Origin of the sequence: Paenibacillus amylolyticus, assembly GCF_003719335.1 — a bacterium.
Taxonomy (GTDB): Bacteria; Bacillota; Bacilli; order Paenibacillales; family Paenibacillaceae; genus Paenibacillus; species Paenibacillus amylolyticus_D.
Window position 1 is genome coordinate 230,686 of the sequence record NZ_RIAS01000002.1, and the last position, 57,671, is coordinate 288,356.

Genomic DNA, 57,671 nt, shown 5'->3' on the forward strand with positions numbered 1-57,671 from the left:
GAAGAAGGTACCTTCAAATTGCTGGATGAATCACTGGCGCCAGAGCAATATGGCATCGGGATCAAAAAAGGCAATGAAGAACTTCTCAATCAGTTGCAAAAAGCGCTGGATGAGCTGAATGCGGACGGCCAAGCCGCTGAAATCTCTAAGAAATGGCTTGGTGAAGACAAGGTTCTGAAGTAAGAAATGAATTGGTGAATTTGAAAGCAGCCAGGTGAAATACGCCTGACAAATAAAGATGTGGGATTTTTCCCAGTTGGGAAGACAATACTCACGAAAACGACGACCCCGTATTCCATGCTGGAGCGATATGCTTCCAAGGAGTGCGGGGTTAACAGATTAGAGGAGAACTAATTCATGAATTGGGACTATATTTCAACGATTATAAAACCGATGCTGGAAGGTGCACAAACGACGATTTTCTTATTTCTGCTTGCGATTGTGCTATCGGTACCCCTAGGATTCGCGGTAACGTTAGCGATGCGGAGCCAGTTCAAACCGCTGGCGTGGATTGCGCACACATACGTCTATGTGATGCGTGGGACACCGTTACTTTTGCAAGTATTATTTTTCTGTTTCGGCCTTCCATTACTTCCGGTCATCGGGGAGTATCTGGTCTTTGATCGTTTCATTGCAGCGGCTATCGCATTTATTCTGAACTATGCAGCTTACTTTGCAGAAATCTTCCGGGGCGGATTGTTGTCGATTGATAAAGGGCAGCATGAAGCGGCTAAAGTGCTTGGACTCACGAAGTGGCAGACAATGACAAAAGTTATCATTCCACAGATGGTGAGGGTGGTGCTTCCGGCCACAGCGAACGAGGCAATTACGCTGGTTAAAGATACGGCATTGCTCTACGCTGTAGCTGTACCCGAGTTGCTCTATTATGCGCAAGCCGCAGTGAATCGGGATTTGCAACTCATTCCATTTTTCGTAGCGGCAATTATGTATTTGCTTATGACTCTGGTGCTTACCTTATTATTCAAGGTTCTGGAGAAGCGTTTTTCGCATGAATAAATCAAATCTGTTCAATCAAAGGACTGTCTGCATATGACCTATAGTATAGAAGTAAATCAGTTGAAAAAATCATTTGGCACACTGGATGTGCTGAAACAAGTCTCTTTTAACGTGGCTCCAGGTGAAGTGATTGCGGTAATTGGACCTTCAGGTTCGGGGAAAAGCACGATGTTGCGCAGCTTGATCCACCTGGAAGATGTTACGGGCGGAACGATTCGCATTCAGAATCAGTCGCTGGTGGATGATGGGCGGTACGCAGGTGCTACCGAGATTCGGAAGATTACCGATCGTATGGGCATGGTGTTTCAGCATTTTAATTTGTTCCCGCATCTGACTGTACAGGCGAACCTTGAACTTGCACCGAAGACGTTGAAAAAAGAGAGCATCAAGGCAATTCGCAGCCGCAGCATGGAGTTACTTGCCAAAGTCGGACTGTCGGACAAGGCCGATGCTTATCCGGCCAATTTGTCCGGTGGACAGAAGCAGCGCGTAGCGATTGCGCGCGCCCTGATGATGCAGCCAGATATCCTGCTCTTTGATGAGCCAACCTCGGCTCTCGACCCGGAGCTGACGGGAGAAGTGCTTCGTGTCATCAAGCAACTGGCGCAGGAAAACATGACGATGATGATTGTCACGCACGAGATGAGCTTTGCTCGTGATGTTGCGGATCGTGTCTTCTTCATGGACAATGGCGAAATTGCCGAGCAAGGCCCGCCAGATCAACTCTTCGGTGCACCAAAGCTCGCACGCACCCAGACGTTTTTGAAACGAGTGGATATGGAAGAGTAACGGTGGAGCGTGATTTAAAACAGGTGCGAGTGCCAAGCTCCCATGAAATCCCTGGGAGATTCGCACCTGACAATAGGTTGATTTGATACCTTTTGGCAAATGACCTTGAATATTTTAGGGGTTTTATATTAAGATGATACTAATTATTAGAAGAATTAAACGAGAACACGTAATAAAGTATACAATCTATGCTTTTATTACGTGTTTTTTCGCTGTCGCACTCCGTATGGAGTGCGAGGATTGAAATAACAGCCACGTCCCGAACAATATCCCGAATAGCAGGTCGCACTCGTATGGAGTGCGTGGATTGAAATCGTACTAGTTCAGTGTCTCCTGCGTTTTGTAACTGGTCACACTCTGTATGGAGTGTGTGGATTGAAATCATTTGTAAACACGATAAGTCATAATAGGGGAGTAGTCGCACTCCTTCTGGAGTACCTGGATTGAACTCTGATTTTCTCGACTTGCACCTAACACGCTAACGATCACAGAGAAGCTTATTTTGTCGTTTCGGCGACCTTTGGAATTCTAACGATCACCACAAGCGCTATTTGGGCTGAAACCCTCAAAATGTAGCGTAAATCGCTGTATTTCAAGTAAATAAGCTTTCTGGTGATCGTTAGATTTTATAAATGCCTAAAATAGGCTGAATAGCGTCGCTGGTGATCGTTAGAATCTGGCAAACCGGAGACCGCCCAAACTAGTGTGCATTTAGAACGAAACTTTCTCCATAGGTAATATGTGTAGAGAAACCTCGATTTCATATGATTTTCCCGACAGACACGCACCACCATTTTTGATAAAACTGTGAGCCAGTTGGTTCATGCAGTCTATCGTGTTATAGTTTTGACTGTGGGTGTATTCTACATATTAGGAGTACGATCAATATGCTACTTATTACTAGAAAATTGATAAATCGACTAAGCGAACCTTACAAAGAAGCAGATATGCTGGCCTGTTATGTTACGTCACAAGCGATTTCCTCAACGACATCTCGAGCTATATTGCTGATCAATCATGATGTGCTTAAAATTTTGTTCCTCAATTTATTTTCTTCCAAAGTTGTTCAAATGGTTCGAATACCACTTTCAGATCTGGAGCAACAGCGACTCAAATCCGGGGTTTCGTTGGCGTCGATATGGTCATTTCAGTCTCATGGTATACATTATCGGTTTAGCATCATCAAAAAAATGCTTACGCTTGGCTCCATGCAAGCAGAGTTTCTACAGTTTATTGATGAACATGTTGTGAGAGCCTGACGATAAGTATAGAGTCTTTTTACGTATAACATGTAGCCAGCAGAGGTTACCCTATTAAAAAAAAGAAAATTCAAAAAGGCATATCCATTGTCCCGACTCGCTGCATAACAGCCAGTCTGACATAAAGGATATGCCTTTTACATTTCTATAACCGTTTGTGTTGATATTTATATTAAATCGAACATGATAGCTAAGTTTTATACCAAAGCTGAATATCTTATCTAAGCCTGAAATACAGCTTCACTGCTGAGATTTTCGTTTTCAACCGTGCGATGTTTCAGGAAATACGTTAACGTACCGACCAGACCGAGAACTGCAAAGATGCATAGAATGCCGATCTGATCCCAGGCGACGCCGAATTGTCCGCTGGAGATGACCGCTTTGTATCCCGTTACGGAGTACGTCATTGGTAGCCATGGGTTGAACACTTTCAGCCAGTTTGGAATGAGTTCCAGTGGGAACGTTCCTGCGCTGGTGGTGAGTTGGAAGATGAGCAACAGGATGGCAATGAAGCGTCCCGGATTCTCCAGCCAAGTTACCAATGCCTGAATGATGTACATGAAACTCAGACTCGTCACAAAACTGAACAAAAGGAATAACGGCACACTCTGTACCTTCAGGCCAAGCCCGTATAACACCAGCCCGGAAGCGAGCAAAGATTGAACGCCGCTCATAATGGTGAAGGCAAGGGTTTTGCTGACAAATCGATTCCAGCCACTTGCGTCACTTACACTACTGCCACGTGTTGGTACAACCAGCGTTGCAATCAACGCACCGACAAATAATCCGAGTGATAGAAAATAGGGCGAAAAACCTGTGCCGTAGTTGGGCACTTCGTTTAATTTGTGTTCATCGACATGAACAGGCTCGGCATACATCGTAACCAGTTCATCGGTCTTTTTGACACTGCTCGTTTGCTGCGCAGCATCGTTTAATTTGGTGGCGAGTTCGCCGGAACCGTCGGTTAACTTGAGCGTGCCTTCTTGTAGCTTACCAGCACCATCAGCCAGCTTATGAGAACCATCCGTAAGGGTAGAAACCCCGCCCTCCAGCTCATTCACTCCGGCCAAAAGCTTGCCAGCACCAGCGTCTAGTTGCTCTGATCCTGTTGCCAGTTTGGCACCGCCAGCGGCCGCTTCGTTTAATTTGGCATTGAATTGGTTGAGCCCGGCACTCAGCTTTTCTTGTCCGCCGGATAACTGTGCTGCGCCTTGTACCAGCTGCTCTTCACCTTGAACCAACTGGCTGCTGCCTTGATGCAATTGTTGCTGTGCAGCTTGCATTTGCTGACTTCCGGCAACGAGTTGCTGTCCGCCTTGATATACCTGCTCACTGCCAGCGGCAACGGCCTGGCTAGCTGCGAGTAGCTCTTGAACAGCGGGGCTCGCTGCCAGTTCGGGATTGGACTTTGCTAGTTGAGCCAGACCTTGGGCGACTGCTTTGGCGCCTTCGCTGACTTTGCCGCTACCTTCCACGGAAGTTTGCAGTCCGGCGGTCAGCTTGGCACTGCCTTGTTCGGTAGCTGCGAGTCCTGCGTCCAGTTTGGACGCGCCTTCCTGCGCAACTTGAATACTGGCATGCAGCTGTTTACTGCCAGCTGCGGCCTGTGCTGCGCCGTCACCCAGCTTGGTGCCGGCGGCAGCTAATTGTGCGAGACCATTCGATAATGTGCTCGCGCCAGTGTGAAGATCACCTGTGCCTTTGGCGAGGGTTGCTGTGCCTTCTTTTAACGAAACGGCGCCGGTTTGCAGCTTGCCTGCACCGTCAGCCAGTTTCGCCAGGTTTTCTTTTAACGTAGCCGCCCCTTCGTCCAATTTGCTTGCTCCATCATGGATTTTACCTGCGCCATCTCCGGCATCTGCCAAACCGTCCGAGATTTTCTCGACCTTATCCAGCAGGGTTTCGGTATATGATTCTGTGACTTTGGCAGAGACTTTGGAGCGAATCTGTTTGACCGCCGTGCCACCGATCTGACCCGCAAGGAAGTTGTAACCTTCGTTGGGCTCGTAGATCAGTTCTGCCGGAGCCGGATGCTCATCCATCAGGGTAGTTGCTTTGGCGGAAAAGTCCTCTGGAATGACAATGGTCATGTAATATTTGTTGTCCTTCATGCCTTGTTCTGCCTGGTCGCGGGTGACGAACTGCCAGTTAAAATCATCGCTTTTCTTCAACTCATCAACCAGATTCTGGCCGACTTCAAGCGATTTGTCATTGTAAACTGCACCCCGATCCGTGTTGACCACGGCTACAGGTAATTCATTCATTTTGCCATATGGGTCCCAGAAGGCGTTCAGGAACAGTCCGCTATATAACACGGGAATGAACAGCACAACGAGAATGGGAATAAATACTTTTGGTTTCTTGAAGGCGGATTTCAGATCCTGCCCAAATACACGAAATGATTTCATGATGTTCTCTCCCTATCTTACGCTTATCCCTTGTTTCTCTATTAGTATGGTATGTGTGCGTCCGCGGGCGTTTCTCTAGGTGGGGGATAATCCATTTTTGAGAAAGAGGCCCACAAACGCTTTGATCTGATCCTTGTGCAGCGTAGGATGCGCTTTATTCCAATCGGATGTTAGGCTGACGTATAACTTCAGTAGCACAAACGAGACCAGCTTGGGATCGTCGGTACGAATTTGCTGTAATTCCATGGCCCGACTAACCTGACGCTCGAGGTATTCGAGAATGGCTTTCTCTACTTTTTGCAGACCCTCTCTCGCTTGGGGTGTTCCGAAATCGTTGACCTCTTGGAAAAGCTTGATCAGCAGCTCATGCTCCTCCCGATATTCCAGCAACGAGTCCATACTCTGATGCACGTTATCCAGAAAAGAGTTTTCATCCTTCACCGTCTGCTCCGTAATCCGTTTCATGTCTGCAATAATCGAGCGCAGGATCTCATCAAACAATTCTTCTTTGTTCTCGAAAAAGGTATAGATCGTTCCTTTGCCCACATTGGCCAGTCTCGCCACTTGTTCCATCGTTGTGGCTTTGTAGCCAAACAGGGCAAAGGATTTCTCGGCAGAGTCCATCACCTGTTGCCTTCGATCTATCGTTTTCACGGCTATGCACCTCCTTGGGGTCTGACGTGTGTAAGGGTGTAGCGGGTAAAACACGAGAAGCAGTGTGAAGCAGTAGAGATTTTTGAAAATGATGAAGCAAGTTGAAGCGATGGTGAAAGGATTTGAAAAAAGATGAACCAAACTTTGCGATTGACCAGTTTACTGTTTTGGTCAGTTGGTCGTTATTTAATGTAGCACTTGTGTATGAAGTTAGATGTGATCTATGTCATAGTTTGGAAAGTGAACGTTGTGATGGTGTGGGTAGGGAGAAGCTGGAAGAGTAGAGAAAGGTGCGAATGTGAAGCTCACATGAAAACCCCGGGGGATTCGCACCTTGAAAGTAGTAAAAACAAGGACTTTTGATGCCTTTTGGCAACAATAAGCTGGAAAAAGATTGAATTCGTTGGTGAGAACACATAGAATAGTAGTGTAAAAACGTAGTTTTGTGACGTGTAGTAACGTACTATACTTGTTTTTCGCTGTCGCACTCCGTATGGAGTGCGTGGATTGAAATGTGGACTTATGTGATTAACTTTGATCTACTTATCGCTGCTAATGCAATCAACAGAAAGCTCAACTCAATTTCCTCTAGTATAATTAAACTGGGTAGTCATGCTGCCAATAGATTCGGAGTTTCGAAGATTAGAAGTTTTGAAGATGTTATCCATATATCAACCGATGAGGAGTGTCAGGACATGTCCATACATCACATAGGTCAAAAGGTTACTTTTGCCGATATCAAAACGAGGTTGCCTCACGAAAGCTGGATGTATACACAGAATGAAGCACATGATGGTGAACTTGATGCCGAGGAAGTATGGCTGCATTCAGGTGATCTTCATATCAATGAGCTGTTGCTGGATGAGGGGCCTTTTTTAATTATGGTGGAGGGAAATCTGATCGTTGATCGTTATATTGGAAACACAGGATCCGACGCGGCCGCTTCTAACCTGGTTGTGCTTGGTGATCTTACAACGCCTTATATGCTCGTGGGAGGGCAGGAAATATATATTACAGGTAATCTTTATGTGGAGGATATGTTCTGGGGAGATTACAACCATGGAGAATTGACGGTGAGAGGCAACGTAGAAGGTGGGCTGCTAGTAAGTACAGAGCAATATCGAATTCAGGTTCAAGGACAGCGGAAAGTGAAGCGTCAGCTTGAAGATTGGGAGGATCTCGGACCATGGCAAGGCTTTGACATGCTGGAGTTATTTGTTCCTGAGTGTGTCATTGACGAAGATACAGAAGAGCCGTTTCCATGGCGAGAAGAGATGATCAAGAGGCTGGAGCAGGGACAGCCTATCATTAAACGAAAGTATATTTATGCCGCAGAACTAGCGCCAGATGTACCGGATTGGTTCGAAGATCATCGGTTCACCGCTGAGAACATTGAGCGTCTTACTCACCCTTCATTATTACCTGTAAGAGAGGAGGGGGAGTTGCTGAACAGCTATGAGTTTTGGGTGGATGGACAGTTTTGCCGAGGTTCTGTCTACGGGGATGAGTATACGGAGGGCTATTTCCGGAGTCTGTATTTTCAAGATGACCAAGACTGTGCATTGTTGCTCAAAATAGAGCCAGCAGACCAAGCTTCAGGCTCTTCTAATGAACTTGCCGAGCAAGCGGGCACTCCTGTCTGGATGATCTCAGGCGCATATCGTTATGTGAACAGTGAGAACTCCGAATGGAGCGTATTTACGGAAGACTCACCTCCGGATATTCAGCAGTTAAGCAACCGTGGATGGGATACCTTGTTGCGGTCCGTATCGAATTACCAGTATGTCCGTACCTTAATTTCGCCGCAACGTATTCGTGATTTATTAGCGTTGCCTATCGTGGAGCCGTATGACGATTATTATGATGATGACCGGCATGGGTTGTGGATTGAAGACTTCTACTTTGCATTTCGACAAGCAGGTCAAATGTATAATGATGTTCCCAAGCCAGCTATGCTGCGTATTGGTAGAGAGTATACGGATACCCAAGGGGAGACGAAGGTCGAGAAATACTTCTATACGCTACACCAGCATGCGGACGGCACGGAAATTGTGTTAATTGAATACTCGGCTCAGGAGCAAGAGGATGAGGAAGAGCCGTTGTTGCTTGAACTTCATTATGTAGGTGGTCCCCAATTACTACATGCCGTTCAATTGCTGGAACGTGGGCGCAAAGAGCTGATGCAAGCGAATCAGGATTTGCTGGATGGGGAACCGCCCTATGCTGTTGAATCCTTTGCGAAGCGATATTGGAAATCCAAAGGATACCTGAAATAAAAGAGCTACACTATAAAATAGGACGCCCAGACAGGATATTGCACCTGACCGAGCGTCTTTGTCTGCTCGTTTTTATAGAAGATTAGAGCAAAGTGCAATCAACGAAGCGGTATAATTGAATGTATGTGAGACAATTTTCTTCGTTTTCTTCCGGTAAATTGTCGGGGCGGAACCAACTTTCAGATAAGCATTATATTCTCTGCCAGCTTCACTGATCTGGGTAGCTCACTTTGGTCGCACTCCGTATGGAGTGTGCGGATTGAAATTTTCCGAAACTCCCACCATTTCCAGGCATTTGCCGGTTACACTCTGTATAGAGCTCGCCGATTGAAATATGTGAACTTAAGTAAGTTGTTAAAAAATAAAAAAAGGTGCTCGTCTGAGCACCTACACACTGGTATAATTTAAAATGTACAGCCAATTTGTGGTGGGTATAGACAGTCCTCCGGTAAGGAGGTGTTGTCTATGAATTTCTCTTTTTCAGATGTAATCATGTTCGCAACGTTAATTATTGCGCTCCTGACATACATTGATCGAAAAAAGAAATAACCCGCCATAGGTTGGAGGCCTAGCGGGTTATTTCTTCACCTTACGAAACACACTTGGAGGATTATCCATCGCAAATGCTGTACAGGAGTAGCCATTGGCCTGGCTACTCTTATTTTTCCTTACTTTCATTTTATTAAACATTCATGCGACATACAACCCATGTATACATATTTTTATTCTTTAACTTTAACAACGAAGCGCAATAGTCCAATATTGATGGATATGAAAACGGGGAGCCTCACTACTCTGCGAATCACTTTTTTCATGTTCTTACCAACGGACTCAGAAAGGTGGTGACGAACAAACCATGAATAACGAGCAAACCAAATCACTTATCGATACGATCTCTTTGGAAGAGTACGTGCAAAAGGGGAAATTGCCGCAATGTTTACCAGCAGATGCTCAGATCACACTGGAGCAGGCTAAGGCGCAGGCGGATGAGGTGTGGAGTGTGGAGAAGGAAAAACTCGAAGTGTTCAGCTTTGATTACAAAGGGTGCACGGTAAATATGACATTCCAGATGGACGGGACGTACTTGTTCGATAGTATAGATGTTTGGGGCGAAGTAGGAAACAGCGGTGGAGTAGCAACAGAAAAAGAGTTAGAGTCAAATTCAGATTTAGATTCAGGTCCAGGTACTTCAAAGTTAGCTACATTGGAGACAGTAGAAAGCATTCAACAATTTGCGGAAAAAGTGGGAATGAAGCTGGAATGGTTTGAAATGGGAGATGAGCGAGTGTGCCTGATGCCCAGCGCGGTGACGTTACACTATTTGAAGCAGCAAAAAAATAGCTGGAAGCTGGTTAAAATAGCTGGAGCTTATCGAAGTGTGGGGGAAGTTAGGAGCAGCTTGAGCAGTATAGCTGATGCGATGAACTAGTCTCGGATGAGCGCTAACGATCACAGGAGAGCTTATTTGGTTAGTTTATGACCTTTTCCAATTCTAACGATCACCCCAGACGTTATTTGGAAGAAATACAGCAGAAAACGTCGAAAAACAGGGTGTTTGAAACGAATAAGGTTTCTGGTGATCGTTAGAATTCTATGAAGCAAAAAATCAGGCAAATAGCGTCTCCTGTGATCGTTAGAATTAGAATGCAATGTCAGACAATTCAAGCTAAAAAACCAAGGCTTGAGTGCACAAACACTCAAGCCTTGGTTGAAGTTACTGCTGCGGCGCATACCGCCCCATGATCAGTACGTGATATGCCTGCAATTTTCCACAATTTCTGCGGGTTCTTATGCAATACACTTCACAACCATCGCATAATCCATACTTCTCTCATCGTGCTATGCCAGCCATGTCAAACTTGCTCAGCCTACGCTTCTTTCACCTTAAAGAACGAGATGAGTTCTTGTAGCTGCTCAGATACTTCAGATAATTCGTCTGATGCGCTGACGATCGCAGCCATGGAAGTTTCCTGTTCGGCGATGGAGTTCTCAATGAGTTTACTGCTACTAGCCGCCTTGCTGACACTTGCAGACAACTCGTCTGCCGTCGCGGACATTTCTTGTGTACTTGCCGAGATTTCCTCGGTAGAGCTCGAGATATCCTGAATCTGGTTCGCAACTTTGTTGGTAGCCGTCAAGATATCTTCGAAGAAAACTCCCGTTTCCCGCGTAACGTTGAGGCCTTTTTGCACTTCTTCCGAACCTCGTTCCATCGCGTCTGCCGATTGTCCGATATCCCGCTGAATCTCATCGATCAACGCACGAATCTGGGTTGCAGATTCTTGGGATTGTTCAGCGAGTTTACGCACTTCTCCAGCCACGACCGCGAAGCCCCGGCCTTCCTCTCCAACGCGTGCTGCTTCGATGGAAGCATTCAGGGCGAGCAGGTTGGTTTGACCAGCGATATCCGTAATGATACCGACAATGCTGCTAATTTCATTGGAACGGTTCTCCAGAGATTGAATCGACGCATAGGTATTCTGGACCGCGCTTGAGATCAGCCCCATCTGATCGATAACCTGCTGCATAATTTCATGTCCGTTACTCGAGCGTTGCTCCATGCTGAGCGCTTCATCGGCTACTTCGGCCGAGCTTCCGGCAATGTTCTGCACTACGGTAGACATCTCGGTCATGGCGCGTGCACTTTCCACAGTTGCTTTGTCCTGAGAGACGAGGCCTGTAGAGATTTCACGGATGTTGGTGCTGATTGATTGAATATTATCGTTGTTTTTCGCCGAAATATCCAGCAGTTCTCTGGACGAGTTCGAGAGATGGCGAGATGTATTTTTGACTTTGAACAGAGTGGTATTGAAACGCTCAATCATCGTATTGAACTTTTCGTTAATGACTCCGAGATCATCGCGTCCTGTCTGAATCGTGACGTCCAGGTTACCTGTGCTTACTTCCTCAATGCCTTTCATGAGGTCACGAATCGGGCGCATGGTTTTCTTCAGCATAATAAATTGCAGTACCATGAACAGAATCAGGAAACCGACCAGGTACATCAGGCCGTACATCAGTAATTTATTCAGCCCTTTGGGAACGGCACTTGCATCAACATCAAAGTACAGCGCTGCGTAGATGGAACCATCTGCCTTTTTGATTGGATACATCAGTGTTGTCCATGTACCGAAATCATCGGTGTAAAAATCACTAAACGCAGGTCCGCCGGTTGCATTCATATCATTGATACCATGTTCAATCTGTTTGGATAACGGATATTTCGTACCTGGCAGATACTTATCTTTCTCAAATGCTTCAACCAGACTGGTTGGAATCGCATAAATCGGAGAACCATTCTCGGCGTCTAGCTGTGAACCGAAAATGTAAGCTTGCGCGATATTGGGATTAAAAGTATGGATGGAATCCAGATAATCCCGCAGTTTACTCTGATATGTATCGGAATAACTCTTCTCGGATGTGGCTTGTTCAACCTGACTTGTGTCCAGATCCTCAGACCATTTCAAAGTTGTAATCTCAGCTTGATCTTGCAGTTGCTTGATTAATATACTTTTTTGCAACTGATAAGCTGCAGTGATCAGAATAATTCCAATCAGAGCGATACTCCCGAATGAAATAATCAGATTTTTGGCGAAAAATGGCATGGTACTCCAGCGAAGCTTTTTAAACAAGGTCATTCACTCCTCCTGTAAAATTAAAAAGGACTTCACCTGGACGTCGTATACGCTACATATTGAGTTGTATTTGTGATGGACTGACATTTTCAATTACGATGAAATTTTCAATGTCTCTACAGATAAGAAGACTATAGTTGCTAATAATATTGGGTTTGCTCTTCACGTATATGAACTCCAGGTAAGTTCTACTCATCAGTTATATCGTTATTTCGACATATTAATGTTAGATTTCCCAAGTAAAATAGGACTTATGGACTGGAACTTTTGGATTATCTTCGTGTTTTACGTAACAATTGTCATATTGTTACGAGCATTCTTTCATGATTTGAATTAGAAACTCTTCATTTCCTAAACGAAGAGTTATCTGCACTTTTAGGACATATGGCAGATCATCCTGACTGTGGATCTCCCAGCCCCATACATCTTTTGACACAATTACGGAGAATGCGTAAAAGACTAGTTAATATTTTAAAATAAATGTGATAAAAGTCACAGTTAGATTATAAAAAATGTGTATACCACCGCCGATAAGTCTGTATGTGAAATCTCTAAGCAGAACCCAATCTGCCAGAGATCGAGACAATTTAATTGTGAAAAGGGTGGCGCACACACATGCGTAGCATGAGCATTGGTACTAAAATCAGTTTGATTGTGATCGGTATTTTCATTTTGTTCTCCTCGGCCGTAGCAGTCAGCGTCGTTATGGAGATGAGAGGTGGCATTAAGACATTCGCTACGGAAAAGGTAAAACGGGACCTTGAGATGGCAAATCATATCTTGTCATACAAATATCCAGGAGACTGGGCCATTAAAGATGGGCAGTTATACAAAGGCGATGCATCGCTGGAAGAAAATTTTGATCTGGTGGATGAAATCGGCAACGCGTCAGGAGATACCGTGACCATTTTTCGCGGAGATGAACGAATTGCTACGAATGTCATGATTGACGGGAAACGCGCCATAGGCACGAAGGTGTCCGAACAGGTGGCACAGACCGTTTTGCAGAAGGGCGAAAAGTATTTCGGGGAAGCTATTGTTGTCGGACAGAAGACTCAAACCGCTTATGAACCCATTAAAAACGCATCAGGAGAGATCATCGGTATTTTCTATGTGGGTGCTTCCCAATCATTAATTGATGTGATTATCTCTTCATTTCTTCAAACCTTTCTGATCGTCGTAGGTATTGCGATGCTGATTGCCATTGTGTTGATCGTTTGGTACGTCCGCAGGGTGAGATCCAGAATTAATCGGGTATCTCTTGCCATTAAACGTGCAGGAACGGGAGACTTCACACAGCCCGTGGTCGATCATGTCAGAGACGAGATTGGTATGTTAAGTGCAGGTTACAATGAGATGAGAAGCAGTTTGCAGGGCATTATTCAAGGCGGGCTAGCCGCAGCGGATAAAGCAGGTCATTCCACGGGACTGCTACTACAGATCGCGGACCAGACCGCAAGTGTGTCAGAACGGATTGCTGTCTCTGTCGAACAGGTGGCACGCGGTGCTAAAAGTCAGACTATAAGTACGGAAGAAAATTTGCAAGCGATGGAAGAGGTAGCCATCGGCGTGCAGCGTATAGCAGATAGAGCCTCCAGCATTGCAGATGCCGCAGTGTACTCACGGGAGCAAGCGGATACTGGGGGACAGGCGGTACAGCTAAAGGTGGAACAGATGGCAGCCATTGAAGCTTCTGTTAGTGCAACGGATGAAGTGATTCGTATGCTGGAGGAGAAGTCTGCTCAGATCGGTCAGATGGTATCTGCTATTCATGAAATTGCAGGCCAGACGAATCTGCTCGCGCTTAATGCTTCCATCGAGACTGCAAGAGCGGGAGAGCAAGGTAGAGGTTTTGCCGTTGTATCTACCGAAGTGCGGAAGCTGGCTGAACAGGCTGGGCAATCGTCGAGCCAGATTGAAGCGCTTGTCGGAGCGATGGAACAGGACATGTTGCATTCTTTGGCAGCGATGGCCAAAGTGAAGCAAGAAGTAAGTGAAGGTTTGCGACTTACACGAGAAACCGAACAGAGCTTTACCCAGATTCGGGATACGAACCTGCGTATTGCAACAGAGATCGAAGATATGGCGGCGACCAGTGAAGAGATGTCGGCAGGCGTAGAGCAGATTGTGGCATCGGTGAACGAGATTGCACGTCATGCACAGACAGCAAGCGTGAATTCTCAGCATGCCGCGGGGTCTGCACAAGAGCAACTCAAGTCTGTGGAGCAGATCAAGGAGTCCGCAGCGATGTTGTCTGACGTTTCGGCAGAACTGCAAGCATCCCTGAACCCTTTCAAGATATAACATGTAGAGGATCGCACGCAGGCAGTGGTTTTTGCAATTCGAAACGGTTATGTAAAATAAGCATACAGATGTAGGACTACAAATAAAATAGAAATAGGCCCTGTACCGTTCAAGCGGTTCAGGGCCTTCTGCTTTTGTCGGATAGGTTGCTGTCTTTTCGTGGTTAACGTTCGGTCTTGTAATCCGTGTGATCCGTGTGTTCGGATGGATCTACCGTACGCGCAGGACGTGAGTGAGCTTTGGTACTTTCATTGCTCGTTTGCTGAGGTGAGTAGAAGTTAATGATGTCGTCAACCGTGGAAAATACAACATGTTCACTGGATTTATAATGATCTGTTGGAATAAAAACCTCTTTTCTGTGATGGATATAAGTGTAAGGAAGGTGTTTATACGGATAATCCGATGACAGAATAACCTTTCAATCGCTGTTATCTCCAGATTTTTTTGATTCCCTTTTCCAAAAGGGAAAATCCGGTGATAAGTGTATGCTTCCGATGTAGCTTTCTTTCAGAAAGCTTTTAGGCGAGCGCTTCGCTTTTCCAGTTTTTTTCTGTCCTCTCCGTTTGTATAAACAAAAAGTCCAAACTTATATAGGGATTGGTGTTAACAAACAACGAAAGTAAGTGCCAGTGGGCATAAATAAAGGGCTGCCGGAGGCAGCCCTCGTATCAATTACAGTTTAGTAACGTTCTCCGCTTGTGGTCCACGGTTACCTTGAGTTACTTCGAACTCTACACGCTGACCTTCGTCCAACGTTTTGTAACCATCACCTTGAATGGCGCTGAAGTGAACGAATACGTCTGTTCCTTCTTCAGTTTCGATGAAGCCAAATCCTTTGTCTGCGTTGAACCATTTTACTGTACCTGTTTGCATGTGATTCCTCCAAAAATAATAAGTTTTGTACGACCATTGGTATGAGCTGCATTCAATAATTAATGCTCATACGGTGGTTAGACCGTAGACGTTCTGTCCACTAATGTATCGACCTATATCATCATAACACGCGTACCAATATAAGTCAATTTTTGAATGTATTTTCTAAAAAAAAGAACACTCCTAGAAGCGAAATCCCTTGTCAGACGGGAGAAAACACTTCATCAACATCTCATATTCCTCTTCTAAAAGAAAGCGATTACATATGTTTATTTTTATTGTATATTATGTTGGAAACCTTGCGCTTTATGATAACGGTTAAAGACCGTGCATATTCGTTTGTTAGAGAAAAAGGGAGGAATCATATCATGTACCGGGTTCTGCTCGTGGATGATGAAGAAGATGTTCGTGAAGGATTGGTTGTCGAGGTGGATTGGGAGGCACTGGATCTGCGTATTGTGGGTCTGGCCGAGAATGGCCGTGAGGCTCTGGAGATGGCGGAGCGGGTAGAGCCTGACATCGTGATTACCGACATCAGCATGCCATTTATGGATGGATTGGAGCTGGCACGAAGATTAAGAGAGCGGAATCGACTAGTGAAGGTCGTTATTCTAACGGGATATGATGAATTTGATTACGCTCGGCAGGCGGTATCGCTTAGCGTAGATGAATATTTGCTGAAACCCTTCTCGGCCGGGCATCTTACCGAACTGCTCACCAGATTGCGTGCCCAGATGGAGGAGGAGATTGCGGAACGTGAGGACGTACAGCTGTTGCGAGAACACTATCGTACCAGCTTGCCTTTATTACAGGCGGATTTGATTGCGACGTTGCTGCATCGCCAGAAATCTTCATCATATATATTAAGCCGGGCAAGCCAGTGCGGACTGGAACTGGGAGGTAAACGTTATGGTGTATCCATCCTTACACTGCATCCGACCGAAGATCCCGAATTGAAGCTGTTTGCAGCGCTGAATATTGCGGCAGAGGTATGGGCGGATCACAAGGCAGGCTATGCCTTTATGCATCAGGAGACGGTTGTATTGCTCTACGTGGAACCGTTGGACGGAAGAGAAGTGAAAGCGGAAGACCTGCAGCAGCAAGCACTGGAAAATGTGGTGCGAAGCATCCGTCACTATTTACGTGTGCCTGTAACGATTGGATCGAGCCGACTTGTGGACACCCTTCCCGATGTGAAGCATGCCTATGAGGATGCGTTGCTGGCGCTGGATTACCGGCTTGTGCCAGGAACGGATTCCTTGATCTACATTGCGGACGTGGAGCGGCAGGCTGCAGGAAAGCTGCGTTTTGATGAATTGAAACAACAGACATTAACCCGCTGTTTGAAAGCGGGAACGCAGGCAGAGCTGGAGCAAGGGCTGCAGACCATTTTCCGGGAAATTACGGTGGAACATGGCCGCAGTGATATTCAGTTGTATTTGATCGAGGTATTAACTACGGTTTGGAAGGCCGCACAGGCTTCGGGTGAAGAGATGGAGGATATATTCGGTGCCGGATTCCAGCTGTATACGGATATGTTTCGACTTCCAGGTCTGTCCGAGGCACAGCATAAGGTGAGTGAAGTCTGTCTGCTCGTACAACAGCGAATCTCCAGCGGGCGCCAGCATGTGTATAAAGATATTGTGGAGCAGGCACTCACGTTTACGAAGAAACATTATGCCGATCCGGATCTGTCTATTCAGAAGGTATGCGCGCATCTACATATCAGCTCCGGTTATTTTTGCAGTATTTTCAAAAAAGAAGTACAGCTCACCTTCCTGCAATATCTGATGCAGATTCGAATGGATGAAGCAAGAGAATTGCTTCGCTCCACGGAGCTGAAGTCGTTTCAGATTGCCGAGAAGGTGGGCTTTGCCGAGCCGAATTATTTCAGTTTTTGTTTTAAAAAGCATACTGGCGTCTCCCCCAAAGAGTATCGGAAACAGGCTGCTTCGGCTCCTGAAGGTTCCCTTCAATGAGCTGGAGCACGTTAACTACACGAATCAAGTCTATTGTGATGAATCTTCGCTTGGTTGTACGTTCGTCCAAGTTCAGCAGTATTCGTTCTATTATTACGTGGTCTTTCTCCATCTTCATTGTACTGGTACTCACCATTATGGCCATATTACTGCATGACAAATTCACCCAGGCTGCTGAGCGAAGTGCAGAACTGTCGACCAGACAGATTGTGGATCAGGTCAGTTATAACCTGGAGGATTACGTGCGCAGCATGTCCCATCTGTACCGTGCCATTGAGGAACATATGCTGCGGGACGGTACATGGGAAGGGGAGCAGGTGGACAAACAGCTGGATACCTTACTCAGCAGCCGGGAAGATATCATCTCCATTACACTGCTCGACGCCGATGGACAGTTGCTCAAGAACAGACCGGCTGCCGAGCTGAAGAGCAGTGCTCATGTCACTCAACAAGGATGGTTTCAATCGGCCCTGCGTGTACCTAATCATCTGAGCTTTTCCTTGCCTCATATTCAAAATATGTATGCTGGACCCTATCAATGGGTCGTTTCCATGAGCAAGGGCATCACCATCAAACAGCAAGGTCAGGAGAAGCAAGTGATCCTGCTGGTCGATATCAATTTTAAACAAATGGACGAACTGAGCAGCCGGGTTAGCCTGGGGCAGCGGGGTTACGTCTATATTATTGATGAGAGTGCGGGCAACATTGTGTATCATCCACAGCAGCAACTGATGTATATGGGACTGAAAAAAGAAAATATTGAGCAGGCCCTAGTGGCTGCGGGGAGTTACGAAGATGAAGCGGATGGGCAGAAAAGGCTGAATACCGTAAAGTCGGTGGCGAATATCGGCTGGAAAATTGTCGGTGTGGCGTATCTGGACGAAATCATGACGACACGGCAGGAAGTGAACGGTTACCTGATTCGTGTGCTGGTCATTGTACTGGTGCTTGTCATTGTGGTATCCCTGTTTCTCTCTTCGAGTCTGACACGTCCAATCCGGCTGATGGAGAGAAAGATGAAGGCGGTGGAGCGAGGGGATTTCAACGTGGAGCTGCCCATAACGGGACCGCTTGAGGTCGAGCGTCTGGCGCGTAGGTTCAATCTGATGGTGAACAAAATCCGTAACCTCATGGATGAGATCATTCATGAACAGGAGCAAAAACGCCGTCTGGAGCTGGAGGCGCTGCAAGCCCAGATTAATCCGCATTTTCTGTATAACACACTGAATTCGGTTGTGCGCATGGTTGGCATGAGCCGTAATGACGAAGTCATCACGATGATTACGTCGCTTTCCCGGTTATTTCGCATCAGTCTCAGTCAGGGTAAAACGATCATTACCGTCCGCGAAGAATTGGAACATGCCCGTCATTACCTGACTATTCAGCAGATGCGTTTCAAACACAAGTTCACTTTCATTATTCATGCGGATGAGCAGGTACTGGACTGCCTGACACTGAAGCTGATTTTACAGCCGCTCATCGAAAATGCCATCGTGCACGGTATCGAGTATCACATGGACGAGGGCCGTATCGAGGTGGATGTGCAGCGTGAAGAGCAGATTCTGGTATTCCGCATTACAGATAACGGTGTAGGTATGTCGGAGGAACAGATGGCGGGATTGCTCAGCGGCCGTCCGGTGGTGAAGAGCGGGGCGGGCTCCGGTGTCGCTGTGCGCAATGTGCATGATCGCATCCGGCACTATTATGGCGAGGGATATGGTCTTGAATTCGCAAGTGAGCTGGAGGAAGGCACAACGGTATGGATTCGGATTCCTGTTCAGGAAGAACAGAAGGAGGACGGGATGAATGATGGACGGTAGCGAAACCAGCAGCAAAATGAATAACCAGAACAAGAGCACACGCCGTGTATTGGCAAAAAAAAGCCAGGCCACTCTTCCCGGTTCCCCGGGATTATGGTCATTCAAAGCCTTGTGCCAGGCAGCCGCAGTCTGCTGCCTGCTAATCTGTGCCGCCTGCGGCATGGCAGGGGCGGATCAACCGGCATCGTCGCAGCGCATTGCGCTCATTACGCCTGCGGGCACCGGAGAGCTCGCCGAAGCGATCCGCCTGGGGGCTGAGGCAGCCGCCAAAGAGAGCGGCGCACAGCTCATCACCGTTGAAGCGTATCCCGTGGATTCCGCTTCACACACGTCACCTAATGCGGACTATGCGATAAGTCCGCCATCTGTGGGCACACCCGCCGCAGCGAATCGGGATTTTACCCGCAGTGAGCGTGAACAGGCACAGGTCCAGGCAGCCGCACTCGCGTTGAAACAAGGGGCAGCCGCACTGCTGGTTGATCCATTAAGTGAAGATGTGCTTGGCGATATCATTCGGGAGGCAGAGACGGTGAGAACGGATGGAGGTATCGTACCTGTTGTTGTGCTCAACGATGAGTTTCCCGTCAAAGGCATCACCAGCGTCATCTCCATGGATAATCTCGAGGCTGGACGTCAGGCCGGACAGGCCATGGCCGAATTACTGGAAGGCCAGGGTCATATTGCTTTAGTAGGCCCGGACCCGCTGAGTGCAGGTCTTGTTCTGCGAGAAGAGGGGATTGAGGAAGAGTTACAGAACTACCCGGACATCGACATTATTCCGAAATCGGTATGCAACAGCCGGGATGCATGCTGGCAAACAGTCAAACAGCTGCTGGATCAGCATGAGTTGGCCGGAATCATTGCCCTGCAAGAGCCGGCTTCGCTCGGGGCAGCAGATGAACTGCATCGTCGCAAGGATGGAAGTCAGATTAGCATTGTTGGATTCGGTAGCGAACAACAGCAGTTAGAGCAGTTGCAGGAAGGTGTGTTCCAACGACTGATCGTGCAGAACGGTTACAGTGCTGGCTACCTGGGGCTTAATCAGGCACTTGCCAAACTGAAGCGGGAGCATGTTCAGGCCCGAGTTATTTTGGAAACCAAGGTCGTTAGCACAGAAAATATGTTCTGGATGGATAACCAGAAGCTGTTATTTCCGTTTGTGCAATGAGGATTAGATCATAGCACTCATTATAAAAGGGATTTATATAAGTTGAACTGTTTATTTTACACATTAACGGAGAGGACAGAAAAAAACTGGAAAAGCGAAGCGCTCGCCTTTATAACCGGATTTATCCCTATGGAAGAGGGAATCGAAAAATCTGGGGATAACAGTGATTGGAAGTTTATTCTGTCATCGGAGTGGACCGTGTAAAAACTTTTAGTTCAACTTATATAGAATAGATGAATTGATGAGGATTTCGATAAAACAGATGAAGATATTGTATTCGAAAATAATGTAAACCCTTTCATAATAAAGGCATCGGTAAAGCCGAATGAACTTGGGGGAGGTCATGAAGAATGAAAAAGAAAACATGGATGACATTGTTGCTTACGGTGTGTATGGCTGTGGCGGCAGGATGCAGCAACGGGGGAGACAGCGCCGGTGGGAACGGAACTGCCGGTACGGACAGTGGCGCGAAGGCGGAAGCCGGAACGCAAACGGAGAACCCGAAAATCGGTGTGGCCATCTATAAGTTTGACGATACGTTTATGACGGGAGTACGAAACGCGATGACTGCGGCAGCGGAGGGCGTAGCTGCCCTTGATATTGTAGACAGTCAGAATGCACAGCCGACACAGAATGAGAAGGTCGACCTGTTTGTATCCAAGAAATACAATGCCATGGCGGTGAATCCGGTAGACCGAACCGCAGCAGGTGTCATTATCGACAAGGCCAAAGCGGCTAATATTCCGGTGGTATTCCTGAATCGGGAGCCTGTAGCGGAGGACATGAATAAGTGGGATAAAGTGTACTATGTCGGTGCAAAAGCGGAAGAGTCTGGTACAATCTCCGGTCAGTTGATCGTGGATTACTGGAAAGCACATCCGGAAGCTGACAAAAACGGCGATGGCAAGCTGCAATATGTCATGCTGAAAGGTGAACCGGGTCATCAGGATGCCGAGCTGCGCACCAAATATTCCGTTCAAGCCATTCAGGATGCCGGTATTGAAGTTGAAGCACTGGCCGAAGATACGGCAATGTGGGATCGGGTCAAAGGCCAGGAGAAAATGCAGGCATTCCTTGCTTCGCATGGCGACAAAATTGAAGCGGTACTGGCGAACAATGATGACATGGCACTTGGTGCGATTGAAGCATTGAAAGCAGCGGGTTACTTCAAGGATGGCAAAACAATGCCTGTCGTAGGCGTGGATGCTACAGCCCCTGCGATTCAGGCGTTGCAGGATGGTACCATGCTGGGCACCGTGCTGAATGATGCCAAAAATCAGGGAGCGGCAACGGTTGCACTGGCGGCTGTTCTTGCCAAAGGCGAGACACCAACCAAAGAAAATACCAAATTTGATATTACAGACGGGAAATATGTCTGGATCGCTTACAAAAAAATTACGAAAGACAACATTGCCGACGCCCAATAATAGCAGCAGAGAGGGACGTATGTCATCTTGGCAACGTCCTTTTTTTGCCGGTCAGATGAAAGGGGAAGATAGAAGATGCAATCACCTTATCTGCTGGAGATGAACGGGATTTCCAAAGCATTCCCCGGCGTGCAGGCACTCAGCGAAGTTACACTGAAGGTGAAGCCGGGAACCGTTCATGCGTTGATGGGCGAGAATGGGGCGGGAAAGTCGACCTTGATGAAATGTTTGTTTGGGATGTATCGTCCCGATGCAGGCACAGTGCGCATCGAAGGCAAGGATGTAGAAATACCGAATTCGAAGGCTGCATTGCAGCATGGTATATCCATGATTCATCAGGAGTTGAATCCGGTCCCGCACCGTCCGGTGATGGAAAACATATGGCTGGGACGATTCCCGATGAAGGGTTTTCTGGTTGATGAGAAACGGATGTATGCCGATACGCTGGCACTCTTTCAGGATTTGAACTTGGATATTGATCCGAAGGCACTTGCTGGAACGTTGTCTGTGTCCAAAATTCAATCGATGGAGATTGCCAAAGCGGTATCGTTCCACTCTAAAGTGATTGTGATGGATGAACCGACCTCATCCCTTACAGGTAAAGAAGTGGAGCAATTGTTTACGATGATCAATAAGCTGCGAAGCCGCGGCGTGTCCATCATCTATATCTCACACAAGATGGAGGAAATTTTAACGATTTCGGATGAAGTGACCATTATGCGAGATGGGATTGTTGTAGGCACCTGGGATGCTGCGGATCTGACGACAGACCTGATCATTACACGTATGGTTGGACGTGATTTAAGTGAACGATTCCCGGCAAGGCTTAATGTTCCTGGTGAAGTCATTCTTCAAGCAGAGGGGCTGACGTCGAACCAGACGAATTCGTTCCGGGATGTTTCGTTTCATCTGCGCAGAGGCGAAGTACTGGGCATTGGCGGTTTGGTTGGTGCGCAGCGGACGGAACTGATGGAATCCTTGTTTGGACTGCGTGGACTGGCTTCGGGTACCATTACCATTCACGGCCGCAAGGTGAAGATTAACTCCCCCGCTGCCGCCAAGCGTCATAACATAGCACTATTGACCGAAGAGCGACGAGTGACCGGGATATTCCCCGTGTTATCCGTCTATGAAAATACGATTATTGCAAGCCTTGGTCGTTACCAAAATCGTCTGGGTTTGCTGGACGAGAAGAAGGGACGCGAAGAGGCGCGGGAACAGACGCAAAAGTTCAAAACCAAAACGCCTTCAGTTAACACGCTGATTCGAAACCTGTCTGGAGGCAATCAGCAAAAAGTACTGCTGGCTCGCTGGCTCTTGACTGACCCGGAGATTCTGTTGCTGGATGAGCCAACGCGCGGAATTGATGTCGGAGCCAAGTTCGAAATCTATACGATTATTACGGAATTGGCTCGGCAAGGCAAAAGCATTATCATGATCAGCTCAGAGATGCCTGAACTGTTAGGGATGTCGGATCGCATTATGGTCATGAGCGAAGGACGCCTCACCGGCATTGTGGACGGAGCCGAGGCAACGGAGCAGCATATTATGAGGCTGGCCGCGCAACAGCGGATGGCTGGTCAGGAGGAACACAAATGAATACAACCCTTGTTCATCAAGTGAAGCAATATGTGGCTCAGCGTGCGATTTTTATTGTGCTGATCCTGCTTGTTATCGGTATCGCCATTGCTGATCCGAACTTTCTCGCTTTTTCCACGCTGAGAGATATTTTGCAACAATCCTCCACTCGGGCGATTATCGCGCTGGGTGCGGCTTTCATTCTCGTGACGGGAGGCGTCGATCTGTCGGCTGGACGCGTGGTTGGTCTGACAGCAGTGGTATCGGCATCGATGTTACAGATTGATACGTATGCCAATCGTTTTTTCCCGGATCTGCCGCAATTATGGGTGGGCTTGCCGATCGTAATCGGCATCGTAGCGGGGTTGCTTGTTGGTTTGGTGAATGGCCTTATTGTTGCCAAGCTGCATGTACCCCCTTTTATTGCTACACTGGGTACGATGGTCGCTGTCTATGGTCTGAACTCGATCTATTTCGATACAGAACCAAACCAGTCGCAGCCCATCGGAGGACTCAGACCGGATTTCACGACAATAGGATCAGGTTATATTGATCTCGGTGGAGGGTATTCGATCCCCTACATCGTGCTGATTGCCATTGGAGTTGCACTGATCTGCTGGGTTGTTTTCAACAAAACCCGTCTGGGTAAAAATATGTATGCCATCGGCGGAAACATCCAGGCCGCTCACGTATCTGGTATTCATGTCGCACGAAACCTGATTGCGCTGTATGCGATTGCTGGGGCGCTTTACGGACTGGGCGGTGTATTGGAAGCGGCTCGTACCGGTGGAGCAACGAACAACTACGGTAACATGTATGAACTGGATGCCATTGCTGCATGTGTTGTTGGCGGGGTATCTACGGCTGGCGGAATTGGAACGGTACCTGGTGTGATGGCAGGCGTGCTCATCTTTGGCGTCATTAACTATGGTCTCACCTTTATCGGGGTAAGTCCTTACTGGCAACTGATTATTAAAGGATTGATTATTGTTGCGGCTGTAGCGTTCGATATTCGCAAATACATGGTTAAGAAATAATAGGATCTCCTCTTATTTTTCCAGAACGATTTACCCAATATGGAAAAACAACAAAGAAGCCAGCCCTCATCCATCGAGAGCTGGCTTTGAATACTTTATGATGAATTTTGCGTTGCGTAATACGTGCAGCAATATTAATGTGCACATTTTAACATTGCAATGCATTCATATGTCCTATTGTTTTTGAAAATTATACATTCTTGCGAATTTTAACAGCTTCCAATAATCGACAACATCGGCTAATCATAATCGATATAATATTTGTGTATATGTTTGAAAGTGTGACTTTTGTCTAAGGGGGCGAGGCTATTTGCTAAGTTACACAATGAAGATGGTAATTTTCCCAATAGGTTGTCTGCTTGTCATTGTATCCTCTACTTTACTGGGACAAGCATCGCATCCAACCTTGATGATTGTCACAGGGATTCTGCTAATGATCAGTATATGGGCGGAACGGCGTTATCCATTTTTAACATGGATTCAATGGTTGATTCTTGGTGCATTTCATTATTTCAGTCAACTAAACTGGTGTAATATGCTCTATTATATGCTCATCATTTCAATGATTCAGAACAAGCAGAGAATTGTACACACCTTACCGATTTCAATGCTGCTTATGCTCCAGTATACGATTATCCGCTTGTCATATGTCCCGATAGAACCATACAGTTTGCTCGTGTCATTATTTGATTTGCTGACCGCGGTATTGGTTATTTGGCTATATCATACTTTAATGAACAGTGAATCCGAAAAAAGGAAACTTCGGGAAAAAAATCGGTTTCTTACCCTGCATGATCCGCTTACGGGATTGTTAAATTATGAAGGATACATGGAGGTGCTTCATAAGACGTTGGAGGAAGAACGATCCTTCCTCTTGATTCTTTTGAATGTCAATAATTTCAGCGGTTACAAAAAAGGATCAGATGATCCCTGGTGTGCAGTCATTACGGGCATCGGAAAAAAGATCACGAACCAGTTTCCCGAAGCTTATGGGATATCGAGGTACGCGGGTGACAGGTTTGCCATTGTGATGCCACAAATACCCTATATCGAAGAACGGATATCTTCCTTGCTGTCTAACCAGCTACAGGGATTACAAGTAAGTTATAGCCTATCGCGTTATCCGAGGTCATCACAGACCTTGCAGCAATTCATGACCATTGCGGAAGATCAACTGATCGAGCAACAGCGTAGTCAGTGGATTAAAAATGAAGAGGAAGTGTTTCGTTCCGAAAGACTGCGGGCTGTAGGTGAGCTTGCTGCAGGAATGGCCCATGAGATCCGTAACCCACTCACCGCAATCCGAGGTTTTTTGCAACTGTCACGTGGGCAATCCTTCAATATCGCACCGTGGTATGAAGTGATTATGAGTGAGGTCACAAGAGTCACCGATTTGACAGGAGAGTTTTTACAATTTTCCAAACCTCAAGCCAATCATATGAAACCGGAGAAGCTGGCACATTGTCTGGAGCGGGTGATGTCTTTGACCGAATCGGATGCGGCTTCCAGAGGACATCGGATTACCCTTCATATGCGGGATGAGTCGGTTTGTGTGAACATGGATCGGGATAAAATTGTACAAGTTCTAATCAATCTGATTCGTAATGCTTTTGAAGCGATGTCAGACCCCGGAGAGGTACATATGGATATGATACAGGAAGGGGAGAACGTGTTGATCTCCATAGCGGATACGGGTAGCGGGATTCCTGAGCGTTCGTTAACCGCGATTTTCAACCCGTTTTTTACGACAAAGGAGGAAGGAACGGGATTGGGTCTTGCGCTTTGTCAAAAAATTGCTCAGGATCATAACGGTAAGATTACCGTTCACAGTGAAATGGGGGAAGGTTCCACGTTCACATTGTGTTTGCCTGTGGAGTCGGGCGAATAGTCAGTATTATATGCCAGACCAGCGCAAAAAGGGGGAATAAAGCGTGCTGCGTTCTTTAGCAGTATGGAATAAACAAGGGCTATCCTACGAACTTCATCGGTCATTGATTACGATCAATCATCGATGGAGTTCCGGGATGCCCTTATTTGCGCGAAACGGATTTATAATGTTGTATCTTGAGACGTACTTCCGGGTCTGGGAGAAGGGGAGATCGACAACCTGCGCCACAACCATTCGACTGGACCTAGTGGATATTTGCGTAGCCAGAGGTGTGAGAAAAGCATTAGTAAGAGACATATACCAAGCCACATGAGCAAAATAAACAGAGAAGACGGGCGGCCGCCCAGACCGAGTCCCCATCCATAGAAGAGCGCAGAGGCGATGATATTCTGTACAATATAACAACTCAGCGCCATCTTGCCAATTTCACCGAAACGCTGGAACAGCTTGGGGAAAAGACCTTTTTCCAATCCATAGGCAATGATTCCGAGATAACCAAGGGTAAGTACTGGCGCGCTGATATAACGTACCCAAATATCCATAACTCCACCGGGAACGAGCAACAGCAGATTCAGAGGGATACCTGCCGCAAGTCCGGTAATCATCAGTTTACGGCGCTTACGGCGTCCTGACTCGTCGTTAGAAAATACACCTGTTCGCATGAGCAGTGCCCCTAATAGAAAGAGGAAAACATTCAGTGGGATGATAGCTATCGATTCTGCACGGAAAAAACCGAAATTATTCAGCCGGAACATCGCTTGTTCCCACCACGTTCCAGAAGCGTACAGATGAGTAATGGCATCCATACCGTTGAAGGATGAACCGGATTCGAATGCCAGCAAGGCTGTAATTCCCGTAACGCCGATCACATGTATGCTTCCTGCAATCACCATCATCGTTAGCATAAAGCGCTTGGAGCGATGAATGATCAGGGAAACAATAATGCCAGTAATGGCATAACTCATCAACACGTCATACTCCATTACGAAAATATAATGCAATAGTCCGTCCAGCAGCAGAAGTGCACATGACCAGATATAGACACCAGGCCATGCATAGCCTTCACGAGCTGCTTTTTGGCGTTTCAATTCCATGCCGGCTCCAAATAGCAAAGTGAGCATACCTAGAAATTTCCCATTCACCAAGATGAGCATGATGGTCTGCACCAGACGATCTCCTGAACTCCACCACGGCTCAAGCGCGTTGCCGAATACAAGGTTCAAATCACCAAGGTAAGCAAAAATCCAGATGTTGGTTCCCAAGGTTCCAATAATCGCAAACCCCCGAAGAATGTCGAGTAGGGCAATTCGTTTCATGAAGTCCTCCTTTTTTTGATACATATGAATTAAAAACAATATAACACAGGTGTACTAAAAAGAACTATTAAATTTTAAGGGACATCATGATCATGGGGAAGTGGTCATGTTGAGATTCGCAATTTGTGTTTCTTAATTTGGAAAATATGGTAATATATAATTAATGCAGTATAGTCTCAGAGACCGCCTAATATATCTGATGTATTCCCATTTTTAATGAAAGAGGAGGCACCTGTGTGATTAAAAAACAATCTCTCAACCTTACAACGATGAAGTGGAAAACGATCGTAGCTGCTTTTCTGGCAGTGATGCTATTTGTGATGTCGGTTGTCCCAGCTCTTGCAGCTTCTCCAGGAAAAACCGTAAATGCTTCAGCCAAACTAGCTTATAACCTCAAAGGACTCAAGTTTAACCGAGTTGTTCAGAAGGCTTATATAGCAGACAAGTACGTATATGTAACGCAACGTGTAGGCACGACATGTCAACTATCCAGACTGCTGATTAAAGGCAATAATGCCGAATACGTAGATCATATGACGATTACGAACAGCGGGCATTGCCAGACGCTGGATATGTATACGTACAACGGAGCGAATTATTTTTATTTTAGCTCCAAAGCGGATTCATCATCTGATAATGTCTGGTCACTTCAGGTAGCGAGACTTCAATACTCCGCTGGTAAAACCGTAGACTACACCGATCTTCATCGGTTTACTTATATGAACTATGCGAACAAAAATGGTTCAAAACAGGGAACAACGTACCGAGTGGATGGCGGTGGCAACAGTAACTACACCGTGTTCCGAATTCAAACGAGGGAAAACGGAAAGTCAAACACGGATAAGGTGGTCTGGTCTGTGTATGATACGGCTGCATTAAACAGGTTGCTTGATCAGAACAAGCAGGTCCGCATGGACAGCTCTGCGGCAATTAAAGCAGCAGTGTCCAGTTTCACGCAGTCGGGCAGCGGAATTATTCGGCCAAATGGGTCATTCCAAGGGGTAGACTTGCTTGGTAAGACTCAAATATTTACATCCGGCGGGGCGGAAGGAGATACTCCTCAGATTGCTAAAATCTCAAGTTCAGGCGTGTATCAGTCTCTTGTAAAAATAACGAATGTCGGGAAACATGAGATCGAGGGTGTACAAAACAAGAACGGGAACGTTTATTTTCTGATTGTGACCGATCCAGGAAATAAACAGAATGGGCAGAAAATTTACTACGTTCCAGATAGCGTATTTTAAGAAAGATTTGGTTGGCCTCTGAGAACTACACTGCGATATCCATCTATGGAATTTTATAAAGAGTGTTTTAGTCGTCTTCCTTGCTCTGAAGGTGTAGAGCAAAGAAGGCGGCTTTTTTGATTTTATGGAAGATTTGACCTGCTCGTTACAGTTGTGCTACATTGTTATTAACTATTTGTTAATAACAAAATGTTAATAACAGAATGAGGTGTATGAATCATGTCTCATGGAGACAAAGCGCTTGACCCAGTCAACATTAGCGAAGAAGAGTTCCTAAAAACCTATGATGCCGGAGATTACGAACGTCCCTCGGTTACTGTGGATATGCTCGTATTTACGATCCGAAGCGGAGAGCAGGAAAATTACCGAAAGCTGGCGGAACCGGAACTTGGTTTGCTACTGATTCGCAGGGGAGGTCACCCCTATCTGGGACAGTGGGCACTGCCAGGGGGATTTGTCTCCATGCATGAATCATTGGAGGATGCTGCAAGGCGGGAACTACAGACGGAGACAGGACTAGATGATATTTACCTGGAACAGCTGTATACATGGGGAGATGTAGGGCGCGATCCACGTACAAGGGTCATTAGTTGCTCTTACATGGCTCTGGTGGATAGCAGTGAGCTGGAGCTTCAGGCGGGTGATGATGCCAGCGACGCCAGCTGGTTCCGGGTGGAACAGAAGCTCATCGAAGAGAAACGTCATATTCATGAACGCGGCCGGGTGACAGAGCGCCGAATACAACTTGTTTTGAGCAATGAAACAGAACAGTTGTCGGCCATTGTAGATACCAAAGAGCAAGTAGAAGGGCGAGTGCGAAACAGTAAATTGAAGCTAGTAGATGTTCAAGGGATCGCATTCGACCATGCCCAAATTATTCATTACGCGCTGGAGCGATTACGTTCCAAAATTGAATATACGGATATCGCGTTTAATCTGATGCCTGAGAAATTTACGTTAACGGCGTTGCAGAAAGTGTATGAGATTATTAGCGGCAAAAAACTGCTGGCAGCTGCATTTCGGCGCAAAATGGCAGACTGGGTGACCCCGACGGGTGAATATGCAAGCAGTGCGGGACATCGCCCATCCCGGTTGTACCGATTAGATCCGGAGAGGGAAGCATTGTAGTTGGAGTTAGTCATGAGTAGAAATGGTTCAATCAGAAGGATGTAGGCAATCGTTTGGAATGGAACGAAGTATGGGGTACGAGGTGATATGAATGGAAAAGTTTACGTTTTTCTGGCGGACAGAATCGCCGTTCTCCCAGTGGTTTAAGGCTGATTTCACGGTGAACGGGGTTCAGTATACAAGTGCAGAGCAATATATGATGCATCAGAAAGCACTGCTCTTTGGCGATCAACAGATTGCGGATAAAATTATGAAGACTCGTTCGGCTTCGGTTCAAAAAAAGCTGGGCCGCGAGGTCTCAGGTTTTGACCAGACGACATGGGAAAGCGAGTGCCAGCGCATTGTCTATGAAGGCAATCAGGCAAAATTTACGCAGAACGAGGATTTGCTGGCGGCTTTGCTTGCCACCCGAGGCACAACCCTCGTGGAAGCAAGTCCAGATGATCGGATCTGGGGTGTGGGGCTGGCGGAGGAAGATACGCGTATTCGCAACCGAAAAACATGGCGAGGAACGAACTGGCTAGGTGAGATTCTTACTCGTCTGAGAGAAGAGATAGGAAGGGATAGACATGAGCAACTTCGATAAACAAAATAGACACAACAAAATTAATAATTTAAATAATAAGACTACGGGGTCTCGTCATTCTAATACATCAACAGATGACACTGGCGTTAGTTCGCGTTCCGGACGCTCGCGTATAGCGCATCAGACGTTGGACATTCTGGAAGAGGGCGTGTACGTAAACGGATATGATCGTGCTGTTCATATCAAGAAAGACATGGAGCAAGCCATTCAGAGTTCAGTTCTCTATCGGCCCTCAGCGCTTTCTCAACTAGGGGAGCAGCTACGAAATGGAGTACGCATAGAAGAGAAGGCAAGCTCGGCAGGAAACCAACAAGAAGATTCCGAGTCTATGGCGTCCCAAGGGAACCCGGCTCAGATAGAAGTAACCAGTGAAACGACGCTTGCAGCAGCAGCGCGTCTGACCCTGGAGGAAGGCAGAACGGAAGTCGTTTGTTTAAATTTTGCATCGGCAAAAAATCCGGGCGGTGGTTTCCTTGGTGGGAGTCAGGCTCAGGAGGAAAGCCTGGCACGGGCAACAGGGCTGTATCCATGCATTGCCCAGATGACAGAGATGTATGAGTACAATCGCAAGCAGCATACTTGCCTCTATTCAGACCATATGATCTATTCTACTGATGTTCCCGTGATTCGGGACGACCGTGACCGATTGCTGGATCAATATTACACAGCCTCCTTTATCACCGCTCCGGCGGTAAATGCAGGTGTGGTCAAAGAGCGGAAGGAAGCAACAGATGCAGAGATCAAGTCGGTCATGAAGCAACGCATTCGATATATATTGGAGGTTGCTGCTGTACAAGGTCATAGAACCATCGTACTTGGAGCCTTTGGCTGTGGTGTATTCCGGAATGAACCGGCACAGGTAGCATCGTATTTTGCCGAAGTCTTGCATGAAGAAGGATACAGGAACTACTTTGATCACATCGTATTTGCTATTTATGACCGGAGTGCAGGACAGCAAACGTTGGAGACCTTCAAGCGTCTTTTAGCATCAGGGTGAGCACGGGAAGTCGAAAAGTACGGACGTCATGTAATAGAACGGACGTTATTGTAACGCCTGATGTGCAGAGCGAAAAAATAAACAGGAAGTTTGTAGTCTCAATAGTGAGATGTGATCGGGCAAGGAAGAGAAAGGGGAACTAACATGCAATTTCATGAACGACAGCAGGATTTGTTTGAACTGGAGCAACAATACGCACTGGCACACTGCATATCCGCCGATGCGCGAATGGGTAAAGGAATCGCGGTGCAATTCAGAGAGCGGTTTGATTTACAGACTCTTCAGGAGCAGGCGAAGCTGGAGCCGCTGGAGATTGGGCGATGTTATCCGGTTGGACGGACGCTGAATCTTGTGACCAAAGCCAAATTTTCGAACAAACCTACGTATTCATCATTAACCCAGGCGGTTGAGTCCATGAGGGATGTCTGCTTGGAGCAAGGAATTACTGAGCTGGCTATGCCTCGAATTGGTTGCGGGTTGGACAGATTGAAGTGGGAGAAGGTCAGCGTAATTATTCAGAATACGTTTGCGGAGATGGATATCGAGATCGTTGTATGTACTGTATGATCGAGTACACTCGGTATGTTGTATCTAAAATAAAAAACCTCAGCTGGGTAAGGAAGCGCGCGAGATACAGGGAGTAACACTATCACGAAGTCTGATCCCTGTATTCATTAAGCCTGGAGCATGATTCATATGCTCTGCGCTCTCGCAAACGCGCTTCCATTACCGAAGCGAGGTTTTTTGTTGTTTTTATGAATAGGCGAAGCTGGGTTTATTTTTTGGAAAACATCTCTTTTGCTTCATCCATAGCCATCTTGTTCCCAATGGAAGAATAATCAAGCCAAGGCTGTGCCCCGATCGGGTACACATGACCTGCTTTGACAGCTTTCAGTCCCTGCCAGATTGGGTTGTTTTGCAGCTCTTTGAACATCGTTTGTGCTTCATCGTCGGAGTTGACCACGACAAAGATGGCATCGGCATCATAGTCTGGCAACACTTCGCGGGATACAACCTGATACGGCTTGGAGGTATCCATGTCTTTAATGCCTTTGGCTGGATTCAGTCCGAGATCATCGTACAAAATAGGGCCCATAGGACGGCGTGTGCTGAATACACGTAATTCCTTAGCTGTGACACGAATGGCCATGACGGTGCCGACACCGATCTGATCATGAATTAGCGATTTAACTTCTTTTGTTTCTGTCTCGTAGTCCTGAATATATTGCTCCGCTTCCTTCTCGCGATTCACCAGTTTGCCAATCTCTTTCAGGTGATCCCGCCATGTGCCATCGTCCAGATTGAACACATGTACAGGTGCGATTTTTTCGAATTTGGCCACATCGTCACCGGAAAACTCCTCATCGAGATAGATCACATCCGGTTTAAGCGCAAGCAGGGCTTCCATATCCGGGTCTTTGACGGGGCCAAGTGGTGTCGTATCTTTCAGGCGATCAGCCACATGGGACAGGAAGCCTTTCGCTTCACCGCCGATGACAGAACCGACAGGCGTGATCCCGAGGGAAAGCAAATCATTGGTCAGGTGGATGGACATGGAAGCGATACGTGGTTCACCCGAAGCTGTGCTGCTATTTGAAGGGTCGGCGGAGGTACTTGTGTTAGCATTGGTGTTTGAATCGTTTGCGCCCGATGTGGACGTCTTGGCTGTCCCGCAGGCTGCAAGTACCAGCACCAAACTGATCGTCAGCAAAAGCATAAGATTTTTCTTCAACATAATTTTCGTTCTCCTTGAACATCTCATGGATGCAATTGATATTTTTGATAGTTTTATTTCGTTCGTACAAGCAGGTATAAAAAATAGGGCGCGCCAATCGCTGCTACAACAACACCCGCTGGAATGGCGTTTGGTGCAAATATCGTCCGGCCGACCGTATCGGCTGTCACCAGAATCACCATGCCGATCAGCCCGGCGGCGGGAATCAAGTGCCGGTGCAGTGGCCCGACCAGTCTGCGTGCCAGATGAGGGGCGGCGAGTCCAATGAAGCCAATACCTCCAGCTACAGATACGCTGACAGCAGATAAAGCAACGGCGGAAAGTAGCAGCAGGATGCGCCGCGAACGCACGGGTGTGCCGATGCTGGTCGCAGCGGCATCCCCTAGATGGAAGGCGTCCAACGTTTTGGAACGGCTCCAGATATAGGCGATGCAGATCACGATCCAAGGTAGCAAAGCCTGTACATGAATCCAGTCACGCCCCCACACACTGCCTGCAAGCCAGCGTGCAGCGAAGGAATACGTGTCCTCGTCCAGACGCAGCGACAGGTAAAGCGTAAGCGCATGGAATCCAGCAGCAACAGCAATGCCGACCAGAATTAGTTTAATCGGTGACACACCGCTGTTTCGGTCATAGGACAGTAGCATAATAATCAGCGCGGCAGCTACACTGCCGGCAAAAGCAAAGAGTGGAATCAACAGTGCTACTGAGGTATCCATGCTGAATGACAGGCTGACAAAAACCATTAGCCCGAAAGCCGCCCCGGCATGCAAGCCCAGAATCCCCGGATCGGCAAGTGCATTGCGTGTAATGCCTTGCAGCGCAGCGCCTGCAATTCCCAATCCAGCTCCGGCAAGAACGGTGACCAGAATGCGGGGCAATCGGTAGTCAAACAGGATGATCTGATCCTGTTCGCTCCCTTGTCCCAGAAAGGTCTGCAGGGCGGCCAGAGGGGATACGCGAACTGTACCTGTATTCAGGCTGATGAGAATCACCAATGTTGCGAGACAGAGCAGTACAGTGCTGATAAGTACCGCTTTTTTGCCACGAGAGGTTTGATTAAACTTCTCTAAAGTAAATCTGACGACGGATTTCATTCCCCGTTTCGTCACTACAAAGCCCTCCTTTCTTTGCGGGCCAGATAGAGGAAGAACGGTACGCCGACAAAAGCAACCATAATGCCTACCGCCAGTTCCTGAGGCGGATTCACGATGCGTGCCCCGAGATCAGCGAGCACAAGCAGAATCGCCCCGAGCAGGGAAGACAACGGAATGATAAGCCGATAGTCTACGCCCACCAGTTTACGGGAGATATGGGGGATGACCAGCCCGACAAATCCAATCGAACCTACAGCGGAGACGGACACCCCTGCGAGCACAACGACAGCAGCAAGAGCAAGAAAGCGAGTCCAGCGCAGGTTCATCCCGAGATTAATGGCGACCTCTTCCCCGAGGGACATCAGTGAAATACGACGTGCGAGCGGCATGGTTAATAGTAGTGTGAGCAGCAGCACCGGAAGAATCAGTCTCAGATGGCGCCATTCTATTCCTCCAAAGCCACCCGCATACCAGAAGGCCAGGTCCTGGCTCAGGTCGAAATAAATGGCTACTCCTGTGCTCAGAGAACCGAGCATGGCAGCAATGACTGCGCCCGCAACCGTGAGTCTGATTGAACTAAGCCCTCCGGGAGCAGCCATGCCAAGCAGGAAAATGAGCAATGTACCGAGCACGGCTCCTATAAACGACAAAAGCATGATCCATCCGTAAGATAATCCCGGCCAGAACGCAAAGCTTAATGCCACAACAAACGTTGCTCCAGCGTTAATGCCCAGGATGCCGGTATCGGCCAGTGGATTTCGAGTAATGCCTTGTATCAAGGCTCCGGCTACAGCAAAAGCGGCTCCAATCACAGCGGCAGCCAGCACGCGTGGCAGTCTCAATTCATGAATGATCTGATGCGGTGTCAGAGCCGGATTGTACTGGAAAATGGCTGTCCACACGGTTTCCAGTGTTAATCCTTTGGCTCCTAATGAGATGGCAACAAACATGCTGATCAGCAGGATCGCGATGGCAGACAGAAACATCAGACCAACGGTGACTGCGGATCGTTGAGTCTTGGACGGGCGATGAGGCAGTCCCGGATGTTGGATACGGGTCACTCCTTTATAACAAATAACATCTTTCGTTGTTATTGATTATCATTATCAATTAGTGAATATTATAAAATCTTAATCCAGGCCCGTACATGGCATAAATTAAGATTTGGGAAATGGACATTTTTTAGATTACAAAAGTATGGGCTTGTTCGTCAACATCGAGAGCGCTTCCTCTAGCTGGATGTTGATGGAATATGGTGCGTACACAACCCAAGCGTTCCAATCTACAAGATGTACACGGCCGCCGCGAACGGCGGGATGGCTGTTCCATAGCGGATCATTCTTTAATTTTTGCAGCAGTGTTGCTGGGTTATGCAGGTTGTCTGTTGCAAGCACAAGCACATCGGCTTCCAGACCGTCCCATTGACCGGGTGTAAACGGCATCCAGTTGAAGCCGATACCGGGAGCCTTGCCCTTCAGTTCTGCCTGAATACGCTGTGGTGCATGGAGTTGCAGTGTCCGGTAGAACACATGACCGAAGTTGCGGTGGCTGTACATCCGCGGCCCTTTGGCAGTTAATGTACCTACAGCTACAGTGAGGCTGCCAGCCTGTTCTCTGATCTTCTTGCGTGCACGCTCTGCTTTGCGCTCATGCTTGTCCAGCCATTCTTTGGCCGCCTGCGTCCGATCTACAATCGAAGCGATCCGTTCCAAATGGCCGAACATGTCGGTCTGGTTCCACGGGACGGTAATGATGGGTGCGACATCACCAATATGTTCCATCGCTTTAGCCGCAGCGTTATCTTTGGTCAGAATCAGGTCGGGATTCACATCGAGAAATGCCTGCCGCCCTTGTTCCCACGGTTCATAGGCATGAAAAGGCATGGTAAGCGACCGGGGCAGATGTGGCAGATGGCCTTGAATCTGTGCTGCACAGGGTGTGATGCCAAGTGTCATCAGATGATCGGTATAGGGATAAGAGAGTGACACAATGTTGCGATGAACTTGCTTGGCATAAGCCGTTGGGGCATAACCGGCATAGTTACGAAACCGTCTGCTGAAATAAAACTCGTCACGGTAACCGACCTCACGGGCGACATCACGAATACGCAGATCGGAGGTCAGTAACATTTCCTTCGCCCGGTTCATACGCAAATGAGTAATGTATTCGATTGGATTTTTGTGCATCCGGCTTTTGAACAGTTGAGAGTAATAGGACGGATGCATGCCAGCCAGTTCGGCTAAGGTATCCAACTTAATCTCATGCATATAATGTTGCTGTATATATTGCAATGTTGATTTTAACCAGGACTCGGGATCATCCTGCTCCGATTCTTCCGTAGGGCTTGCATGTTCTTCAGGCCACAGTAGATAGAGTAGCTCGGCTAATAGCAATTGTGCTTTGATTTCACGGGATGCTGTTTCGTTATCGGGATGTGTAAGTTCGGTCAGTTGTGCAGCGATCCGTTGAATGCCATAAAAGGGCCCTTGAATCCATCCGGCAACAGGTGAATGAAGCTCACGTTCATAGATGCGCTTCGCTTCTGTTTTCTCCGTCACTCGAAACAGGTCAAATTCAAGAACATACAACTCAGCATCTTGATCGACATCTGACACAAGTTCCAGACGGGTTCCGGGTGGGTACAAACAAGCCGCTTTGCGAACGACACGGGATGGCTCGGCATCCACAACCTGTGTTCCCGTGAAGCGATGCATATAGATGAAGGTATGATGCGGGAGTTCGTCCGTCTGCCACCGGAAACGCTGCTGTGTGTTCACATGCTCTGCCCGCCGGAGTTCAACCAAGGCATGATCCAGGAACTGGTGAAGTTCATTGCGAACGGTTGAACGTGCATTTATATGATTTACATCGCCGCTAGGGCGTACAGTCCGTTTGTCGTCTGAAGGTATGCGGTTATGGCCTTGATTTGGCTCAGTGATCATGGCGTACCTTCCTTTCATTAGGGGTCATTGTGTTCTTCTAAAGGATACATGTGCTCATGGTGTGTCTCCAAGTTATCTTAGCAAATCTGTTACGGAATTGAAATGTGATGAAGGGAAGCAAGCTTTTCTGACGAAAACGTTTCTTTTTGGTAAAATAAGAGAGATACCATGTTGGCTTGTCTGAATCATGAACCTTGTAATACGCAAATTGGTAGTAGGGAGGATGGACGTATGACACAGACAGCGGGACAGGATAAGGTACGATGGGGCATTATGGGCACGGGATGGATTGCATCCCAATTTGCCAAGGATTTGGCACATGCGGGGAATGCGGTGAAGGCAGCGGTTGGTTCACGAACCGCAGGCAGTGCGGAGAAGTTTGCAGCCGAATATGGTTTTGAACGCGCTTACGCTTCATATGATGAATTGCTGCGAGACCCTGAGGTGGATATCATCTATGTGGCAACGCCGCATCCGGTACATAAGGAAAATGTGATGGCCTGCCTCGAAGCAGGCAAAGCGGTACTTTGTGAGAAACCGTTTACGATGAACTCACGTCAACTGGAGCCGCTCGTGGAAACGGCGCGAGAACGGAAACTGTTCCTGATGGAGGGTATGTGGACTCGCTTCCTGCCGCCAATTGTGCAGGCACGGGCATGGATTGCGGAAGGTCGTATTGGTGAAGTACGGATGGTGCAGGCAGACTTTGGATTCCGCATCGGCTGGGAGCCGGAAGGACGGTTGCTTAACCCGGATCTGGGTGGTGGTGCGCTGCTGGATGCCGGAGTATACCCAATCTCTTTCGCGTCAATGATCTTTGGTGAGCAGCCTCAACATGTCTGGAGCACAGCGCACATTGGGGAAACCGGTGTGGACGAGCAATTTTCTATATTGTTGTCTTATTCCGAGGGGCGTTCGGCGTCACTGAACGGTGCCATTCGTTTGAATCTGAACAATGAGGCCGTAATTTATGGTACGGAAGGCCGAATTCGTCTGCCTTTTTTCCTCGCAGGCAAAGAAGCCTATTTACATGTGAATGGACAGGAAGAGCCAGAGAAGTTTGTGGATGATCGGGCTTGTCTCGGGTACGCGTTTGAAGCAGAAGAGGCTGGACGCTGCATTCTGCAAGGGCGAACAGAGAGTAATACCATGAAACTGGACGAATCCCTAGAGATTATGAAGCTGATGGACACGGTTCGTCGGCAGTGGGGATTGCGCTACAGATCGGAGTAAGCGCCGCTGACTAGAGAGTGTAAAGCACTTATTCATAATGCCTAAGATGCACGGAGGCTGGATGGAACGCTGGAAATGCCGGGGCGTGTGAAAGATTGTAAGTTTAGAATTGTAAGTTTAGAGATGTTGATTGGTGAGGGTGGCCTCTCTGTGATCTCTTATCCAAATTGTTTTTTGTGTTATCCAATATTGGAGATATGTTCCATGCTTATGGCGAGTATTTCCTGTGAGTGATGTATTCCAGTCAGGTTATTGTGATGGCATCTGTGTTGTATCCGTAGAGATAAACAAAGGGTTGGTTAAAAAGGGGAGCTGGAGTTGTACAGCCCTTGCACTTGCATTTGTATAATGGAAGAGCAAAGTTAGTAAATGGTTACAATCTATTTAGGAGAAACAGAATTATTCATTTCGATTTTTACATCAGGAGGGAGTGCAGCAGTTAATGAAGTTTCTGATTTCGGGATTTGAGCCTTTTGGTGGGGATACGGTAAACCCGACGGGAGCATTAATGGAAGCGTTAGCGTATGAGGTAATTGAAGGAGCTGTAATAAAAACCGTGCTGCTGCCTGTGAATTTTGATGAGTGTGCCGACATGCTGATTGCAGAGATGCAGGCCTTTCAGCCGGATGTTGTTATCGCCTGCGGGTTGGCAAAAGGTAGAACGGCAATTACGCCAGAACGCATCGCAATTAATGTGAAGGATATTCCGCCCGGATCTTATGCGGACAATCAAGGTCAGCGCCCTGTGGATGAGTTGATTGCAGCTGGAAGTCCCGATGGTTTATTTTCTACCTTGCCCATCCGGAAGATGGTTAATGAAATGATGGCTGCAGGCATACCGGCAACGATATCCAATACCGCAGGAACGTATATATGTAATAACACGATGTACCGGGTGCTCGATTACATTCGGTTGCAACAGCTACCTGTTCAAGCAGGCTTTGTTCATTTTCCGGCTTCGACAGAGATGGCTGTGCAGGCACCTTCTATCCCGTCTTTGCCACTTCCAGTGATGCTGGATGCACTGCGATCCATGATTCGCACGGTTATGTCGGAGACGGAAACAAATAAATAAACTGCCATTATACCAAGCAGTAACGAACAACCAGGTAATCAATAAACCAACAAACAATCAACAACAAGGTAACCCATAAACCATAAGCCGTAACCCGTAACCCGTAACCCGTAACCCGTAACCCATAAACGAGAACCCATAAACCAACCCAACGAATAAAAGGGCAACTCCAATACGTCACAAAGGTGGCGAGAGGAGCTGCCCTATTCATATGTGGTTAGTTTGGTTTTTTACGTATATCTCTCCCAATCAGAGGGGAGTTTTGCGAGCTAGTATCCAATATCAAGGGGTGAACCTTGTTTAGACTCATTCTTACTGCGCGTTAGACCAATAGTACTGCACAACTATCTGGCGCAAATTCTAACGATCCCCACAGACGCTATTTACACCAATTTGGCAGTTTTAAAATTCTAACGATCCGTAGGAACGCTATTTCACCAAAATAGACCAGATTGAGATGAAAAGAACCATTTTCGGCTAAATAAGGTTTCTGATGATCGTTAGAATTTGCAGAATGCAAAAATGAGCCAAATAAGGTCCGTCAGGATCGTTAGAGATAGACAGTACATAAAAGATGGGTCTGGCTATTCAGCAACCAAGGTTATGCTCGAAGTTAAATACAAGTTAGGTACAACTTAGGTATAGGTGAGGTAACGCTTGTTTTACATGTTACTTGAGACACTAATGAGATATTGGAAGTGAACATGTATGTTGGAGAAACTTAGACTGCTAAACTATAGCATTTAAAATTTCCAGCATCTAAATTGCCAATATCAATTCAACAACAATTTTACCTCCCAATACAGAGAGCACCGTAACGTGAAGGTTAGATCTTTAACAAGTTCAGGTCGAACTCGGGAACCAGTTTTTCTTGCATGGCACGACCAAGCAGTGCCGTAATCGCAGCATAACCATCTTCACCCAAGTTAGCACTGAATTCGTTGACGTACAGGTTAATATGTTGAGCGGCTACGTTGGGGTCCATCTCTTGTGCATGTTCCATAACATATGCTTGCGATTCTTCTGGATGAGCCCAAGCGTACTGGACAGAGGCGCGCGCCCATTCAGCCAGAGCGTGAGCATCCAGATCACGGCGGGCAATAATAGCACCGAGTGGAATAGGCAGGCCTGTGTCATTTTCCCACCAATTGCCGAGGTCAGTCATCAGTTGCAAATTATAGTTTTGGTACGTAAAACGTGCTTCATGGATAACCAACCCGGCATCGATTTGACCATCACGAACGGCAGGCATAATTTGTTCAAAAGGCATGACAACAATTTCACCGACATCCCCAGGAACATTTTGCGCGGCCCAGAGACGGAATAACAGATAGGCTGTCGAGCGCTCGCTCGGTACGGCAACCCGCCGTCCAGACAGGTATGACGGATCAGTTGTTCCATCAGCTGTCAAAACCAAAGGACCGCAACCTCTGCCCAGAGCACCGCCAGCAGGTAACAAAGCATAGTTTTTCAGTACATAAGGCAACGCTGCATAGGAAATTTTCATCACTTCCGGAATGTCTGGTCCGATTGGACTTGCAGCAAGGCCGTTCGTTATATCGATATCCGCATAGCGAACTTCAAGCTCAGGTGCACCAGGAATCAGACCGTGTACCCATGCGTGAAAGATAAAGGTGTCGTTAGGACAAGGGGAAAAAGCAATATTCATGATGTGATAACCTCCCGTAAAATAGAACTTGCTGCCTGGAGCGCATCCAGGGCATCCTTGATGCGCCAAGCGTCGCGGTCGCGTGGACCGACCGCGTTAGATATGCCGCGCAGTTCGAGCACCGGCAGGCCGAACTGCTGCGCAGCTGTTGCTACGCCGAAGCCTTCCATGCCTTCGGCGGCAGCATCTGGCACGCGGCGCAGCAGCTCCGCGGCCGCCTGCGCGGTTCCGGTCGCCGTGGACACGGTGACCGCAATGCCCCCGCTGACAGCGAGCCCTGCCCGCTGCAGCTCATGGCGAAGGCGCGCGGCAAGCACCGCGTCCGCCGCCACACGGGACGAGCCGAATCCGAGCTCGTCCACAGAGAGGAAGCCGTCTGGCGTCTGCGAGCCCAGATCGGCTGCAACCATGGCGTCGGCTACCACGAGAGAGCCGACGTCTGCCCGGCCGGGGAACCCGCCGCCGATGCCGGCACTGATCACCAGCCCATAGGCTGATGATCTGGCGCCGGTTCCGGCAACGGGCCCCGGCCCTGAAGATGCGGCTGTGCCGTGCGCCGCATCAAGTTCCTCTGGCGCGGCCGTGCCGTGCGCCAGTTCACGTGCCGCTGCTGAAGCAAAAGCTAGCGCAGCGGCAGTTCCGGCAGCGGCCGAGGCAGGGCCAACGCCCGCTGCAATAACATCAAACTGTGCTGCGGCATCATCACCCAAGCCGCGAAGGATAGCGTCTTTTTCCGCGTCCACAGCCGTTACAATCAGTATGCGTGAAGCAGGCCAGAGCCCGGATGTAGAAGCAGCCTTATTAGAAAATGTACCTTTTGTTGTATTCATGGGTTATTTACCTCAATTTTAATTGTAGTAGTAGATAGATCTATGTGGCTAAGCCCAGCCTTCATACGGTTATCGTGTTCAGAAGGCTATCTATATTTAGTATTTTGCAAAAATTTACATTCGTGTGCATGATGTGAAACCAACCCAAACCCAGCCCAAGTCACCCAATCTCGAAGGACAGTCATGGCAAAGTACGCACATTGTACTATCCTTTACATTATACTTATTCATACACATACACATACACATACACATACACATACACATACACATACACATACACATACACATAACCCAAACTCGTAACCAAACACGTATACGTAAATATAAATGTCCACTGTAGGGAAACAAATCCATCCTTTTTGTCTTTCAAAGAGTGGACAGCACTCTCCAAAAGAGCATATCCCTCCGTTAATAATTGTAACACTATATACAGATGAAATAATCAAAAATGTTATTTTTGATCTATATGTAGGTTTGTGGGTAAAGTGTAATCTTTTTAAAAAAGTGTCCACCTTTTAATAAACAAAATCCCTAAATGTACACGACAAGTGGACAAGCTATAAATATGATCATGTGCTATCCAAAAGCCGGAACACCGAATATCAAAATGAACATTCTTTCCACCACACTGCCATTCACACTGAATCACCACATCTTAACTCTTCCTAACTCACACTAAACTCCCCTACCTCATCCTAACTAACTCATTCTATCATTTTAACTCATCACATCACATCTAACTCACACTCACTAAGCTTGTTATGATCTAGTCATGCTTTGTCATACCTCGTTATACCTCATCTTAATTCATCATATCTCATTCTAAGCCGTTGTAACTCATCATAACGAAGGGACAGGCGCAGAACAACCTTTCGTACATATTCGCACCAAGCTCAGTTTCGAGCATATTTGCACCAGCCGAATGAGGTGGAACGACCTTTTTTATAGATGCTCTTTCTCTAAACTCTATTCGAAAGGGATACCCCTTTGAGCTTTTAGAAAATAACATGAGCGTTTTCTTGCGTGCTTTTTATATGTCAACTATACCATATTGATTGGTTTTGTATAAATTTTGCTATCCTCTTATTTACGCATGGAGTTAAAGTTGAAGATTGACAAACTGTACTAACTGTATTATTAATAGTAGTACAGGTAGTACACTGATAGTACACTAATAACACAACAGACAACATACTAAATTAAGAAAGGAGGTGCGGGATGTTCGAATTGGATGTACGCAGCCGTAAGGCGATCTATGAGCAACTGGTGGATAAAGTCAAAGAAATGATCGTATACGGTATTCTGAAACCCGATGAGCAGCTTCCTTCCGTTCGGTCATTATCAACACAGCTCACCGTGAACCCGAATACAATTCAAAAGGCATACCGTGAGCTTGAGCGAGAAGGTTATATTTATTCGGTGCAGGGTAAAGGAAGTTTCGTATCACCATCTGTGGAACATCCGAAGGAGGCTATGAAAGACGAGATCAGAGAATCCTTGGTGAAACTGATTGCCGAAGCTTCGTTTTCTGGTTTAACCAAGGCGGAGATGACTCTTTTATTCGAAGAAGCGATGGCCCGTATAGAGAAGGAGGTGCCGCATGATTGAGCTGAATCAAGTCGTTAAAGCTTTTGAACAGGAAAAGGCTGTCGATGGCGTAACCATGTACATACATAAGGGGTCGATCTATGGTTTGCTCGGTTCCAACGGGGCAGGCAAAACTTCGTTGCTCAAAATCATTGCAGGCATCTATCGTCAAGACCGTGGAACGGTGCGCATTAACGGAGCTGAGATATACGAGAATATAGACCTGAAAGGCCGCACTATTTTTATGGCAGATTCACCAACCTTTTTCCCGCAATCTTCGATTACTCAAATGGCCGCGTTCTATCGTTCAATCTATTCAAGTTGGAGTGAGGAACGTTTCAACCAACTCGCGGCTGTCTTCAAATTAGATGTAAAACGCAAGCTTCATCGCATGTCCAAAGGCATGCGCCGTCAGGCTGCGGTATGGCTGGGACTCAGCTGTATGCCTGAGGTGCTGCTTATGGATGAACCGATCGATGGACTTGACCCTGTCATGCGCCAGCAGATCAAAAACCTGTTGTTCCAAGAGGCGGCGGAGCGCCAGGTAACGATTATCATCTCATCCCACAATTTGCGGGAAATTGAAGATCTCTGTGACCATGTAGGAATCATGCACAAAGGCCAAATCATCGTGCAGAAGGATCTGGATGACCTTAAGGCTGATACACATAAGATTCAGGTTGCCTTCCGCCACCCGGATCATGCTGATTTATTGAAAGAACAAGTTCACATTTTGCATGAAGAAAAAAGAGGAAGTGTATCCTTGTACATTGTTAAAGGTCATCGTGAAGATGTTACCGCACAATTTCGTTTACATGATCCGTACCTGCTGGATGTGCTACCGCTGACACTGGAGGAGATTTTTATCTATGAAATGGAGGGTGCAGGGTATGACATTCAACCGATTATACTTTAACCGCGGCATCCTGTACCAAAATTTCAGGCAGCACGGATGGCTTGGTATTGTATATCTGCTTCTTTTATTATTTTCACTTCCGTTATACATCGGTACGCAGTATCGAGATTATACAGAAGAAATTAGCACTTTGTTTAGAGTGCGTGGAGAATTTCACTGGTTCTTAGCGATAACGGTTCCGGTAGTGATTGCATTATTCCTGTTCCGGTATATCCAGGCCGGTGGACCTGCTGATGTATACCACAGCCTGCCGCTGCAACGGAAACATCTGCTGACGATGAACCTGATGACCGGATATGTGATGATTCTGGTTCCAATCTGGATTACAGCTGGAGTTACCGCATGGGTGTCCGCAGCTCTGGATGAACCTGCTTTTATTTTCGACGGCAGTGTGATCTGGATGTGGGGCGTGACGATGAGTGTTATCTCTTTGTTCATGTTTATGCTGACCGTTGCGGTGGGCATGTGTATTGGACAGTCGATCTTACAAGGACTTACCGTGTATGGCATCAGCCTGATTCCATTAATTTTCTGGGGAACTTATGAGATGCATCTGAAGCGTTATCTGTTAGGTTTCCCAGATCATGCGCTTCGGTCCGGTATGGAGAGCATATCCCCAGTCGCCCGAATGAGCGTCCTCCAAGAAGCACCGGGCTGGAGCGAAATTGGGATCTATGCTGCTATGACGGTGTTCCTTATCGTTCTTTCTTATCCTTTATACCGCAAACGGCATGTGGAATCGGCATCGCAGGCCATTACATTCCGAATTGTAAAGCCGATCTTCCGTTTTGGCTTCATGTTGACGGTTATGCTGTCGGGTGGTGCGTACCTCGCTACAATTTCGCCCAGACATTCGGAGATGTGGGGTATTGCCGGGTATGTGATCGGAGGCGTTGCGGGATACATTGGAGCTGAGATGATTATTCGCAAAACCTGGCTGATCTGGAATCGCAGCTTATTACCAAGGTTTGCTGTATATGGGATTGTAGCTGCGGTCATCCTGTACGTGCCTGTTGCAGATTGGAACGGTTATGCAGCGAATGTGCCTTCCAAGGAGAGCGTGGAGAAGGTACGTATTGGAGGCGATCGTTCTATCTACGTTGATGGTACATATGTGAAGCTGGATGACAAAACGATGTACTCTAACACGGAGGGATATATAGAGGCTGTTCTTGACCTTCATCAGAAAATTGTGGATGCCGATCTGTCTTTTCAGGACAGAGGAAAGAATCAATATATACCAGGGGAAGAGAGTGTCATTATTGATTATAAGTTAAAGAATGGGAAAACCCTATCGCGGGAGTACACCGTTTTGGAGTCTCGTTTTCAATCCGAATTCGAGAATATGAAAAACTGGAAAGATTTCAAAATAACCAGATATGAAACTTATGCATTGGATAGCGATGTTCGCAGCGTCGGTATTCGGTCAAGCCTTCTTAGCGATCGTACCGTGTACATCAGTGATCCTCAGCTAATCCGGGAATTCAATGCGTTGTTAAAATCGGAAATTTTAGATCAAACGTATCAAGATCAGAAATCCGAATGGGGCTCATTTGCGTCAGCCGAAATCTATCCGAATGATGGGAATGAATCATCGGCCAAGCAGATATTGGATCGATCTAACCCTAGTTCAACATATGAGATTAAACCAACCTACACCCGTTTGATGGCATGGCTCAAAGAAAACAAGCTGTATGACCGGTTGCAGGTTTCTGTAGATGAAATTGCCTCCGCTCAGTTTATTAAACAGGAGATCGACAGCCCCGGTAAAGTAAAATGGGTCTATGCCGATTGGCAATTTATTGACGAAAACCTGAGGGGAGACCGGAAAGTCGCGACCAAAAACAAAAAAATTATTAGCGAACTGATTCAACGTCAAAGATCCGGGGTTTACACAGAACGGGACACTTTCTATCAGATTAAACTGAATTTGGTCAAAGATCAGAGCCTTTATATGATGTTAAAAGAGGAAGATCTCACCGAGGATATGAAAGTCATCTTGGCCGATCTATAACATGTTGTTGTTCTATACACTTGTAGTCTGAATGTTTGAACCAATCCAAATAGATATACGTTACGAACGCATAGTGTTTCAACATTTAGCTTGACCAGAACAATTTTATGGAATATATTAGAAAAAAAGAAGATTCAAGCGACGTTTTAATTCATCGAATCTTATATGGAACGGCTCATGAGGGAAGCACCCGTAAGAGCAGGCATAGGCCTGACTTGCGGGTGTTTTTTTTTGTCGTTCCTCGAATCGAGTGTTGGCTTGGAGGCCGAACAGTAAGAAAGACGTGCTCTGATACTGCAAAAGTTACGGAATGATCATTGGACACAAGTACAGAGAGAGTAGTGGCACGGAATTCATATCAATTTTGAGAAAGGGAGTGTAGAAGGATGATGCATTTGGTACCAGAGAAGAAAGGATTAGTAGAGCAACTAATGTTGTCGCAGCAATCAAGGAACATGTGGAAGGGACAGTCAAAGTGGGGGCTTGTTATTCAATTTTGGTTAAAACTGCTGGTTGGGCATTCCGCTTTATCGAGACTGTGCATGATGTTTGTTGCAACATGCAGCATTGGAATGATGTGGAGTGAAGCAACGGTTCATGGCGAGGGGATTGAGCTACATAGTACTGCGCAGAAAGCCTGGAGTACAATATTGAATAAGACGGATACACAGACCAAACGTTCTTTACAGCAGTCGTACGAAAGTGCCGGGAAATGGATTTCTCAGAAAGAGATGTGGGAACAAAAGATCAAGCAGTTGCATACAGCGAGCGCTACTGAGTTGGTGCAACTTCGAAAGGCAATCCGTAATACCGATGCAGCGAAGCTGGCGGCTCTTCAGCAGACAGTGGAACTGACGCAGGCACGTTATGAAGCTTTATTCAAACTGTATAGCTCGCTGAACAAACAATTGTCTGCTGCCAAATCTCTCCAGAGCAAAGAGTGGAGTTCGGCCATTCGTACACAGGCTGAAACGCTGAAACCGCTGGTGCAGTTGGCACGTGAAGATATTCGTGTGAAGAAACGGAGCCTTGCTGAAGCACGGAAGCGGAAAAATAATGAGGTGAAGCGGCTGCGAACGATGTTGAATGGCACGAATGCTGTAAAAAAGCAGATTCAAACGGCCAAGAAACAAGTCAGTTTGTCTAGAGAACGGTATACGGATGCGCTTCGGAACTTCAAACAATCCCTGAAAAAAGGTGAACCCGTACGTGTATTAAGTACCCTGAATGCTTTGGTTTCTTCAGCTGAAAGATGGACGGTTGCGAGCCAACACATTCACACGTTAGAGCAGAAGGTGTCCGCGATCTACGTCAAAGTAAGCGAAGAAATCAACAACAGATCCAAATGAAGGAACCTGATGCTGCAAGAAAAATCCATAAGAGAAACTTGTTTTTTTCTGGCGCGTACACCTCTATAACAGAACCATTCGTTAACATGGAGCGAGGTGCAGGCACGTGCAGACAAAGCAGGAGAAGAAAGATGCAGATGGAACCGGGGTAAAGAGTGCTGGCAGATCGGCATTGGAACACAAGAACAGGCACGCGAGCAGAACGGGGTTGAAACGAAAGCGTTACTGGATTCCCATCAGTTTATTGCTCTTGATGATCGGTGTTGTAGGAATAGGTTCACAATTCACACCCAGAATAACCGTATTTTTGCTAAAGACAGGGATTGGGTTAATGACTACAAATGAAAGCGACAAGGAATCATTTATTTCGGAAGGGATAACCCGTGTTACCGATGTGGCCTATGCAGATGGAGGCCGTCGCAACAGTACGCTGGACATTTATTATCCTTCCGCAGCAACTGAACCCTTGCCAGTCATACTGTGGGTTCATGGCGGCGGTTGGGTTATGGGGGATAAAAAAGACATAGCCGATTATGCGGTGCAGCTAAGCAAACGTGGCCATGTGGTGGTCAGCATGAATTATGCACTTGCGCCGAATACGACATACCCTATGCCCGTGATGCAAACCAATCAGGCTCTAACATATATCAGAGATCATGTAAGTCAATATCAAGGTGATCCGAACAACCTATTTCTTGCTGGTAATTCGGCTGGTGCCCAAGTTGCGAGTCAGACTGCGGCACTGCTTACGAATCCCAATCTGGCAAAACAAATGAATGTAAGGCCATCAGTGGAGCCTGAACAGATAAGAGGAACACTTTTGTTCTGTGGTCCTTATCATTTGCGTACGGTTGAAAGTACAGGCTTTCCGTTTATGCGAACATTTCTCTGGTCATATACGGGAAACAAGGCATACGAAAATGATCCACATCTGGACGAAATGTCAACGGTGCTTCAGGCTACAGCCGCGTTTCCACCATCATTTATTACTTCCGGTAATGATGATCCTTTGACCGTACAATCGATTGAACTCGCGGAAGTGCTAGAGCGTCAGGGTGTCACGACAGAAACGTTATTTTTTCAATCATCTTCGGAAAAACTGGGGCATGATTACCAGTTTAATCTGAAAAGTGAAGCAGCACAGCAAGCGCTTCAGGCATCTGTGCAATTTATCCAGGCTCATAAAAAAGAAAACTGAAGATACAAAATTCATGTGAGATAGTGCATTTTTTGAAAAAAAGGGTGTCACAGCGATTCAACATGAAAAAATAACCATGACATGACGGCTGGGACACCCTCTATTTATTTGTTTACTTGTTGGCCAGTACTAATAATCTGCGCATGGCTTCTTCGACTGTTGCACGTGGACAGGCCACGTTGATGCGCATGAATCCGGCATATTCTTTGCCGAATACAACCCCGCTATTGAATGCTAGTCCTGCCTCATGAAGAAGTTTCTTGCTTAATTGCGCATGAGTCAACCCTAATTCTCGGAAATCAACCCATAACAAATAGGTGGCTTCAGGAAGGTGTACACGGATACCAGGCAGATGCTCTGCAATAAATTGCTGCACGTATTCCATATTGCCCCGAATGTAGGCAAGACATTGATCAAGCCAGTCTTCGCCACCGTTATAAGCCGCCTCGGTTGCTACGGCTCCCAGTGTGCTGATACTGGATAACCCCATGGTACGAACGCCTTTGGCGAACTGTTCCCGTAATTCGGCATTAGGAACGATGATGTTTGATGAACTTAATCCGGGGATATTAAACGTTTTGCTTGGTGCTGTGCAGATGATGCTGCGATCTGCGATTGCTTCCGAGATCAGACTCAGCGGTGTATGTGTTCCACGTTCATACACCAGATCAGCATGGATTTCATCCGATACGATGAGCACATTATATTTGAGACACAGTGATGCAAGAGCCTCCAGTTCCTCACGACTCCATACTCGTCCAACCGGATTGTGAGGGCTGCACAGGATCAGCATTTTGACCTTTCCATTCTGGAAGCTTCTCTCCAAATGATTCAGATCCATGGTGTACTTCCCATGTTCTTCGATCAGTGGATTCGTAATGAGTTCCCGCCCTTGATCTCTCACGACATCATAGAAGGGAGGGTATACGGGGGTCTGGATGACTACAGCATCCCCTGGAGAAGTAAATTGTTGTACCGCTATACTGAGCGCAGGTACGATCCCTGGCGTGAATACGATCCAGTCCGCATTAATTTTCCAGTTGTGGCGGCGTTGCATCCAGTCTGTAACGGCTGCATGATAGGCCTCGGTTCGCAGGGTGTAACCAAAGATGCCGTGCTCCACCCGGGTCTGTAGTGCTTCAATAACAGATGGGGGAGCGGCAAAATCCATGTCGGCTACCCACATGGGAAGTGCATCTCTTACTCCAAATAACGGCTCAAGCCCGTCCCATTTCTCGGAAGCGGTAGATAATCGGTCAATCGGTGTATCAAATAAATGTTGATTTATCATAACAAAGAAGTCCTCCTTGGTTCATTGATTCGTTGTTACATCCTATAAACAAGACATCATTATCTAATACATCTTGTATTTTCGCAACTTCTAAACCATTTTTATATGACCCAAGTCCTGATTTGTCGAGATATCGTTTACAACCTGCCATCAAGTACTTATGATATGGCTAACATGAGGTGGGAATTAAAGCTTCTTCTATACAGCTCATTGTTATATGAACTAAATTCATCCGCTACTATATCTTTTATAACGCGATCATTCAATTCAATATGTAATACTCATCTTTAATGATACTGAACTTTGGAGGCGAAGAGACATGAAAAACAAAAAGTGGCTGATTGCAGCAGGCGTATTTGGTATGGTATTAACGGGATCAGCAGGTGTCTACGCAGGTACGCAACTGGAAACGATCAAAGCATATCTGAATCACGGACTTGCCATCGAAGTAAACGGACAGAAATTTACACCGACAGGTGATCAGGGCAAAAAGCTTGCGCCCATTACGTATCAAGGCAGTACATATCTTCCAGCTCGTTCTATTGCAGAGGCATTAAATACAGAAGTGAAGTATGACGCGAAAAATAATAAGGTAAGCATCGGTGCTTCAAGCACATCAGGCGGGTCTGCATCCACTGGCGGCAATCAATCCTCATCTCCATCGACAGGTACAAACACACAAGCTCCAGGCGTAAAATCCAAGTACTTGCCAGCAGATTTACCGTTGCCTAAGGATGCAAAAGCGACCAGCCTGATTGAGAGTGTTGTAGATGGCAACAAAAAAGTAGTGCTGATCTATACATCCAAGGAGAGTCTGAGCACCCTCGCTTCATCCTACAAAAACTATTATCAGAATAAAAACCTGACTCAAAACAGTGAGGATATTCAAGCTGACGAATTCAGCATTTTAGGTCGTGAGGAAGGCAAGTACGCTGTAACGATTACAGGTAACGTATCTTCAAGCAATAAGGATTTGAATGAAGTGACGGTCATCTGGGGAGAAGAATAAGCGAGTTCGCATGTTGTCTAATTTTTTAAAATAAAGCAAGCCGTTATGCCTGTAATGTTTCGTGATTACAGGCAAACGGCTTTTTGTGTTCAAGGAACAGGCTATCCATTTACAACAATTAAGGGATAACCTGCGACGATCCGAATTTTCTGGCCCCTGTCTCAGAAATGATCCATGCAAAAGTCTTTCGTTCAATCTTTTTGTTCAACTTCCATGGGAGGTTTACAGATATTCGTTAAACCACCCGACGATATGCTCTAAACGTCGCACCCTCAGATGTGGATTGCCGGAGCGCGATAGTTCATGGTTGGCTCCGGGGAAACGAACGAGCCGGGTTGTTTGCTTGCGTCGTTTCAACGCAACATATAATTGTTCAGCTTGCTCAATGGGACAACGGAGATCCTGTTCGCCATGAAGAATAAGCAGTGGTGTCTGCACATTGCCGACATAAGCGAGCGGAGAATGTTTCCACAGTTTTTCCGTGTCTTCCCATGCATTACCGCCAATCTGATCTTCCGTAAAGAAGTATCCGATGTCACTGACGCCATAGAAAGACAACCAGTTGCAGATGGAACGCTGGGTAACAGCGGCTTTGAAACGGTTCGTGTGTCCCACGATCCAGTTTGTCATGAATCCGCCATAGCTGCCGCCGGTTACGCCCAGTCTGGATGGGTCAATGAAGGTATATTGGGACAAAGCATAGTCCACGGACTCCATAAGGTCTCGGTAATCCCCACCGCCGTAATCTTCGCGACAGGCATTCACGAATTGTTGTCCATATCCCAGCCCTCCACGCGGATTGATATACATCACAGCATAGCCCTGAGCGACAAGGAGCTGGAACTCATGCATAAAAGTATAACCATACATCATATGCGGGCCGCCATGAATTTCAAGAATCGTCGGAACCTTGACACCCTCAACGACGCCATGAGGTTTCATGATCCAGCCTTGGAGCTGCAGCCCATCCGACGAGTCAAACCAGAAGGTTTCCGGCGTACTAAGCCAGATGTCCTGTTCTAGCTGCGGGTTACTGTTCGTGAGACGGATAGGTTCGATTCCGGGGTCTCCCGGTTGTTCGTACAGATACAAGTCACCGGGATGTTGTGTATTCGCAACAGCCGCGACGATCTGGCCCTGTGCCAGCTCCGCAAACTGATAGATCTCGCACTCATCTGGCAAAATGTAATCGGCACGACTTCCATCTAATGCAAATCTAGCTATACGCACGCTGCCATGTACCGTAGCAAGACACAGAATGGAAGAGCCATCCTGTGAATATACCGGACCTGTCGTGACGAGGTGAGAGCGCATATCACCAACAAGGCTGTGGTTCAATTGTACATCCCAATCTGCACTCAGACATTCAGGTGTTCCACCCGATATCGGAAGTGTATACAACTTCGCAAGGGTAGCATTGCCGTAAGAGCGGTCACTGGCGAGAAGGGCCAGGGATTGCGCGTCAGGTGCATAACTAAGCCGATAGAAGGTATATCCTTCCGGGGTCAGTTGCTGTAAATCTGATCCATCAGGTCTGGATGTATACACATGATTGGTCAACGTAAAGTCGCTGTGATCCGCGCCCTCTTCGGGCATTTCGGTAATCCAGGCGATACGTTTTCCATCCGGAGACCAGGCATAGTCCCCGATATCATAGTGACCCGTCGTAACAGGAATAGCCTCTGCGCTGATTGGCGCGATAACAAAGAGGTGGGAACGTCGTCCATTCCATAACCCGCCGCTGTCGGATTTCATGCGAATTCGGTCTACGACGATTTCTTGAGGCAGTGGACTTTCCTTATGATCTTTGCTGCAGCCTTCCGCGGACGCTGAATCTGGTTGTCCATCTATGTTCTCATTCATTTCCACAGAAGACTTTACAAGCAATGTCCCGCCATCTGGCGCCCATAAGAAGGAACTGACGCCATGCTGCAGATGACTGATCTGCTGTGCTTCTCCGCCATCCGAAGCCATGAGCCATATCTGGGATTTTCCCTGCACTTCGCGTATAAAAGCAAGCTGCGCCCCATCCGGCGACCAAGCTGGGGAATGATCATTTTCTCCAGAAGTGAAAGGTCTGTCCTTCCGACTATCCAGATGAAGTAGTCTCAGGTGTGAACGATAACCATCGTGTTTTTCATTCACTTGCCGACTAACATACACCAGATATCCGCCTTGGGGAGACGGGACCGGATCATTAACCCATGTAAGCTGGTACAAATCTTCCGATGTCATGCCACGTTGCTCGTTCATCGCTTGTCCTCCCACTACTATTCAGATTGGATAATTTCCTAAGCTTTCCATTTATATTAACGGAAAGACAAGTACAGGACAACAACTTGCCGAATGGAATGACGTTAAGTTTTTTTATAAGGAAGGAAAACGCAGAGGAAATGTTTAGGACTAGCCCGAATGGTTTAATGTACAATGCATTTCCTGTTTTGAACTGCACATGATTTAGTCACAAGAAGGAGGGAGTTACCTTGAATACATCGTATGAACAGCATGTCGAATATCCGAGCAGGAAACGAATGGCTTGGATTACAGCAGGGGCAGCGCTTTTTGTGAGTGCCGGATTCTTTCTGATGTTTGACCGATCTTCTGGAGCAGGGACTTCCATCATATCCAGTGTTCTTGGTCTGCTATCTGTCCTCTTCTTTGGTACATGCTTCTGCTACAGCCTGGTAAAAATGATCCGAAAGGAACCCTCCTTTGTCATCAATGAGCATGGATTTGTCGATTCTTCCTCTTATGCCTCGGGCGGGGCAGTAGCCTGGAAGGATATTGAACATATTTTTATGTACGAGCTGATGGGGCAAAAAATGATCGGGGTTAAACTGCAGGATGAGAAAGCATTTATGGAGCGTCATAACGGGATGAAGCGCAAGCTGATGACGGCGAATAGCAATATGGTGGATGCGACGATCAGCATTGCGCAAAGCAGTATCACTTTGCCGATCGACCAGCTGTATTTTGTGATGATGAATCATTGGCAGCATGGTAAAGGCGGCAGGATTTACGTTTTGAACGGGAGGAAATAGTGAAGGAACGAAGAATTATAGCGGTGAGAAATCGAAGAAAGCTGCTGTCTAATCCAGAGGTGATTTTTTCTGAATACATATATAGCTCAGAACGGCAGGTCTTTGAGACCTGTTTTTTTATTGTGTTCAAATGAAAACTGAAAATAGGCTTTACAATACCAATTCACTAGTGTACTATGTAACTAACACACCGATACGGAAAGGAGCGAGAACATCGTGCCTATCGAATTTGATAACAATTTACCGATCTATCTGCAGATCATGCAATATATCAAACGACAAATTGTAACCGGCGCCCTCAAGGCAGGGGATAAAATTCCCTCGGTTCGTGAACTGGCTGCCGAATTGCAGATTAATCCGAATACAGTGCAGCGTACGTTCCAGGAGCTGGAGCGTGAAGAAGTCGTTGAAACGAAGCGGGGCTTGGGCAGATATGTAACAAGTGAGGAGAGGAAGATCATGATGATCAAGAAAGAAATGGCCGGCGAGCTGCTGGATCGTTTCCTGACCGGGATGCAAGAACTTGGAATCGAAGAGCAGGATATTGTATCCATCGTGACGGATGCTTTGGCTGAAAATAGTCAAGGGAAAGGGGAACACACACATGAGTAACATTCTCGAGCTTAATCAGGTCAACAAGACATATGGCCGAAAACAGGCGTTACACAATGTCTCGCTGAATATTGCTCCTGGACGAATTGTAGGGCTTCTAGGCAGCAACGGAAGTGGAAAGAGCACACTGATGAAACTGGTCGCAGGTTTGCTGCATCCCGCTAGCGGTAGCATTCAGGTTACAGGTAAGCCGATAGGACTGGAGACGAAGTCACTCGTATCATTCATGCCAGATCGTCCGTTAACCGAGAACTGGATGAAGGTTCGTGATGCGCTCGCATACTACCGTGATTTTTATGCCGATTTTGATGAGGAGAAGGCACGGGAGATGCTGGAGTTTATGAGTCTCGCAGAGGATGAGCGTGTTAGTCATTTGTCCAAAGGCATGAATGAACGACTGCAGTTAACACTGGTATTGTCTCGCAAGGCGCGGCTGTATTTGCTGGATGAGCCGATCGGCGGGGTTGACCCGGTAGCCAGAGGCAAAATTCTCGATGCGATCGTCAAATTTTACGACGAAGACAGCAGCCTGATCATTTCCACACATCTGGTGAAGGATATTGAACGCATTTTTGATGAAGTGGTCTTTATTCGTGAAGGCAAGGTGGTTATGCATGAGGAAGTCGAGACCATCAGGCTGAAGCATGGAAAGAGTGTAGATGAGATGTTCAAGGAGGTCTATGCAGAATGATGACATTGTTGAAGTATGATTTTAGAAGAAGCTGGAATACTCTGCTGGCAGGGCTAGTCATCCTGATTATTGTGCAACTGGGACTGATGATATTTGTGTCTTCCGGTGTCACTGCAAATGTGCTAGGCATCATGGCATACATCGGAGCGGGAGTAGCCGTCTATGTAAAGACGATAAAAACATACACGGCCAACATCCGCTCCTACAATCGTCGTCTGATCCCGGTTACGGGTCTGTCTCATGTGTTATCACCCATCATTTTTGGTACAATCTGCGGACTGGGCTTGCTGCTTATAAGCCTCTTCCACGCATACCTTTACATTACGATGAAGCTGGGGCTTGATCTGTCTGCATATATTGGTGTCAAAATAAGTGCGGCTGAGATATGGAGTACTTTGTTTTTTGCAGGCTGGATCGTTCTGTTTATGACGATCATTATCTTTTTCTCTATTAGCGTAGCGGGAACTTTCCGCTGGAAAACAGGCCCATGGATCGGAATTGTAACGTTCATTGTTCTGATTAACCTGCTTAGCTGGTTGGAAAATGTTATTTTTTCAGGAAAGTTCAGTCCGAATGACCTGTTTCAGTTCACCGAAGAAAGCACGGGCATCTCATTTTCAGCCAACGGTGTTATATGGGCCGATGGACGGTGGGGGACCACGGTGTTTGAAATGGCACTTGCTGCGCTTCTCGTATGGGGAATGGTCTATTTAAACAACAAAAAAGTGGAAGCTTAGTCACTTTTTTTAGCAAAACAAGAAGGACGAATGTAACGGGCGGCGGAGCTGCTCGTTTTTACTTTTTTGGCAGAGAAGAAAGGATATATGCACCCTATTCCAGTTTGAATACGTAAATTTAGATATAATGACTGCTGACAGAGAAATAAGAAGTTGGATTCACATGGTGAGCATCATCAGACATTACAACATCGGGAAGGGGAAAGCGATATGCAATTGTACTTTAGAGATAACTTTTTCAACGCCGGATATACCGAAATTTTGAATGCCGATCAGGAGCAAGCAGGACACCTGGATTTGAAAAGTGTATTTGGATCATCACTCGATGTATCGGATGAAAAAGGTCTGGTCTGCAGAGGCAAATTCCGCATGTTGACCAATCGCTGGGACGTGACGGCAGCGGATGGCACATATCTGGGGGTGCTAAGAGCGAGATTCAGCTTTTTCAGCAAAAAATATGAATACGATGCGGGCTCACGTGGCATCTATGATGTGTCTGCACCAGCATTTTCACAGGAATATGATGTAACCGACAGAGCAGGCCGTGTCGTGGTAAGCTTCCGCCGTACCAGTGGTTGGTTCAGTTCAGGGGCGTTTGTGCTGGATAACCAATCCGAATATTTGGACACCTATGAATTGGTTGCTGTGGTCATGGGCGTGCACGCCATTAACAAAAGACGGAGAGCTGCAAACAGTAGCAGTGCTACGTAGATCGGAAATGTATGGGTGTTTAGCTCTCCAAATTACATTAATCTACAAGGACGAAAATGAGGCGAATGATCCGTTACAGGCCGAAGGAGTAACGGTCAGATCCGACGTATGCCGGCATCATTTCGTCCTTGTTGCTGTGTATCGTGCACCCTATCAGAGAAGTTGAGATCAAGTAGTTTGCTAAGCGATAGCTCTTAAAGCGATGGTTTATGCTAATCACCTTGCGCAGCTGTTTCATGATCCAGCTGTTTGGACTCGGAATGCGCATAACGTGCCAGCACCTTGGCAGCAGTCTCGGACATGCGCTCCTGCAGAGCCGAATGATCGATGATGCGAACACGTTTACCGAGAAAACGCATCTTGGACAACACGTAATCGACCTCGTTTCGGGGAACCGTCAGCAGAATCCGGTATACATGGTTCGCTTCGTTGTATTTAACCTCTCTCTCGAAGCAGGAGAAGGCATAGAGAATACGGGACAACTCCGCATTGAACTCAGGCAAGACCTCGATCGTGATCGTCGTTTTACGTTTCTCCGTGATCAGTGC

At 46.9% G+C, this 57,671-nt stretch carries 46 protein-coding genes (2 of these 46 only partly in view); 32 read left to right on the forward strand and 14 right to left on the reverse strand.

Annotation, left to right across the window (positions count from 1 at the left end; translation table 11 throughout):
- The 4 genes from EC604_RS04835 to EC604_RS04850 all read left to right on the forward strand — a co-directional run.
- Positions 1 to 183, forward strand: the 3' portion of a protein-coding gene (locus EC604_RS04835; protein WP_123063061.1) for an amino acid ABC transporter substrate-binding protein. It extends 588 nt beyond the left edge of the window; 183 of the gene's 771 nt are visible here — the last part of the coding sequence; the start codon falls outside the window, past its left edge; it ends in the stop codon at positions 181 to 183.
- Between the two features lie 174 nt (positions 184 to 357).
- Complete coding sequence (locus EC604_RS04840) at positions 358 to 1,017, forward strand: amino acid ABC transporter permease (protein ID WP_123063062.1); 660 nt, start codon at positions 358 to 360, stop codon at positions 1,015 to 1,017.
- A 33-nt stretch (positions 1,018 to 1,050) separates the two neighbouring features.
- Positions 1,051 to 1,806, forward strand: a complete 756-nt coding sequence (locus tag EC604_RS04845; RefSeq protein WP_123063063.1) for an amino acid ABC transporter ATP-binding protein — start codon at positions 1,051 to 1,053, stop codon at positions 1,804 to 1,806.
- Between the two features lie 887 nt (positions 1,807 to 2,693).
- Positions 2,694 to 3,065 carry a hypothetical protein gene (locus EC604_RS04850; protein ID WP_123063064.1) on the forward strand — a complete coding sequence of 124 codons (372 nt, stop codon included), beginning with the start codon at positions 2,694 to 2,696 and terminating at the stop codon, positions 3,063 to 3,065.
- Positions 3,066 to 3,286: 221 nt separating this feature from the next.
- Here the strand turns inward: EC604_RS04850 and EC604_RS04855 are convergent, their stop codons facing one another.
- Together EC604_RS04855 and EC604_RS04860 are read right to left on the reverse strand one after the other, a co-directional pair.
- Positions 3,287 to 5,473, reverse strand: a complete 2,187-nt coding sequence (locus tag EC604_RS04855) for a YhgE/Pip domain-containing protein (protein WP_123063065.1) — start codon at positions 5,471 to 5,473, stop codon at positions 3,287 to 3,289.
- Positions 5,474 to 5,548: 75 nt separating this feature from the next.
- Positions 5,549 to 6,127 (reverse strand): TetR/AcrR family transcriptional regulator, encoded by a 579-nt coding sequence (locus EC604_RS04860; RefSeq protein ID WP_123063066.1) that lies wholly within the window; start codon positions 6,125 to 6,127, stop codon positions 5,549 to 5,551.
- 695 nt (positions 6,128 to 6,822) lie between these two features.
- On the opposite strand from EC604_RS04860, the gene EC604_RS04865 reads away from it, so the two are divergent.
- Together EC604_RS04865 and EC604_RS04870 are read left to right on the forward strand one after the other, a co-directional pair.
- Complete coding sequence (locus EC604_RS04865; RefSeq protein WP_123063067.1) at positions 6,823 to 8,403, forward strand: hypothetical protein; 1,581 nt, start codon at positions 6,823 to 6,825, stop codon at positions 8,401 to 8,403.
- 856 nt (positions 8,404 to 9,259) lie between these two features.
- A complete protein-coding gene (locus EC604_RS04870; RefSeq protein WP_123063068.1) occupies positions 9,260 to 9,832 on the forward strand; it encodes a hypothetical protein in 573 nt (190 codons plus the stop codon).
- A gap of 439 nt (positions 9,833 to 10,271) precedes the next feature.
- Here EC604_RS04870 and EC604_RS04875 read toward each other — a convergent pair whose 3' ends face one another.
- Entirely contained in the window at positions 10,272 to 12,041 is a 1,770-nt protein-coding gene (locus EC604_RS04875; protein ID WP_240036661.1) for a methyl-accepting chemotaxis protein, read from the reverse strand.
- 612 nt (positions 12,042 to 12,653) lie between these two features.
- Here EC604_RS04875 and EC604_RS04880 point away from each other — a divergent pair.
- Complete coding sequence (locus tag EC604_RS04880; RefSeq protein WP_123063069.1) at positions 12,654 to 14,342, forward strand: methyl-accepting chemotaxis protein; 1,689 nt, start codon at positions 12,654 to 12,656, stop codon at positions 14,340 to 14,342.
- A gap of 672 nt (positions 14,343 to 15,014) precedes the next feature.
- On the opposite strand, the gene EC604_RS04885 is transcribed toward EC604_RS04880, so the two are convergent.
- Positions 15,015 to 15,215 (reverse strand): cold-shock protein, encoded by a 201-nt coding sequence (locus EC604_RS04885; protein WP_090917732.1) that lies wholly within the window; start codon positions 15,213 to 15,215, stop codon positions 15,015 to 15,017.
- Positions 15,216 to 15,583: 368 nt separating this feature from the next.
- On the opposite strand from EC604_RS04885, the gene EC604_RS04890 reads away from it, so the two are divergent.
- From EC604_RS04890 to EC604_RS04920, 7 genes are all read left to right on the forward strand, one after another.
- Complete coding sequence (locus EC604_RS04890) at positions 15,584 to 17,194, forward strand: response regulator (RefSeq protein ID WP_123063070.1); 1,611 nt, start codon at positions 15,584 to 15,586, stop codon at positions 17,192 to 17,194.
- A gap of 38 nt (positions 17,195 to 17,232) precedes the next feature.
- Positions 17,233 to 19,014: a cache domain-containing sensor histidine kinase gene (locus EC604_RS04895; RefSeq protein ID WP_429350989.1), complete on the forward strand. Its 1,782-nt coding sequence runs from the start codon at positions 17,233 to 17,235 to the stop codon at positions 19,012 to 19,014.
- The gene (locus EC604_RS04900) at positions 19,001 to 20,182 is read left to right on the forward strand and encodes a substrate-binding domain-containing protein (RefSeq protein ID WP_123063072.1); all 1,182 of its coding nucleotides are present in this window, start codon (positions 19,001 to 19,003) and stop codon (positions 20,180 to 20,182) included. The genes EC604_RS04895 and EC604_RS04900 overlap by 14 nt, the downstream gene beginning before the upstream one ends.
- Positions 20,183 to 20,532: 350 nt before the next feature.
- Positions 20,533 to 21,609 carry a galactose ABC transporter substrate-binding protein gene (locus EC604_RS04905; RefSeq protein WP_123063073.1) on the forward strand — a complete coding sequence of 359 codons (1,077 nt, stop codon included), beginning with the start codon at positions 20,533 to 20,535 and terminating at the stop codon, positions 21,607 to 21,609.
- Between the two features lie 75 nt (positions 21,610 to 21,684).
- Positions 21,685 to 23,208 carry a sugar ABC transporter ATP-binding protein gene (locus EC604_RS04910; RefSeq protein ID WP_123063074.1) on the forward strand — a complete coding sequence of 508 codons (1,524 nt, stop codon included), beginning with the start codon at positions 21,685 to 21,687 and terminating at the stop codon, positions 23,206 to 23,208.
- On the forward strand, positions 23,205 to 24,224 hold the full coding sequence (gene mglC / locus EC604_RS04915) for a galactose/methyl galactoside ABC transporter permease MglC (RefSeq protein ID WP_123063075.1): 1,020 nt from the start codon (positions 23,205 to 23,207) through the stop codon (positions 24,222 to 24,224). Before EC604_RS04910 ends, mglC begins: the two co-directional genes overlap by 4 nt.
- A 325-nt stretch (positions 24,225 to 24,549) precedes the next feature.
- Positions 24,550 to 26,112, forward strand: a complete 1,563-nt coding sequence (locus EC604_RS04920) for an ATP-binding protein (protein WP_240036662.1) — start codon at positions 24,550 to 24,552, stop codon at positions 26,110 to 26,112.
- A gap of 161 nt (positions 26,113 to 26,273) precedes the next feature.
- Here the strand turns inward: EC604_RS04920 and EC604_RS04925 are convergent, their stop codons facing one another.
- A complete protein-coding gene (locus EC604_RS04925) occupies positions 26,274 to 27,428 on the reverse strand; it encodes a DUF418 domain-containing protein (protein ID WP_123063076.1) in 1,155 nt (384 codons plus the stop codon).
- A 269-nt stretch (positions 27,429 to 27,697) separates the two neighbouring features.
- On the opposite strand from EC604_RS04925, the gene EC604_RS04930 reads away from it, so the two are divergent.
- From EC604_RS04930 to EC604_RS04950, 5 genes are all read left to right on the forward strand, one after another.
- Entirely contained in the window at positions 27,698 to 28,672 is a 975-nt protein-coding gene (locus EC604_RS04930) for a helveticin J family class III bacteriocin (protein ID WP_123063401.1), read from the forward strand.
- Positions 28,673 to 28,891: 219 nt separating this feature from the next.
- Positions 28,892 to 29,800 carry an NUDIX hydrolase gene (locus EC604_RS04935; protein WP_123063077.1) on the forward strand — a complete coding sequence of 303 codons (909 nt, stop codon included), beginning with the start codon at positions 28,892 to 28,894 and terminating at the stop codon, positions 29,798 to 29,800.
- A gap of 91 nt (positions 29,801 to 29,891) precedes the next feature.
- Positions 29,892 to 30,386: an NADAR family protein gene (locus tag EC604_RS04940; RefSeq protein ID WP_123063078.1), complete on the forward strand. Its 495-nt coding sequence runs from the start codon at positions 29,892 to 29,894 to the stop codon at positions 30,384 to 30,386.
- Entirely contained in the window at positions 30,370 to 31,383 is a 1,014-nt protein-coding gene (locus EC604_RS04945; RefSeq protein WP_123063079.1) for a TIGR02452 family protein, read from the forward strand. The genes EC604_RS04940 and EC604_RS04945 overlap by 17 nt, the downstream gene beginning before the upstream one ends.
- A 144-nt stretch (positions 31,384 to 31,527) precedes the next feature.
- Positions 31,528 to 31,950 (forward strand): macro domain-containing protein, encoded by a 423-nt coding sequence (locus tag EC604_RS04950; protein WP_123063080.1) that lies wholly within the window; start codon positions 31,528 to 31,530, stop codon positions 31,948 to 31,950.
- 208 nt (positions 31,951 to 32,158) lie between these two features.
- Here EC604_RS04950 and EC604_RS04955 read toward each other — a convergent pair whose 3' ends face one another.
- The 4 genes from EC604_RS04955 to EC604_RS04970 all read right to left on the reverse strand — a co-directional run bounded on the left by EC604_RS04955 (position 32,159) and on the right by EC604_RS04970 (position 37,157).
- Complete coding sequence (locus EC604_RS04955) at positions 32,159 to 33,115, reverse strand: iron-hydroxamate ABC transporter substrate-binding protein (protein WP_123063402.1); 957 nt, start codon at positions 33,113 to 33,115, stop codon at positions 32,159 to 32,161.
- A gap of 56 nt (positions 33,116 to 33,171) precedes the next feature.
- Positions 33,172 to 34,215 carry a FecCD family ABC transporter permease gene (locus tag EC604_RS04960; RefSeq protein WP_123063403.1) on the reverse strand — a complete coding sequence of 348 codons (1,044 nt, stop codon included), beginning with the start codon at positions 34,213 to 34,215 and terminating at the stop codon, positions 33,172 to 33,174.
- A 14-nt stretch (positions 34,216 to 34,229) separates the two neighbouring features.
- Positions 34,230 to 35,201 (reverse strand): FecCD family ABC transporter permease, encoded by a 972-nt coding sequence (locus EC604_RS04965; protein WP_192895064.1) that lies wholly within the window; start codon positions 35,199 to 35,201, stop codon positions 34,230 to 34,232.
- Positions 35,202 to 35,402: 201 nt separating this feature from the next.
- The gene (locus EC604_RS04970) at positions 35,403 to 37,157 is read right to left on the reverse strand and encodes an AraC family transcriptional regulator (RefSeq protein ID WP_161556861.1); all 1,755 of its coding nucleotides are present in this window, start codon (positions 37,155 to 37,157) and stop codon (positions 35,403 to 35,405) included.
- Between the two features lie 231 nt (positions 37,158 to 37,388).
- Here EC604_RS04970 and EC604_RS04975 point away from each other — a divergent pair, with 231 nt between their 5' ends.
- Both EC604_RS04975 and EC604_RS04980 read left to right on the forward strand, forming a co-directional pair.
- Complete coding sequence (locus EC604_RS04975) at positions 37,389 to 38,390, forward strand: Gfo/Idh/MocA family protein (protein WP_123063082.1); 1,002 nt, start codon at positions 37,389 to 37,391, stop codon at positions 38,388 to 38,390.
- 442 nt (positions 38,391 to 38,832) lie between these two features.
- Positions 38,833 to 39,465: a pyroglutamyl-peptidase I gene (locus EC604_RS04980; protein WP_123063083.1), complete on the forward strand. Its 633-nt coding sequence runs from the start codon at positions 38,833 to 38,835 to the stop codon at positions 39,463 to 39,465.
- Positions 39,466 to 40,291: 826 nt separating this feature from the next.
- Here the strand turns inward: EC604_RS04980 and EC604_RS04985 are convergent.
- Entirely contained in the window at positions 40,292 to 41,134 is an 843-nt protein-coding gene (locus tag EC604_RS04985) for a 1,4-dihydroxy-6-naphthoate synthase (protein WP_123063084.1), read from the reverse strand.
- Entirely contained in the window at positions 41,131 to 41,964 is an 834-nt protein-coding gene (locus tag EC604_RS04990; RefSeq protein WP_240036663.1) for a futalosine hydrolase, read from the reverse strand. The genes EC604_RS04985 and EC604_RS04990 overlap by 4 nt, the downstream gene beginning before the upstream one ends.
- A gap of 1,221 nt (positions 41,965 to 43,185) precedes the next feature.
- Here EC604_RS04990 and EC604_RS04995 point away from each other — a divergent pair.
- The 5 genes from EC604_RS04995 (at position 43,186) to EC604_RS05015 (ending at position 49,031) form a co-directional block, all read left to right on the forward strand.
- Positions 43,186 to 43,575, forward strand: a complete 390-nt coding sequence (locus EC604_RS04995; RefSeq protein WP_123063085.1) for a GntR family transcriptional regulator — start codon at positions 43,186 to 43,188, stop codon at positions 43,573 to 43,575.
- Complete coding sequence (locus tag EC604_RS05000; RefSeq protein ID WP_123063086.1) at positions 43,568 to 44,470, forward strand: ABC transporter ATP-binding protein; 903 nt, start codon at positions 43,568 to 43,570, stop codon at positions 44,468 to 44,470. Before EC604_RS04995 ends, EC604_RS05000 begins: the two co-directional genes overlap by 8 nt.
- Positions 44,424 to 46,484 (forward strand): hypothetical protein, encoded by a 2,061-nt coding sequence (locus EC604_RS05005; protein WP_151458048.1) that lies wholly within the window; start codon positions 44,424 to 44,426, stop codon positions 46,482 to 46,484. Before EC604_RS05000 ends, EC604_RS05005 begins: the two co-directional genes overlap by 47 nt.
- A gap of 386 nt (positions 46,485 to 46,870) precedes the next feature.
- Entirely contained in the window at positions 46,871 to 47,833 is a 963-nt protein-coding gene (locus EC604_RS05010; RefSeq protein WP_123063088.1) for a hypothetical protein, read from the forward strand.
- A gap of 106 nt (positions 47,834 to 47,939) precedes the next feature.
- Positions 47,940 to 49,031, forward strand: a complete 1,092-nt coding sequence (locus EC604_RS05015; RefSeq protein ID WP_123063089.1) for an alpha/beta hydrolase — start codon at positions 47,940 to 47,942, stop codon at positions 49,029 to 49,031.
- A 112-nt stretch (positions 49,032 to 49,143) separates the two neighbouring features.
- Here EC604_RS05015 and EC604_RS05020 read toward each other — a convergent pair whose 3' ends face one another.
- Complete coding sequence (locus EC604_RS05020) at positions 49,144 to 50,322, reverse strand: MalY/PatB family protein (RefSeq protein WP_123063090.1); 1,179 nt, start codon at positions 50,320 to 50,322, stop codon at positions 49,144 to 49,146.
- A 319-nt stretch (positions 50,323 to 50,641) separates the two neighbouring features.
- Between EC604_RS05020 and EC604_RS05025 the strand changes: the two genes are divergently transcribed.
- On the forward strand, positions 50,642 to 51,331 hold the full coding sequence (locus EC604_RS05025; protein ID WP_123063091.1) for a stalk domain-containing protein: 690 nt from the start codon (positions 50,642 to 50,644) through the stop codon (positions 51,329 to 51,331).
- Between the two features lie 222 nt (positions 51,332 to 51,553).
- Here the strand turns inward: EC604_RS05025 and EC604_RS05030 are convergent, their stop codons facing one another.
- Positions 51,554 to 53,584, reverse strand: coding sequence for an alpha/beta hydrolase family protein (locus tag EC604_RS05030; RefSeq protein WP_123063092.1), 2,031 nt, complete (start codon positions 53,582 to 53,584; stop codon positions 51,554 to 51,556).
- 230 nt (positions 53,585 to 53,814) lie between these two features.
- On the opposite strand from EC604_RS05030, the gene EC604_RS05035 reads away from it, so the two are divergent.
- From EC604_RS05035 to EC604_RS05055, 5 genes are all read left to right on the forward strand, one after another.
- Complete coding sequence (locus tag EC604_RS05035) at positions 53,815 to 54,372, forward strand: STM3941 family protein (RefSeq protein ID WP_123063093.1); 558 nt, start codon at positions 53,815 to 53,817, stop codon at positions 54,370 to 54,372.
- Positions 54,373 to 54,588: 216 nt separating this feature from the next.
- A complete protein-coding gene (locus EC604_RS05040; protein WP_123063094.1) occupies positions 54,589 to 54,984 on the forward strand; it encodes a GntR family transcriptional regulator in 396 nt (131 codons plus the stop codon).
- Positions 54,977 to 55,675, forward strand: coding sequence for an ABC transporter ATP-binding protein (locus EC604_RS05045; RefSeq protein ID WP_123063095.1), 699 nt, complete (start codon positions 54,977 to 54,979; stop codon positions 55,673 to 55,675). The genes EC604_RS05040 and EC604_RS05045 overlap by 8 nt, the downstream gene beginning before the upstream one ends.
- Positions 55,672 to 56,412, forward strand: coding sequence for a hypothetical protein (locus tag EC604_RS05050; protein WP_123063096.1), 741 nt, complete (start codon positions 55,672 to 55,674; stop codon positions 56,410 to 56,412). Before EC604_RS05045 ends, EC604_RS05050 begins: the two co-directional genes overlap by 4 nt.
- Positions 56,413 to 56,622: 210 nt before the next feature.
- Positions 56,623 to 57,123 carry a hypothetical protein gene (locus EC604_RS05055; protein ID WP_123063097.1) on the forward strand — a complete coding sequence of 167 codons (501 nt, stop codon included), beginning with the start codon at positions 56,623 to 56,625 and terminating at the stop codon, positions 57,121 to 57,123.
- Between the two features lie 212 nt (positions 57,124 to 57,335).
- Here EC604_RS05055 and EC604_RS05060 read toward each other — a convergent pair whose 3' ends face one another.
- Positions 57,336 to 57,671: the 3' end of a WYL domain-containing protein gene (locus tag EC604_RS05060; RefSeq protein ID WP_240036664.1), read on the reverse strand. The gene runs 489 nt beyond the window's last position; 336 of the gene's 825 nt are visible here — the last part of the coding sequence; its start codon lies off the right edge, out of view; its stop codon occupies positions 57,336 to 57,338.

Coding starts and splice junctions, on each gene's coding strand:
- EC604_RS04910 (WP_123063074.1), top strand. CDS start 21,685: ATGCAATCACCTTATCTGCTGGAGATGAACGGGATTTCCAAAGCATTC.
- EC604_RS04895 (WP_429350989.1), top strand. CDS start 17,233: ATGAATCTTCGCTTGGTTGTACGTTCGTCCAAGTTCAGCAGTATTCGT.
- EC604_RS04970 (WP_161556861.1), bottom strand. CDS start 37,157: ATGATCACTGAGCCAAATCAAGGCCATAACCGCATACCTTCAGACGAC.
- EC604_RS04940 (WP_123063078.1), top strand. CDS start 29,892: ATGGAAAAGTTTACGTTTTTCTGGCGGACAGAATCGCCGTTCTCCCAG.
- EC604_RS05025 (WP_123063091.1), top strand. CDS start 50,642: ATGAAAAACAAAAAGTGGCTGATTGCAGCAGGCGTATTTGGTATGGTA.
- EC604_RS04880 (WP_123063069.1), top strand. CDS start 12,654: ATGCGTAGCATGAGCATTGGTACTAAAATCAGTTTGATTGTGATCGGT.
- EC604_RS04950 (WP_123063080.1), top strand. CDS start 31,528: ATGCAATTTCATGAACGACAGCAGGATTTGTTTGAACTGGAGCAACAA.
- EC604_RS04980 (WP_123063083.1), top strand. CDS start 38,833: ATGAAGTTTCTGATTTCGGGATTTGAGCCTTTTGGTGGGGATACGGTA.
- EC604_RS04900 (WP_123063072.1), top strand. CDS start 19,001: ATGATGGACGGTAGCGAAACCAGCAGCAAAATGAATAACCAGAACAAG.
- EC604_RS04890 (WP_123063070.1), top strand. CDS start 15,584: ATGTACCGGGTTCTGCTCGTGGATGATGAAGAAGATGTTCGTGAAGGA.
- EC604_RS04975 (WP_123063082.1), top strand. CDS start 37,389: ATGACACAGACAGCGGGACAGGATAAGGTACGATGGGGCATTATGGGC.
- EC604_RS04930 (WP_123063401.1), top strand. CDS start 27,698: ATGAAGTGGAAAACGATCGTAGCTGCTTTTCTGGCAGTGATGCTATTT.
- EC604_RS04995 (WP_123063085.1), top strand. CDS start 43,186: ATGTTCGAATTGGATGTACGCAGCCGTAAGGCGATCTATGAGCAACTG.
- EC604_RS05045 (WP_123063095.1), top strand. CDS start 54,977: ATGAGTAACATTCTCGAGCTTAATCAGGTCAACAAGACATATGGCCGA.
- EC604_RS04925 (WP_123063076.1), bottom strand. CDS start 27,428: ATGAAACGAATTGCCCTACTCGACATTCTTCGGGGGTTTGCGATTATT.
- EC604_RS04850 (WP_123063064.1), top strand. CDS start 2,694: ATGCTACTTATTACTAGAAAATTGATAAATCGACTAAGCGAACCTTAC.
- EC604_RS04875 (WP_240036661.1), bottom strand. CDS start 12,041: ATGACCTTGTTTAAAAAGCTTCGCTGGAGTACCATGCCATTTTTCGCC.
- EC604_RS05030 (WP_123063092.1), bottom strand. CDS start 53,584: ATGAACGAGCAACGTGGCATGACATCGGAAGATTTGTACCAGCTTACA.
- EC604_RS04845 (WP_123063063.1), top strand. CDS start 1,051: ATGACCTATAGTATAGAAGTAAATCAGTTGAAAAAATCATTTGGCACA.
- EC604_RS05000 (WP_123063086.1), top strand. CDS start 43,568: ATGATTGAGCTGAATCAAGTCGTTAAAGCTTTTGAACAGGAAAAGGCT.
- EC604_RS04965 (WP_192895064.1), bottom strand. CDS start 35,201: ATGTTTCTGTCTGCCATCGCGATCCTGCTGATCAGCATGTTTGTTGCC.
- EC604_RS04990 (WP_240036663.1), bottom strand. CDS start 41,964: ATGAATACAACAAAAGGTACATTTTCTAATAAGGCTGCTTCTACATCC.
- EC604_RS05005 (WP_151458048.1), top strand. CDS start 44,424: ATGAAATGGAGGGTGCAGGGTATGACATTCAACCGATTATACTTTAAC.
- EC604_RS04865 (WP_123063067.1), top strand. CDS start 6,823: ATGTCCATACATCACATAGGTCAAAAGGTTACTTTTGCCGATATCAAA.
- EC604_RS05020 (WP_123063090.1), bottom strand. CDS start 50,322: ATGATAAATCAACATTTATTTGATACACCGATTGACCGATTATCTACC.
- mglC (WP_123063075.1), top strand. CDS start 23,205: ATGAATACAACCCTTGTTCATCAAGTGAAGCAATATGTGGCTCAGCGT.
- EC604_RS04985 (WP_123063084.1), bottom strand. CDS start 41,134: ATGAATATTGCTTTTTCCCCTTGTCCTAACGACACCTTTATCTTTCAC.
- EC604_RS04960 (WP_123063403.1), bottom strand. CDS start 34,215: ATGAAATCCGTCGTCAGATTTACTTTAGAGAAGTTTAATCAAACCTCT.
- EC604_RS04920 (WP_240036662.1), top strand. CDS start 24,550: ATGAAGATGGTAATTTTCCCAATAGGTTGTCTGCTTGTCATTGTATCC.
- EC604_RS05010 (WP_123063088.1), top strand. CDS start 46,871: ATGATGCATTTGGTACCAGAGAAGAAAGGATTAGTAGAGCAACTAATG.
- EC604_RS04905 (WP_123063073.1), top strand. CDS start 20,533: ATGAAAAAGAAAACATGGATGACATTGTTGCTTACGGTGTGTATGGCT.
- EC604_RS04885 (WP_090917732.1), bottom strand. CDS start 15,215: ATGCAAACAGGTACAGTAAAATGGTTCAACGCAGACAAAGGATTTGGC.
- EC604_RS04840 (WP_123063062.1), top strand. CDS start 358: ATGAATTGGGACTATATTTCAACGATTATAAAACCGATGCTGGAAGGT.
- EC604_RS04855 (WP_123063065.1), bottom strand. CDS start 5,473: ATGAAATCATTTCGTGTATTTGGGCAGGATCTGAAATCCGCCTTCAAG.
- EC604_RS04935 (WP_123063077.1), top strand. CDS start 28,892: ATGTCTCATGGAGACAAAGCGCTTGACCCAGTCAACATTAGCGAAGAA.
- EC604_RS04945 (WP_123063079.1), top strand. CDS start 30,370: ATGAGCAACTTCGATAAACAAAATAGACACAACAAAATTAATAATTTA.
- EC604_RS04870 (WP_123063068.1), top strand. CDS start 9,260: ATGAATAACGAGCAAACCAAATCACTTATCGATACGATCTCTTTGGAA.
- EC604_RS05050 (WP_123063096.1), top strand. CDS start 55,672: ATGATGACATTGTTGAAGTATGATTTTAGAAGAAGCTGGAATACTCTG.
- EC604_RS05055 (WP_123063097.1), top strand. CDS start 56,623: ATGCAATTGTACTTTAGAGATAACTTTTTCAACGCCGGATATACCGAA.